The 56,165-nt window shown below is 62.8% G+C and carries 51 protein-coding genes and 1 tRNA gene (1 of these 52 running past the window's edge); 25 read left to right on the forward strand and 27 right to left on the reverse strand.

Annotation, left to right across the window (positions count from 1 at the left end):
* The first annotated feature begins 148 nt into the window (after positions 1-148).
* Positions 149-2,749, forward strand: coding sequence for an ATP-dependent chaperone ClpB (clpB, locus tag PH256_RS10565; RefSeq protein WP_270914143.1), 2,601 nt, complete (start codon positions 149-151; stop codon positions 2,747-2,749).
* A gap of 70 nt (positions 2,750-2,819) precedes the next feature.
* On the opposite strand, the gene PH256_RS10570 is transcribed toward clpB, so the two are convergent.
* From PH256_RS10570 to PH256_RS10595, 6 genes are all read right to left on the reverse strand, one after another.
* Positions 2,820-3,485, reverse strand: a complete 666-nt coding sequence (locus PH256_RS10570; RefSeq protein WP_270914144.1) for an SdpI family protein — start codon at positions 3,483-3,485, stop codon at positions 2,820-2,822.
* Complete coding sequence (locus tag PH256_RS10575) at positions 3,475-3,756, reverse strand: autorepressor SdpR family transcription factor (RefSeq protein ID WP_087183126.1); 282 nt, start codon at positions 3,754-3,756, stop codon at positions 3,475-3,477. Before PH256_RS10575 ends, PH256_RS10570 begins: the two co-directional genes overlap by 11 nt.
* 166 nt (positions 3,757-3,922) lie before the next feature.
* On the reverse strand, positions 3,923-5,944 hold the full coding sequence (locus PH256_RS10580) for a M56 family metallopeptidase (protein WP_270914145.1): 2,022 nt from the start codon (positions 5,942-5,944) through the stop codon (positions 3,923-3,925).
* Position 5,945: 1 nt separating this feature from the next.
* Positions 5,946-6,335: a BlaI/MecI/CopY family transcriptional regulator gene (locus PH256_RS10585; protein ID WP_270914146.1), complete on the reverse strand. Its 390-nt coding sequence runs from the start codon at positions 6,333-6,335 to the stop codon at positions 5,946-5,948.
* A gap of 128 nt (positions 6,336-6,463) precedes the next feature.
* Positions 6,464-7,309 (reverse strand): hypothetical protein, encoded by an 846-nt coding sequence (locus tag PH256_RS10590; RefSeq protein WP_270914147.1) that lies wholly within the window; start codon positions 7,307-7,309, stop codon positions 6,464-6,466.
* A gap of 16 nt (positions 7,310-7,325) precedes the next feature.
* Positions 7,326-8,843, reverse strand: a complete 1,518-nt coding sequence (locus PH256_RS10595; RefSeq protein WP_270914148.1) for a hypothetical protein — start codon at positions 8,841-8,843, stop codon at positions 7,326-7,328.
* Positions 8,844-9,068: 225 nt separating this feature from the next.
* Here PH256_RS10595 and PH256_RS10600 point away from each other — a divergent pair, with 225 nt between their 5' ends.
* Complete coding sequence (locus PH256_RS10600) at positions 9,069-10,418, forward strand: MATE family efflux transporter (protein WP_087183121.1); 1,350 nt, start codon at positions 9,069-9,071, stop codon at positions 10,416-10,418.
* Between the two features lie 44 nt (positions 10,419-10,462).
* On the opposite strand, the gene PH256_RS10605 is transcribed toward PH256_RS10600, so the two are convergent.
* Entirely contained in the window at positions 10,463-10,792 is a 330-nt protein-coding gene (locus PH256_RS10605) for a hypothetical protein (RefSeq protein WP_087183120.1), read from the reverse strand.
* Between the two features lie 190 nt (positions 10,793-10,982).
* On the opposite strand from PH256_RS10605, the gene PH256_RS10610 reads away from it, so the two are divergent.
* Together PH256_RS10610 and PH256_RS10615 are read left to right on the forward strand one after the other, a co-directional pair.
* The gene (locus PH256_RS10610; protein ID WP_270914150.1) at positions 10,983-11,573 is read left to right on the forward strand and encodes a nucleotidyltransferase family protein; all 591 of its coding nucleotides are present in this window, start codon (positions 10,983-10,985) and stop codon (positions 11,571-11,573) included.
* A gap of 22 nt (positions 11,574-11,595) precedes the next feature.
* On the forward strand, positions 11,596-12,309 hold the full coding sequence (locus tag PH256_RS10615; RefSeq protein ID WP_270914151.1) for a LytR/AlgR family response regulator transcription factor: 714 nt from the start codon (positions 11,596-11,598) through the stop codon (positions 12,307-12,309).
* A gap of 239 nt (positions 12,310-12,548) precedes the next feature.
* Here PH256_RS10615 and yqeB read toward each other — a convergent pair whose 3' ends face one another.
* Together yqeB and yqeC are read right to left on the reverse strand one after the other, a co-directional pair.
* Positions 12,549-13,343: a selenium-dependent molybdenum cofactor biosynthesis protein YqeB gene (gene yqeB, locus PH256_RS10620; RefSeq protein WP_087183117.1), complete on the reverse strand. Its 795-nt coding sequence runs from the start codon at positions 13,341-13,343 to the stop codon at positions 12,549-12,551.
* Positions 13,337-14,071, reverse strand: a complete 735-nt coding sequence (yqeC, locus tag PH256_RS10625) for a selenium cofactor biosynthesis protein YqeC (RefSeq protein ID WP_270914154.1) — start codon at positions 14,069-14,071, stop codon at positions 13,337-13,339. The genes yqeB and yqeC overlap by 7 nt, the downstream gene beginning before the upstream one ends.
* A 163-nt stretch (positions 14,072-14,234) precedes the next feature.
* Here yqeC and PH256_RS10630 point away from each other — a divergent pair, with 163 nt between their 5' ends.
* From PH256_RS10630 to PH256_RS10640, 3 genes are read left to right on the forward strand one after another with little or no spacing between them, the layout of a single operon-like run.
* Positions 14,235-14,999, forward strand: coding sequence for a threonine/serine exporter family protein (locus PH256_RS10630; RefSeq protein ID WP_087183116.1), 765 nt, complete (start codon positions 14,235-14,237; stop codon positions 14,997-14,999).
* Positions 15,000-15,001: 2 nt separating this feature from the next.
* Positions 15,002-15,448, forward strand: a complete 447-nt coding sequence (locus PH256_RS10635; RefSeq protein ID WP_087183115.1) for a threonine/serine exporter family protein — start codon at positions 15,002-15,004, stop codon at positions 15,446-15,448.
* A gap of 21 nt (positions 15,449-15,469) precedes the next feature.
* Positions 15,470-16,864, forward strand: a complete 1,395-nt coding sequence (locus PH256_RS10640) for an ATP-binding protein (RefSeq protein WP_270914156.1) — start codon at positions 15,470-15,472, stop codon at positions 16,862-16,864.
* A 50-nt stretch (positions 16,865-16,914) separates the two neighbouring features.
* Here the strand turns inward: PH256_RS10640 and PH256_RS10645 are convergent, their stop codons facing one another.
* Complete coding sequence (locus PH256_RS10645) at positions 16,915-17,802, reverse strand: LysR family transcriptional regulator (protein ID WP_270914157.1); 888 nt, start codon at positions 17,800-17,802, stop codon at positions 16,915-16,917.
* 163 nt (positions 17,803-17,965) lie between these two features.
* Here PH256_RS10645 and PH256_RS10650 point away from each other — a divergent pair, with 163 nt between their 5' ends.
* Entirely contained in the window at positions 17,966-19,714 is a 1,749-nt protein-coding gene (locus tag PH256_RS10650; protein ID WP_270914206.1) for an ABC transporter ATP-binding protein, read from the forward strand.
* A gap of 26 nt (positions 19,715-19,740) precedes the next feature.
* Positions 19,741-21,621 (forward strand): ABC transporter ATP-binding protein, encoded by a 1,881-nt coding sequence (locus PH256_RS10655; RefSeq protein ID WP_270914158.1) that lies wholly within the window; start codon positions 19,741-19,743, stop codon positions 21,619-21,621.
* Positions 21,622-21,719: 98 nt separating this feature from the next.
* Here PH256_RS10655 and PH256_RS10660 read toward each other — a convergent pair whose 3' ends face one another.
* From PH256_RS10660 to PH256_RS10685, 6 genes are all read right to left on the reverse strand, one after another.
* Entirely contained in the window at positions 21,720-22,004 is a 285-nt protein-coding gene (locus tag PH256_RS10660) for a hypothetical protein (RefSeq protein ID WP_270914159.1), read from the reverse strand.
* Positions 22,005-22,068: 64 nt separating this feature from the next.
* A complete protein-coding gene (locus PH256_RS10665) occupies positions 22,069-23,451 on the reverse strand; it encodes an FAD-dependent oxidoreductase (protein ID WP_270914160.1) in 1,383 nt (460 codons plus the stop codon).
* 3 nt (positions 23,452-23,454) lie between these two features.
* The gene (locus tag PH256_RS10670; RefSeq protein WP_270914161.1) at positions 23,455-24,108 is read right to left on the reverse strand and encodes a hypothetical protein; all 654 of its coding nucleotides are present in this window, start codon (positions 24,106-24,108) and stop codon (positions 23,455-23,457) included.
* Positions 24,101-26,245 (reverse strand): hydantoinase/oxoprolinase family protein, encoded by a 2,145-nt coding sequence (locus tag PH256_RS10675; protein ID WP_270914162.1) that lies wholly within the window; start codon positions 26,243-26,245, stop codon positions 24,101-24,103. Before PH256_RS10675 ends, PH256_RS10670 begins: the two co-directional genes overlap by 8 nt.
* 102 nt (positions 26,246-26,347) lie before the next feature.
* On the reverse strand, positions 26,348-27,637 hold the full coding sequence (locus PH256_RS10680; protein ID WP_270914163.1) for a transporter: 1,290 nt from the start codon (positions 27,635-27,637) through the stop codon (positions 26,348-26,350).
* A 116-nt stretch (positions 27,638-27,753) separates the two neighbouring features.
* Positions 27,754-29,274, reverse strand: a complete 1,521-nt coding sequence (locus tag PH256_RS10685) for a DUF4127 family protein (RefSeq protein WP_270914164.1) — start codon at positions 29,272-29,274, stop codon at positions 27,754-27,756.
* 303 nt (positions 29,275-29,577) lie between these two features.
* On the opposite strand from PH256_RS10685, the gene PH256_RS10690 reads away from it, so the two are divergent.
* Positions 29,578-30,507 (forward strand): AraC family transcriptional regulator, encoded by a 930-nt coding sequence (locus PH256_RS10690; RefSeq protein WP_270914165.1) that lies wholly within the window; start codon positions 29,578-29,580, stop codon positions 30,505-30,507.
* 85 nt (positions 30,508-30,592) lie between these two features.
* On the opposite strand, the gene PH256_RS10695 is transcribed toward PH256_RS10690, so the two are convergent.
* Positions 30,593-30,669: transfer RNA gene (locus PH256_RS10695), tRNA-Val, on the reverse strand.
* 217 nt (positions 30,670-30,886) lie between these two features.
* Here PH256_RS10695 and PH256_RS10700 point away from each other — a divergent pair.
* Together PH256_RS10700 and PH256_RS10705 are read left to right on the forward strand one after the other, a co-directional pair.
* On the forward strand, positions 30,887-32,368 hold the full coding sequence (locus PH256_RS10700) for a DUF1846 domain-containing protein (protein WP_270914166.1): 1,482 nt from the start codon (positions 30,887-30,889) through the stop codon (positions 32,366-32,368).
* 252 nt (positions 32,369-32,620) lie between these two features.
* Positions 32,621-33,820: a coenzyme F420-0:L-glutamate ligase gene (locus tag PH256_RS10705; protein WP_270914167.1), complete on the forward strand. Its 1,200-nt coding sequence runs from the start codon at positions 32,621-32,623 to the stop codon at positions 33,818-33,820.
* 63 nt (positions 33,821-33,883) lie between these two features.
* Here the strand turns inward: PH256_RS10705 and PH256_RS10710 are convergent, their stop codons facing one another.
* From PH256_RS10710 to PH256_RS10730, 5 genes are all read right to left on the reverse strand, one after another.
* Positions 33,884-34,303, reverse strand: a complete 420-nt coding sequence (locus PH256_RS10710) for a DUF2871 domain-containing protein (protein ID WP_270914168.1) — start codon at positions 34,301-34,303, stop codon at positions 33,884-33,886.
* Positions 34,304-34,434: 131 nt separating this feature from the next.
* A complete protein-coding gene (locus PH256_RS10715) occupies positions 34,435-34,992 on the reverse strand; it encodes a TetR/AcrR family transcriptional regulator (RefSeq protein ID WP_270914169.1) in 558 nt (185 codons plus the stop codon).
* A gap of 116 nt (positions 34,993-35,108) precedes the next feature.
* Entirely contained in the window at positions 35,109-36,500 is a 1,392-nt protein-coding gene (locus PH256_RS10720; protein ID WP_087183099.1) for a Sapep family Mn(2+)-dependent dipeptidase, read from the reverse strand.
* Between the two features lie 172 nt (positions 36,501-36,672).
* Positions 36,673-38,571 carry an ABC transporter ATP-binding protein gene (locus tag PH256_RS10725; protein ID WP_270914170.1) on the reverse strand — a complete coding sequence of 633 codons (1,899 nt, stop codon included), beginning with the start codon at positions 38,569-38,571 and terminating at the stop codon, positions 36,673-36,675.
* Positions 38,564-40,309 carry an ABC transporter ATP-binding protein gene (locus PH256_RS10730; RefSeq protein ID WP_270914172.1) on the reverse strand — a complete coding sequence of 582 codons (1,746 nt, stop codon included), beginning with the start codon at positions 40,307-40,309 and terminating at the stop codon, positions 38,564-38,566. Before PH256_RS10730 ends, PH256_RS10725 begins: the two co-directional genes overlap by 8 nt.
* 334 nt (positions 40,310-40,643) lie before the next feature.
* Between PH256_RS10730 and PH256_RS10735 the strand changes: the two genes are divergently transcribed.
* The 13 genes from PH256_RS10735 (at position 40,644) to PH256_RS10795 (ending at position 50,734) form a co-directional block, all read left to right on the forward strand.
* Entirely contained in the window at positions 40,644-41,621 is a 978-nt protein-coding gene (locus PH256_RS10735) for a transglutaminase-like domain-containing protein (protein ID WP_270914173.1), read from the forward strand.
* A 15-nt stretch (positions 41,622-41,636) separates the two neighbouring features.
* Positions 41,637-42,680 (forward strand): type II secretion system F family protein, encoded by a 1,044-nt coding sequence (locus PH256_RS10740; protein ID WP_270914174.1) that lies wholly within the window; start codon positions 41,637-41,639, stop codon positions 42,678-42,680.
* A 12-nt stretch (positions 42,681-42,692) separates the two neighbouring features.
* Positions 42,693-43,022: a hypothetical protein gene (locus tag PH256_RS10745; RefSeq protein WP_270914176.1), complete on the forward strand. Its 330-nt coding sequence runs from the start codon at positions 42,693-42,695 to the stop codon at positions 43,020-43,022.
* Positions 43,023-43,049: 27 nt separating this feature from the next.
* Positions 43,050-43,511, forward strand: a complete 462-nt coding sequence (locus tag PH256_RS10750) for a DUF4860 domain-containing protein (protein ID WP_270914177.1) — start codon at positions 43,050-43,052, stop codon at positions 43,509-43,511.
* A 3-nt stretch (positions 43,512-43,514) separates the two neighbouring features.
* On the forward strand, positions 43,515-43,943 hold the full coding sequence (locus PH256_RS10755; RefSeq protein ID WP_270914178.1) for a hypothetical protein: 429 nt from the start codon (positions 43,515-43,517) through the stop codon (positions 43,941-43,943).
* Between the two features lie 25 nt (positions 43,944-43,968).
* Positions 43,969-44,391 (forward strand): hypothetical protein, encoded by a 423-nt coding sequence (locus PH256_RS10760; RefSeq protein ID WP_087183091.1) that lies wholly within the window; start codon positions 43,969-43,971, stop codon positions 44,389-44,391.
* A gap of 54 nt (positions 44,392-44,445) precedes the next feature.
* Positions 44,446-45,516, forward strand: coding sequence for a type IV pilus twitching motility protein PilT (locus PH256_RS10765; RefSeq protein ID WP_270914179.1), 1,071 nt, complete (start codon positions 44,446-44,448; stop codon positions 45,514-45,516).
* A gap of 233 nt (positions 45,517-45,749) precedes the next feature.
* Positions 45,750-46,076: a hypothetical protein gene (locus PH256_RS10770; RefSeq protein WP_087183089.1), complete on the forward strand. Its 327-nt coding sequence runs from the start codon at positions 45,750-45,752 to the stop codon at positions 46,074-46,076.
* 162 nt (positions 46,077-46,238) lie between these two features.
* Complete coding sequence (locus PH256_RS10775) at positions 46,239-47,780, forward strand: RecQ family ATP-dependent DNA helicase (RefSeq protein WP_270914180.1); 1,542 nt, start codon at positions 46,239-46,241, stop codon at positions 47,778-47,780.
* A 6-nt stretch (positions 47,781-47,786) separates the two neighbouring features.
* Positions 47,787-48,941: a flagellin lysine-N-methylase gene (gene fliB / locus PH256_RS10780; RefSeq protein ID WP_270914181.1), complete on the forward strand. Its 1,155-nt coding sequence runs from the start codon at positions 47,787-47,789 to the stop codon at positions 48,939-48,941.
* A 130-nt stretch (positions 48,942-49,071) separates the two neighbouring features.
* Entirely contained in the window at positions 49,072-49,740 is a 669-nt protein-coding gene (locus tag PH256_RS10785; protein ID WP_270914182.1) for a bifunctional 4-hydroxy-2-oxoglutarate aldolase/2-dehydro-3-deoxy-phosphogluconate aldolase, read from the forward strand.
* Positions 49,737-50,462, forward strand: a complete 726-nt coding sequence (locus tag PH256_RS10790; RefSeq protein WP_270914183.1) for a 2-dehydro-3-deoxygalactonokinase — start codon at positions 49,737-49,739, stop codon at positions 50,460-50,462. The genes PH256_RS10785 and PH256_RS10790 overlap by 4 nt, the downstream gene beginning before the upstream one ends.
* Positions 50,396-50,734: a hypothetical protein gene (locus PH256_RS10795; RefSeq protein ID WP_270914207.1), complete on the forward strand. Its 339-nt coding sequence runs from the start codon at positions 50,396-50,398 to the stop codon at positions 50,732-50,734. The genes PH256_RS10790 and PH256_RS10795 overlap by 67 nt, the downstream gene beginning before the upstream one ends.
* Before the next feature lie 86 nt (positions 50,735-50,820).
* Here the strand turns inward: PH256_RS10795 and PH256_RS10800 are convergent, their stop codons facing one another.
* The 5 genes from PH256_RS10800 to PH256_RS10820 all read right to left on the reverse strand — a co-directional run.
* Positions 50,821-51,240, reverse strand: coding sequence for a PaaI family thioesterase (locus PH256_RS10800; RefSeq protein WP_270914184.1), 420 nt, complete (start codon positions 51,238-51,240; stop codon positions 50,821-50,823).
* Positions 51,241-51,267: 27 nt separating this feature from the next.
* Positions 51,268-52,881 (reverse strand): tetratricopeptide repeat protein, encoded by a 1,614-nt coding sequence (locus PH256_RS10805; RefSeq protein ID WP_270914185.1) that lies wholly within the window; start codon positions 52,879-52,881, stop codon positions 51,268-51,270.
* A 129-nt stretch (positions 52,882-53,010) separates the two neighbouring features.
* The gene (locus PH256_RS10810) at positions 53,011-53,799 is read right to left on the reverse strand and encodes a sulfite exporter TauE/SafE family protein (protein WP_270914186.1); all 789 of its coding nucleotides are present in this window, start codon (positions 53,797-53,799) and stop codon (positions 53,011-53,013) included.
* A 90-nt stretch (positions 53,800-53,889) separates the two neighbouring features.
* Positions 53,890-55,374: a lactate racemase domain-containing protein gene (locus PH256_RS10815; protein ID WP_270914187.1), complete on the reverse strand. Its 1,485-nt coding sequence runs from the start codon at positions 55,372-55,374 to the stop codon at positions 53,890-53,892.
* A gap of 23 nt (positions 55,375-55,397) precedes the next feature.
* Positions 55,398-56,165: the 3' portion of a triose-phosphate isomerase family protein gene (locus tag PH256_RS10820; RefSeq protein ID WP_270914188.1), read on the reverse strand. The gene runs 69 nt beyond the window's last position; the window shows 768 of its 837 coding nt (coding positions 70-837); its start codon lies beyond the right edge, outside the window; its stop codon occupies positions 55,398-55,400.

The following is a 56,165-nucleotide window of genomic DNA, read 5'->3' on the forward strand; positions in this document are numbered from 1 at the left end:
TGCCCCCACCCGCAAAAAATGTTAATTTTTTGTGAATCCTCTTGACAAGAAAAAGCAGCAGTTTTACAATGTTAGCAGTCGAGGCACGAGAGTGCTAAAACAAATAAGAATTCTTACTTTGTTCGGTAATGAAAAGGGGGCTTGCCCAATGAACACCAACAAATTTACACAAAAAACGCTGGAAGCGCTGCAGAGCGCCCAGCAAACCGCCATTGAATACCAGAACCAGACCCTGGAACCTGAGCACTTGCTCTTTGCGATTGCTAACCAGGATCAGGGCCTGATTCCGCAGCTGCTGCAGCAGATGGGCGTGGAGCCCGGCAACTTTGTATCCGCCGCCGCCCAGAAGATTTCGATGCTTCCCCATGTGACCGGTTCCGGCCGGGAAGCCGATAAGATTTACATCTCCGCCGCCACCGACAAGGTGCTGAACGCGGCCGAGAGCACCGCCAACGCCATGAAGGACGAGTATGTGAGCGTGGAGCATGTGTTCCTCGCCCTCATCGAGAACCCCAACAGCGCCGTGCGGGATCTGATGAAGAGCTTCTCCATCGACAAGAACAAGTTCCTGAGCGTGCTGTCCGGCGTGCGGGGCAACCAGCGGGTGACCAGCGACCACCCCGAGGACACCTACGACGTGCTGAAAAAGTACGGCCAGGAGCTGGTGGAGCTGGCCCGTCAGCAGAAGCTGGACCCGGTGATCGGCCGTGACACCGAGATCCGGAACGTGATCCGCATTCTGAGCCGCAAGCGCAAAAACAACCCCTGCCTGATCGGTGAGCCCGGCGTGGGCAAAACCGCCATCGCCGAGGGCCTTGCCCAGCGGATCGTGCGGGGCGACGTGCCCGAGAACCTGAAGGACCGGAAGGTCTTCAGCCTGGACATGGGCGCTCTGGTGGCCGGCGCCAAGTACCGGGGCGAATTTGAGGAGCGTCTGAAGAGCGTACTGCAGGAGGTCAAGAAGAGCGAAGGCCAGATCATCCTGTTCATCGACGAGCTGCACACCATCGTGGGCGCGGGCAAAACCGACGGCGCCATGGATGCGGGCAACCTGTTAAAACCTCTGCTGGCCCGGGGCGAGCTGCACTGCATCGGCGCCACCACCCTGGACGAGTACCGCCAGTACATCGAGAAGGACCCGGCCCTGGAGCGCCGGTTCCAGCCGGTGATGGTGGATGAGCCCACCGTGGAGGACACCATCTCCATCCTGCGTGGTTTGAAGGAGCGCTACGAGGTGTTCCACGGCGTAAAGATTCAGGACAGTGCCCTGATCGCCGCGGCCACTTTGTCCAACCGTTATATCTCCGACCGTTTCCTGCCGGATAAGGCCATCGACCTGGTGGATGAGGCCTGCGCCATGATCCGCACCGAGATGGATTCCATGCCCGCCGAGCTGGACGATCTGCGCCGCAAGATCATGCAGCACGAGATCGAAGAGGCCGCCCTGAAGAAGGAGACCGACACCCTGAGCGCCCAGCGCCTGGCCGCCCTGCAAAAGGAGCTGGCCGAGATGCGCGAGCAGTTCAAGGCCATGAAGGCCCAGTGGGACAACGAGAAGAACAGCATCGGCAAGGTGCAGAGCATCCGCGAGCAAATCGAGCAGACGAACGCCGCCATCGAAAAGGCCGAGCGGGAGTACGATCTGAACAAGGCCGCCGAGCTGAAATACGGCAAGCTGCCCGAGCTGCAGAAGCAGCTGGCCGAGGAGGAAAAGAAGGCCGAGGTCGCCGGTCAGACCCAGGACAACCTGCTGCGTGACCGGGTGACCGACGAGGAGATCGCCCGCATCGTGGCCCGCTGGACCGGCATCCCGGTGGAAAAGCTGGTGGAAGGCGAGCGGGAGAAGCTGCTGGGCCTGGAGGACATCCTGCACAAGCGGGTGATCGGCCAGTCCGAAGCAGTGACCAAGGTAAGCGAGGCCATCCTGCGCAGCCGGGCCGGTATCGCCAACCCGAACCGCCCCATCGGCAGCTTCCTCTTCCTGGGCCCCACCGGCGTGGGCAAGACCGAGCTGGCCAAGGCGCTGGCGCAGGCTCTGTTCGACGATGAGAAGAACATGGTCCGCATCGACATGACCGAGTACATGGAGAAATTCAGCGTCAGCCGTCTGATTGGCGCGCCTCCGGGCTATGTGGGTTATGAGGAGGGCGGTCAGCTCACCGAAGCGGTGCGCCGCCATCCCTACAGCGTGGTGCTGTTCGACGAGGTGGAAAAGGCCCACCCGGATGTATTCAACATCCTGTTGCAGGTGCTGGACGACGGCCACATCACCGACAGCCAGGGCCGCGTGGTGGACTTCAAGAACACCATCATCATCCTGACCAGCAACCTGGGCAGCCAGTATATTCTGGAGGGCATCGGCCCGGACGGCCAGATCAGCGAGGATGCCCGCAAGGCGGTGGACGGCCTGCTCAAGAGCCAGTTCCGCCCGGAGTTTTTGAACCGTCTGGACGAGATCGTCTTCTACAAGCCTCTGACCAAGGCCGAGATCGGCGGCATCGTGGAGCTGCAGCTGGACGACCTGCGCAAGCGCCTGGCCGACAAGCAGCTGAAGCTGGCGGTCACCGACGCGGCGAAGGACTTCATCATCGACCAGGGCTACGACCCCATCTACGGCGCACGGCCGCTGAAGCGGTTCATCCAGAGCCGTGTGGAGACCCTGATCGCCAAGGAGATCATTGCCGGTGTGCACAATACCGGCGACACCCTCACCGTGGACGTGGAGAACGGCGCGCTTATCCTGCGCTGATGTCTCCCCTTCCCCGAATCGCAACAGAACAAAAAATCCCCGTGGCGTTTGCCACGGGGATTTTTTGCAGTCAACGCATGATTTTTTTGAACACCAGGAAGGAGTAGACGTAAATCCAGATCACGCCGCCGAAAATCACAGCCAGCAGCGCGCCCAGGGTGAGCCCCTCGCCCAGAGCCTTTGCGAACAGGCCCAGGAACAGCAGCGCCACACCCATCACCACAAAGGTGATGCCGCCCATGCGCTGGGTGCGGTTCCAGTTGTGCTCGTCCGCCAGCGCCCAGGGGGTGCGGCAGCCGAAGGTGTAGTTCTGCTTGATGCGGGGCATGTAGTTGCCCAGCAGGATGAACAGGATGCCGATGCCGCCGCTCACCAGCACGCCCACCAGGCTGCTGCCGTCCGGCAGCACGTTGTAGACGGTGAGCTCGCTCAGCCAGCTGATGCCGCACAGAAACAGCACGATACCCGCCAGAAAGCCCCGGTAGATGCCGCCGAACTTTTGAAAGTTCTCGCTGCGGGGGTCGATCTTCGGCACCACCGCGATCAAAAGCAGAATCGCCGCTGGAATCAGCGCGGTGACCAGAATCATATATTTCGGGCCCCAGCCGTCCACCTGACCGTCGAAGCCCCAGTGCATGGGCACCGTGTCCGGCATAGCCGGATAAAAGCACAGATGAGCGATGAAATTCACCAGGCACACCGCCCCCAATGCGATCAGCAGTTTTTTATTCTTCATTGCTTTCGCCTCCCTTGGCAAAACCCATATCGTAAAACCATTTCATCAGCTCCTGGAACACCGTCAGATTCAGGCAGTACACAATGTTCTGCCCTCGCCGCTCGTCGGTGACCAGGCCCGCCGCCTTCAGAATGCTCAGATGGTGGCTGATTGAGGGCTTTGCCATCTGAAACTGAGCGGCAATGTCGCCCGCGGTCATCTCTCCGCCGCTGAGCAGCTCCAGAATATGCCGCCGGGTCGGGTCCGCCAGCGCCTTGAACGCATCCCCCATGATCGCAAGCCTCCTTTCGCCCTGGTTCGGGCTGTCCCTCTTTATTTTCGATATTTAGATAATTTTCTAAATATCTTTTCAAGCTCAGTATAACACCGATCCCGGGCACTGTCAAGAGCGGCAAAAGGGGCGCGGTAAAATTTGCCGCGCCCCTGCTTTTTCATGCTCAACTGGCCATCATATCGCAGCTGACCACCTGCCAGCTGCCGTCTTCGTTTTCGGTATTGTTCATCCGGTAAAAATAGCCGTATTCCGGCACCAGGCCCTGGGCGTCGCTGCATTGCCACAGCACCACCACATAAGCCTTCCCTTCCCGGTAGACCTGGGTGAACTGCCAGGTGGCCTCCGGCCCTTCCTGAAGGCCGCCCATCGCCTTCATCTGCCAGCCTCCCTGCTCCTCATAGCACATTTCGCTCAGCACCTCCGGCGCGGGCTGATAGTCCGGGATGCCCAGATAATGCTCCGCTGCGTCCGCCAGCTGTTCGAGTGTGACCGCCTGTCCCTGTGCGATCTCACCTTCCATTTCCATACGCACAAACAGATAGGCCAACTGCTGATAGGGGCTGATCTCGCCCACATCGGAAAAGCCCTCCCGGCTCAGCCAGTTCCGCACCAGCTTCACCTCATCCAGCAGCTCTTCCAGCTGTGCCGCATCCAGCCCCGGCGCACCGTTCCGGTCAAGGTCCGTCTCCGGCTGCATTTGCCAGATGCAGCCCTCATCGTAAAAACTGTCCGATCCATCGTGAAAGGTGAGCCAGTAGGTATGCTGGCCCTCCAGCAGGGGGGTATTGCCCCGCTTTTCCACATCCAGGTCCACGAACACCCGATAAGCCCCGTCCTGCTCGGTCAAACCCACCGCGCCGCTGTTCAGCTCCAGCCCGGAAAGGTCCGAAAGGGCATAGAAGCCCGCATCATACACCGGCTCCCCGTCCAGGGCAAAGCATCGGTTCACCGCCTGCTGGTCGCCGTGCTTGAGGGCGTCCACCAGGGCGAAGGCATTCAAGTAGCCCTGGGCAGTCAGCGGGTCAGTCTCTGCGATACGCGCCGCCGTGGATTCCTTTGTCTCGGGCGGCTCGTTGCTCTCCCCCGCGGGCACGCTCGCAGCCGGTTCAGAGGCCGCGCTGGTGGCCGGTTCCGAGGTGCTCTCCCCGCCCGGCAGCTGCACCCGCAGCCCGCAGCAGCACAGCAGTGCAAGCAGGGCCATCAGGCCGAACACGGCCGCGCCCTTTTTGCCCTTCACCGGGCGCATCACCCGGGCAAAGCGGCGCATGATTTCTTTCTTTTCCAGGGCAAACCGGGTGGACAACACCGGCGCGGGCCGCCCGGCAGCATCAATGGCATGGAGCAGCGCCTGGCAGTAGGCCTGCCGCCACTGAGGCGGACGGCTGGCCGCCACTGTCTCGTCGCAGGCCAGCTCGATCTCCCGCTGGGCCTGCCCGGCCATCCAGTGAACCAGCGGATTGAACCAGTGCACCGCCCGTGCCAGCAGGATCACCAACTTGCGCTGGATGTCCCGGCGGCGGCAGTGGGCCATTTCATGGGCCAGGATCAGCGCCAGCTCCTCCCGGGGCGGCAGCGTTACCGGCAAAAGCAGTGTGGGCGAAACAAGCCCCGCCATCATGGGGCTGGCCACCAGCGGGCTCTGCCGCACCCGGGGCAGGTCAGAAAGCCCTGCCTCCACGGCGGCGGCGCGAACCACCGGTTCCACCCAGCCGGGAGCGGGCTGCTCCCAGCGTTTCACCGCATGCCGCCAGCGGAGATAGGATGCCATCTGCACCGCCAGCATTCCCGCCGCCCCCAGCAGCCAGACCGCCGCCGCCACAGTCAGCGGGCTGGGCAGCGTCCGGCTCGGTTGTATCGGCTCTTCCCCAGCCGGAACAGAAGTCCCGCCGGAAGGCAGTGTCTGGGGACCGGCTTGTTCCTGCGTCCGCTCACCGCTGCCCATGGGCCGTGCTGCCGCCTCGGGTACCTCCAGAACGAGAGCAGGGCGGCTGACCGCCGCTTCGCCCGCCGGAAAAAGCCCGGCCAGCGGCAGCACCAGCAATGCGGCCAGCAGCAGGGTCCAGACCCGGCAGCGCCAGCGGGCACAGACCCGCTTTTCCAGCCGCCTTTGCGCAAGGGCCCACACCAGGCCCGCCGCGCTTGCCCCGACGCTCACCGCAACCACCGACAAAAACAGGTCGTTCATCTCACTCGTCCTCCTGCTTCAGCTGCTCCAGATAATCCGCCAGCTCCTGCACCTCCTGACGGCTCAGCGCGTGGCACTGGTGCAGCGCCGCGATCAGGTTCTTTGCGCTGCCGCCGAACATGCGCCCCAGCGCGCTCTGGCTTTCCACCTGGAGGTACGCCTCCCGGCTCACCAGCGGCCGGATCAGATAAGCTCTGCCCTGCTTTTCCCGCTCCAGAAAGCCCTTCTGCTCCAGCCGGGTGAGCATGGCCAGAATGGTGGTGGGCGCCCACTGCTTTTTGCCGCCCAGCACCTGCTCCAGCTGGGTACGGGTCACCGGTTCCTCAGCCGCCCACACCGCCTTCATGACCTCCAGCTCCGCATCCGGCAGGCGTTTGATTTTCTGCTCCATTCTCTTCACCTCCCATTTTTCTACACTTGTAGTATTTGATTATATTCTACAGCTGTAGAATATAATCCGTCAAGCCTTTTCCAAAAACAAAACGCGCTGCGAATCTTCGCAGCGCGTTTTCTATTTGGTTATTCCACCGTAATACGGCAGGGCAGCACGCTGCCCTCGTCGGTTTTCCAGTAGAACCAGTCCCCGTCGAACCGAAGCTCGCCGTCGGTGTGCAGCGGGTCCGGCTGGGTGCTGGTCAGCTGCAGCAGCTGCCGGCCGTCCTGATCGGTGATGGTCAGGGTGCTTTTGCCCTTGTCGTCGGTTGCCAGAATCAGCAGGGCCAGCGGCTGGCTGGTCAGCTCGGTGCCCTGGGCGTTGTAGCGGCGGATCTTCTCCCCCACCAGCACATAAAAGCCTTCGTCTGCCGGGTCCTCCCACCAGGTCTCGGCCCCTTCGGGCGGCTGCTGGGGTTCGGCGGTGGGCAGCGGCGGGGCCACCGTTTCCTGGTAGGCCCACAGCTCCGCCAGGCTGGCGAACTGGGCTTCCAGCACCGGGGTCCCGTTCAGATCGCAAAAGCCCCACAGCCCGTCCGCACAATAGGGAGCCATGGCCGCCCCGGGAAGGTAGGCATACTGACCGGCCAGCCAGTCCATCCGCTGCCAGAGGTCCGTCTCATCCGCCGGGCCCTGATACTGCTGCAAAATCACATCCGCACCGGCCGTGTACAGGGGCTTGTACTCGCCGCCCGCCGCCCGGTAGCCTGCCTGGCCCTGGCTGTACACAAAGGCCCAGTCACCGGTGAAGGCTCCGAAATATTCATACCCGTCATACAGCCCGGCGTGCTGGGTGACCACCACGGTGCCCTCCACCGGCTTCAGGGCGCGCAGCTGCGCTGTGCTCTGCGCAGAAGCCTGTTCTCCCGCGCAGCCGCAGGCCAACAGCAGCAGCGCCGCCGCCAGGGCCAAAACGCCTCGTTTTGCGCTCATGCGGTTTTCTCTCCTTTCAGCTGTTCCGGCGGTACAGCACATAGTTTGCATACTCGTCAAACTGCTGTTCGCCGCTCACGGCGGTGTACTGCTCATCCAGCAGCTGCTGCACCGTGTTTTCCACCGGTCCGGCCACCACCAGCCAGAGGGGCGGGTCCTGCCGCAGCGATTCATTGATCTCACTGCGCATGCCCGGGTCCTCGGCGGCCTGCCAGTCCTGATGAATGAAATACCTCTGGCAGGGCCGGATGTCCGTGGCCAGATACCACTGGGCATCCACATTGTAGCCCAGTACCGAATCCCGCTCTTCGGCCGGAATCACCGCTGCGGCAGACCGGGCGGCGTTGTTGTAATCCAGCACCTCATAGGGGTAACGGGCCATAAAGCTGTCCCCGCTCCAGCCGGGCAGGCGGACCAGCAGACTCACTGCCCACAGCCCGCACAGCACCGGCGCGGCCCAGGCCAGCCTTCGGCCCCTGCCGCCCCGCAAAAGCTCCGCTGCCAGCACAAAGGCCAGCGGAATCAGCGGGGTCACGATCATAAAGTAATGTACATAGGGGCGGTTGGTAAACAACACATACATGCTCAGCGCCGTACTCAGCAGCCCGCCCCAGGCCAGCAGGTCATTTTTCCTCCGGATCAGGCTGGCGATGCAGAGCACCGCCAGCAAAAACAGCGGCGCGCCGAAGTCGGTGAACACCCGGGTCAGGGTGCGTGCTGCCCACTGACTGCCCGCGTAATATTCCGCGATGGAAAATTCGGTGGCGTAAAAGATGTTGTAACCGATGGTGCCATAGAGCATATCCCCCAGCGAGCCCTTGCAGGCAAAATACACCGCGAAGGGGCCGGTAATGAGGGCGAAGCCGCCCACAAAACCGCCCATGTTGGCGAAGAGGTTCTTCCACTGGCGGCTCACCATCAGCGCCAGGGCGATCACCAGCACATAGCTGCACACCGCCACCGCACTGGTGACCCGCAGCATTAAAACGGCCCCAAAGGACACGCCGTACACCGCCGCCCACTGCCAGGGATGGGGCGCGGCCGGGTCGTCCCGGCGGGCAAGGCACCAGCGCGCCGCCAGATACAGGCTGATGGCCAGAAAGGGCAGGCTGTACTCCTCGGTCATGTTTCCCTCGTCAAAGGTGCGGGCCAGATAGACCAGCGCCAGCGCCGCAGCCCCCAGCGCCCAGGGACGGGGCAGGGCGGTGCGCCCCAGCCGGTACAGCCCCCATATGGCGGCGGCCAGGCTGACCGCCTGCACCACAAGAATCCCCGCCCGGCCGTGGAGCCAATAGCCCACCGCGTCCACAAAAAAGATCAGCGGACCCTTGTGGTCGAACAAAGCTGCATAGGGAGTGATCCCCTGGGCCCAGTACTTGCCGATGGTCTGGAAGATGGCGGAATCAAACCCGCAATATTCCGGGTACAAAAAGCTGGTGGAATAGGAAAACCGCAGCACGAACACCGCGGCCAGTGCCAGCACCGCCAGTGCGGCAGCGGCCAGCCGGGCGGTGCGGGGAATGGTCCTGTTCAAAAAGCACCCTCCTTTGTGGCTCAAAATCACGAAAAATCCTTTATCAGGGTAACACAAACCCCCGCAAAAGTAAACCAAACCGGCTGCTGGCAAAATTGTGCATAAATTATGCGCACGCTTTCTGTGAGAATCGTCAATTTTCCAACTGTAAAAGGAAATTTGTTTGCGCTATAATGTTTCTGGTTTTACAAGGCGGCCCCGGGCCGCCGCAGAGGGGGAATCGTTTTGAACAAGAAAATCACCGTTGCGGGGCACGAGTTCTCGCTGCTGGCCATGACCTGGCCGGTGTTCATCGAGCTGCTTTTGCAGATGCTGGTGGGCAACATCGACCAGATCATGCTCAGCCGCTACAACGCCACCGCCGTTGCCGCGGTGGGCAATGCCAACCAGATCATGACCACCCTGATCCTCACCTTCAACGTGATCAGTCTGGCGGCCACCATCATGCTCAGCCAGTATCTGGGCGCACGGGAATACGACAAGGTGGAACAGATCTACACCCTGGCCGTCTGTTTGAATCTGGTGGTGAGCCTGGTGATCACCGGCGGCCTGCTGCTGGGTGCGGACGGGCTGTTCAGCATCATGCAGGTGCCCATGGAGGCCCGGCCGGAGGCAAAGAGCTACCTGCTCATCACCGCTCTCAGCCTGCCCTGCCAGGCGCTGATGCTCACCTTCAGCGCCTTTCTGCGGGCCCACGCCAAGATGCTGGTCATCATGCTCAGCACCGGCGTGATCAACCTGATCAACATCGTGGGCAACACCGCCTTCATCTACGGCCTCGGCCCCATGCCCCGGCTGGGCGCGGCGGGCGCGGCCATCTCCACCAGCATCTGCCGCACCGCCGGTATGCTGATGATGATCTTCGCCTTCTTCCACACGGTGCAGAACGCCCGGGTGAGCCTGAAGGCGCTGCGACCCTTCCCCACCGGCCTGCTCAAGCGGTTCCTGGGCATCGGCCTGCCCGCCGGCGGCGAGGGTCTTTCCTACAATCTGTCCCAGTCCACCAGTCTGGTGTTTGTGAACCTGATGGGCACCTTCGCGGTGACCACCCGCATGTACTGTGCCATGTTCGCTCAGGTGTGCTATATGCTCATCAGTGCGGTGAGCCAGGCGGTGGCCATCGTGGTGGGCTACTGCGTGGGCGCGAAGGACTTCGACCAGGCGGACCGGCAGAACTGGAACGCGCTGAAAACCTTCACCCCCATCACCCTGATCATCGCGGCGGTGCTGGCGGTGTTCTCCCAGCCGCTGCTGAGCCTGTTCAGCAGTGACCCTCAGGTGATCGCCCTGGGCCAGAAGGTCATGATTGTGGAGGTCTTTCTGGAGCTGGGCCGCTGCTTCAACATCGTGATGGTGCGCAACCTGCAGGCGGTGGGCGACGTGCGCTTCCCGGTGCTGGTGGGCATCGCCAGCCAGTGGATCGTGGGCGTGGGCGTGGCCTGGCTGCTGGGCATCCACTTCGGTCTGGGTCTGGTGGGCGTGTGGATGGCCTTCGCCCTGGACGAAAACCTGCGGGCGGTGATTTTTGTCATCCGCTGGAAGCGGGGCGGCTGGCGGCGCATCAAAACCGTGTGACTGCATCAAAACAGGGAGCGTCCCTCGCCGGGGCGCTCCCTGTTTTATTGTTCTTCGCCGCTCTCCTCTTTGGGCGGGGTGTAGGGCTCGGTGGTGAAAAAGCCCAGCTTACTCTCGATCTCCTCCCGGCTGTGGCTTTCAAACTCCTCCTTCAGCCAGGCGATGGCCTGCGCCACCCCTTCCTCACCGAAGGCAAACCGCCGCTCCTTCACGTCCTTTGTTTTTTCCATGCACCAAACGCCCATCCAGCACCAGGCGGCCAGCTCGTCGCCGTCCCGCAAGACCTTATAGTTGAACTGGCCCGCATTGCCGGACACCGGGTTTTTATTCTTGTACCATTGCATGGGATAGTTGGGATAATTGAAATGGATCATGTTCACTTCTCCTTTGAATGGCCCAGCGCACGGGTATTTTCATCATTATAGGCCCTTTTTGCAAAAAATGCCACCAATTCAACCGGTTTTGTTGCCTGTACTTGCATCCCTGACCTGATTATATTACAATAAAAAACAAAACAATGACATCCGTCACCGTTTATTTTCTATTAAAGGGAGGCTCGGCGCCATGAGAATCGGCTGCCTGATTCTGGCCAGTGGCCAGGGCAAGCGCTTTGGCTCCAACAAGCTTCTGGCGGACCTGTGCGGCCGGCCGCTGCTGGCGCATACGCTGGACTGTTTGCCGTCCGGTGTGTTTGCCAAAACGCTGGTGGTCACCCGCTGGCCCCAGGTGGCGCAGCTGTGCGCAGCGCGGGGGGTTGCCTGCCTGCTGCACGACCGGGAGGACCGCAGCGATGTGATCCGCCTGGGCATCCGTTATATGGAAGGCATGGACGGCTGCCTGGTCTGCCAGGGCGACCAGCCCCTGTGCCGCCCGGCCAGCCTGGCCGCGCTGGCGCAGGCCTTTGAACGCCAGCCGGACTGCATCCACCGCCTTGCCTGGCAGGGGGTAGGTGCAAGCCCGGTGCTGTTCGGCGCGGCTCATTTTTCCGCGCTGGCCAGTCTGCCCCCCAAAACCGGCGGCAGCGCCGTTCTGAAGCGCTTTCCCCGGCAGATCCGGCTCACCGAAGCCCAGTCGCCCTGCGAGCTGTGGGACGCCGATACCCCCCAGGCCCTGGAGCGCATTGCCCGGGCTCTGCAGTCTCCCCCGTTACCATGATCCCCAAAGGAGTGTCCCCTTCATGCTGTTTGCCATCTTCGACACGCAGCCTGCCGATGCCCGGCGTCTTTCCGGCCTGCTTCAGGACTATCTGGAGCAGCGCGACCTTCACTGCCGGGTGGAGCAGTTCAGCCGCCCGGAGCTGCTGCTGGAATTCTGCCGCAGCTATGCCTGTACTGCCGTATTCCTGCAGGTGACTGCCGCGGGATGCCCCAATCTGGAGATCGCCAGCCGCCTGCGGGCACTGAGCCCGGAAACCCCGGTAATCCTGACCTCGGATTCTTTGGACTGCGCGCCGGACGGCTACCAGGTGCGAGCCTTTGCCTACCTGCTTACCACCCGCCTGCCGGAAAGCTTCTCCGCCTGTATGGACAGCCTGTGGGAGACGCTGTTCTCCGCTGCCAACACCCTTTGCCTGCGGGCGGACCGGGAGGACGTGTTTCTGCCGCTGGAGCAGATCCGCTATTTTGAGGCATCCGGCCACACGGTCACCGCTCACTTTTCCGCATCGGCGCTCTGGAGCACCCGGACCTTTCGGGTATCGATTCAGGAAATCGCCGACCGGCTGGAGGGCCGGGGCTTTCTGCGGGTGCAGCGCAGCTTCGTGGTGAACCTGCGGTATGTGGACCGGTTTTCCAACTACATGGTCATCCTGAAAGACGGGCAGCGCATCCCGGTGAGCGTCAAGCACTTCTCCCGACTGCGCCAGGAGTTCCTGCACTGGCAGAAGGGCTGAGGCACTCCCGCTTTTCCGTGGGCGAAAACCCGTGTTTTGTGTCGCATCGCCTTGATTCTGTGCATTTTTTGTTCTTTATTCCGTAAAATGCGTTATAATAATGGTACGCAGTTCCGATTTGGGCGGAACTGCGGGGAATTGCACGATCTCTTCGGAGTCGGTCAAGGGAACACAGGCCGCCGCATACCCGCTTCGGGTACGCGGCGGCCTGTGTTTTTCCCTCCTTTTTTATTCCCGGCTTACTGCATCCGGCTGCCGTAGCGGCGCAGCACCGCCTCCAGCACGCCGCCCGCCACCGCCCGGGCCTTGTCCGAGATGGTGGTGTAGTCGGCCTCCCGGCCACGGGGGTCCACGTCGCCGCACTTGAAGCCCGGCGTGACCTGGATACCCTCGTGCAGCATGCCCCGGATCATGCCGGGAATCTGCACCTTCAGCTCCTCGCCGTTCACCCGGGCCACCGTCTGCCCGGCTTCCACCAGATCGCCGATGGCGCACAGCGGCTCAAACCGGCCGCTGACGGTGCTGCGAATGATCCGCTCGCCGGTGTAGCCCATAATATTGCCGGGCAGGCCGGAGTTGGGGGCGGCGGGGCCCTGTTCGATCACCCGGCCCAGACGGTGGCCGCGCTTGGTCTCCACCACATAGTGGCAGTCCTGCCCGGCGCAAAAGCCTGGCCCCACCCCGATCACCAGCGGTGCGTCCGCAAGGGTGGTGCCCAGGTTCTTCTTGGCCAGCACCGCGTCCACCACCGCGGCGGGCTGCAGAGCGGCAATGCACGCGCCCTCCGGGTCCGGGATCACCGCCACGCAGCGCTTTGCCAGTGCCGCCCGGGCAGCATCCACATCCGGGCAGGCCAGGGCGGTTACGCCCTCCACGGTGTACTGCCCTTCCTCCAGCGCGGTGGAGAAGGCCACCGTGCGGCGGATGCAGGTAGGCTGGGGCAGGTCGGTCATGACCACGTCAAACCCGCACTGCCACAGCCGCCAGCCGATGCCGGTGGCAATGTCTCCGGCGCCTCGAATCACAATCAGCATATCGATTCCTCTTTCCATTCCTTTTTCTGCAAAGCGGCGCTCACCACGCGGGCGCTGCTTGTTTCTTTTACAGCCCGCACCACCCGGCTCAGGTCCGCTTGTTCACAGAGATCGCTCTGGTTCAGCAGGATCACAAACCGCCGCCCTTCGCTGCCTTTGGCCAGGCCCCAGGGCTCGGCAGCCAATCGGGCCAGCAGCTCGGGCGTCACCGGCCGGTCCGGGTCCGTTTCCAGCCGCCGGGCGGCCAGCTCAGCCCGGAAGCACACCTCCTCCAAAGGTCTGCCCAGGCTGGAAAGCCCCAGCACCGCCACCACCAACCCGGTTTGGGCGGGCAGGGCAGGCTCCTTTTTCCCGGGGGTCTTGCAGGGCAGACGGCGGGAACCGTCCGCCTCGGCCAGCACATAGTCCGCCAGAGTCAAAAAGTCCTCCATCTGCTTGTCGCTCACCCCGGTCAGCTTGCCCCGCTCATCCATCGGCCCGGCGGCCACCGCCAGCCCGGTCCGCTCCAGCGCCGCTGCAATGCCTGCCGTATCCTCCGGCGAAAACACCGGGCCGTAGCGCTGCTCGTCCGGTGGGAACATATGGGTGGTAGTGGTCACAATCACCCGCTTGCCCGCTTTGGCCAGCTCTTCGGCCAGGGTCAGCATAGCAGTGGTCTTGCCACCCGCCCCCACCAGCGCGGTCACCCCGGGGCGCACCCCCAGAAGACTGCTCAACGTCTCGTTCATCGCCCGCTCCTTTCCCCGTTTTCCGGCATTCGTTGTGTAACTTTCAGTATAACGAAAACCCGCCGCCTGTGCAAGGGGCCTGCCGCCGGGTTTTGCTTGTAACCGGCCCCAAACCGCCGTATAATAAAAGGGCAAAATTCCGGCCGCAAAAGGAGGACCCGCCATGGAGGACCGCGACCTTATTTTTGAGACTGTATCGCTCGCGGGCGAGATCCTGCTGGCCTCCGGGGCCGAGATCTCCCGGGTCAGCGATACCATGGAGCGCATCGCCCGGGCCTACGGCAACCCCGGCCTGGACACCTTTATTTTAAGCAACGGCGTGCTGCTGTCCACCGGGGGCGGTTCCCGCAGCTACCGGGCACGGGTACGGCACATTCCTCTGGGCGGCGGGCGGCTGGACCGGATCGACGCGGTGAACCAGCTCTCCCGGGAGATCGAGCTGGGGCTGCACACCCCCGCCGAGGCCCATGAGCGGCTGGAGGCCATCCGGACCATGCCCTCCAAGCCACGCTGGCAGCAGGTGCTGGCCTCGGGAATCGGCAGCGGTTCCTTCGGCTATCTGTTCGGCGGCACCGGCCGGGACGCGGCCGCCGCTTTTCTGTGCGGGCTGGTATTATATCTTTACTTTTTGTATCTGGTGCGTGGCCGTCTTTCCAAGATCGCCATGAACATCAGCGGCGGGGCGCTGGTCACCCTGTGCGCGCTGATCCTGACCCATCTGGGGCTGGGCAGCAATCTGGAGATGGTCACCGCCGGTGCGGTGGTACCGCTTCTGCCCGGCGTGGCCTTCACCAACGGCATCCGGGACATTGCCGACGAGGACTATATCTCCGGCAGCGTGCGCCTGCTGGACGCAGTGCTGGTGGTGGCCTGCCTGGCCCTGGGCGTGGGCGCGGTAATGGCCGCCTATACCGCATGGGGGGTGTGAGCATGCAGCGTTTTCTTTGCGAGGTACTGGCGGCGGGCATCGGCACCGCAGCCTTCGCCCTGATCTTTCATGTGCCCAACCGGTATTATCTGCGCTGCGGCATCACCGGCTCGGCGGGCTGGCTGGTTTACCTGCTGTTCAAGCCCTTCTGGGGGGTTCTGCCCGCCATCTTTCTGGCCACCTTCGCGGTGCTGTGCATCTCCCGGTTTTCGGCGGTGCAGATGCGCTGCCCGGCCACCATCTTTCTGATCTCCGGCATCTTCCCGCTGGTGCCCGGTCTCGGCATCTACCAGACCGCCTACGCCATGGTGAACAACGCCACTGCCGAGGCCGGTCAGATCGGCTTTACCACCCTGAAAACCGCCATTGCCATGGTGCTGGCCATCCTGCTGGGGCTGGAGCTGCCGGGCAGCTGGTTCCGCCGCCTGGCCGCCCACTGGACCAAGTGACCCTTTGTTGAGGTACCGTCTATGATCGACCTTGCCCACCTGGAAAAATACCGGGAGAACAACCGCCTGGAGGCCAAGCGCGCTCAGGGCGGGCTGCCCCGCAGCATCTGGGAGACCTATTCCGCCTTTGCCAACTCCTTCGGCGGGCTGATCCTGCTGGGGGTCATCGAGACCGAAAACAAAACCCTGGCCTCGGTACCTCTGCCGGACCCGGAGGAGCTGGTGCGCCAGTTCTGGCAGATTGTCAACGACCCGACCCGGGTAAGTGCCAACATTCTGCGCCCCACCGACGTATGGGTGGACGAGAGCGGCGGCAACCGGATTGTAATTATCCACGTACCCCGTGCAGGCCGCCAACACCGGCCGGTGTATCTGGGCACCGACCCCTTCTCCGGCGCCTACCGCCGGGGCGGTGAGGGGGACTATCATTGCTCTGCCGAGGAGGTTCGGGCCATGATGCGGGATCAGGCGGACCTGCCCCGGGATCTGACTCCGTTGGAGGGGCTGGACCAGCGTGCCCTCTGCCCCGACGCGGTGACCCGCTACCGGGCCCGCCTGCTGCGCTGCCGCCCCGGCCATGTGTGGGGCGAGCTGAGCGACGCGGGCCTGCTGCTGCGGCTGGGGGTACTGGCTCGCTCCAGGGAAGGAACCCTCTGCCCCACCGCCGCCGGACTTCTGCTGCTGGGTGAGGCATGGGCCATCCGTTCGGTGTGGCCCCATTTCAGCCTTTCCTACCGGGAGCAGCTGCAGCCCGGCCTTGCCTGCCGCCTGCGCTCGGACGGAACGGACTGGAACGGCGCGCTGTTCGATTTTTATTTCGCGGCGGCTCACCGCATCTGCGCCGACCCCCGCCTGCCCGCTGAGCCGGATCATCCGGTGCAGCTGGCAGTGCGTGAGGCGCTGGCCAACGCCCTGATCCACGCGGACTACCAGGACCGCCGGGGCCTGACCATTGAAAAGCGGGGCCACCGGCTTTACATCACCAATCCGGGCTGCTTTCCCATGGAGCCGGCCAGCGCCCTGGCCGGCGGCGTAAGCGACGCCCGCAACCCCGGCTTAAGCGAGCTGTTCCGGCTGGTGGGGGTGGGCCGGCGGGCGGGCAGCGGCCTGCCCCAGATCCAGGCGGTATGGCGGCTGCAGGGCTGGGAGGAGCCTTCCATCCGGGAAGAGCTGTGCCCCGGCGCCACCTGCCTGCGCCTGACCTTTGCGCCCCGGCCCGCGCTGCCGCCCCGGCCCGCTGCCAGCGGCAGCCAGGCTCTGCTGGAATACCTCACCGACCATGTGAGCGCCAGCCCTGCCCAGCTGGCCGGTGCGCTGCACATGACTTCCAGTCAGGTGTGCCGGATGCTGGCCCGGCTGGCCACCATCGGCGCGGTGGAACCTGCCGGAAAAAACGCCTGGCAGTTAAAAAGCTGAACCAAATAAGGAAGCCCCGGCCGTATCCAAAGGATACGGCCGGGGCCTTTTTATTGCATTTCCGCGTATTGGAGACGCATCAGCTCCACAAACCGGCGCAGCACCGGGTTGCCCTTCAGGGTCTTATAATACATGCCGAAGGAGAGCGGCTCCACCCCGGCCAGCGGCCGCAGCACCAGCTCCGGGTCCGGAGGTGCCAGCAGGCGGGGCATCAGCGCCAGGCCAAACCCGGCCTTCACCAGGGTGATCACCGCCTCCGGCGACTCGCCGAAGAACAGCTCGCCCGGCGCGCGCTCGCCCAGCAGCTGCGCCTGCGTCTGCGCAAGGCTGCGGGGAGCCTTGCGGGGATCGCCCAGCACAAGCCGCTGCCCCCGCAGCTGCTCCAGACTCAGCGGTCCTCCTCCCTCCAGTGCCTGCGGGCGAGTGGTCACGCAGACCATAGGCGTTTTTTCCAGCTCCACATAAATGCCGGGCACCTTTTTCGCCGCGTTCTCCTGAAAGCTCAGAATCACATCCACATGCTCCTCCTCCAGAATACGGTACAAAAAGTCGTAGGGCACCACCTGCAGCCGGGGGTGCAGGTTGGGATAGCTCTGGGCCAGCTGCCGCAGCGGCTCGTGCAGGCTGAACAGATGGGTGTAGCCGTGGCAGCCCACCGAAAGCTCACAGATTTCCCCCGTCGCCGGGTCCTCAAACCGCTTTTTTGCCCGCATGGCAATGGTCATCATGCCATTGGCGTCGTGCAGAAACAGCCGCCCCGCCTCGGTGAGCTCCACACTGCGGGTGGTACGGCGGAAGAGCTTTGTGTTCAATTCCTCCTCCAGCGAGCGGATCTGATGGGTCACCGCAGGCTGGGTAATGTTCATCCGCTGGGCGGCCCGGGCAAAGTTCAGCGTCTCGCTCACTGCCAGAAAACAGGCCAGCTGAAAGGTATTCACCGCGCATTCCTCCCATTTCGATTAATAAATTTTGTTTATTAATAATAACATTTTCTGAATTCACTTGCAACCGGATCGGTTCTATAATAGAACGTGTGCAGACGCTGCTCTGCGCCCAAAAACAGCTGCAATGCAATGATAAGTTCCACAAGGAGGAATGACTATGATAAAAACCCTGATGCGGCAGATCGGCCGCTACCGGGCGGACTCCCTGCTTGCTCCCCTGTTCACTGCCCTGGAAGTGCTGATGGAGGTTCTGATTCCCTTCATCACCGCCGCCATCATCGACAAGGGCATTGAGGCGGGGTCGCTGCACGAAGTCTATCACTACGGCATCATCATGCTGGTGCTGGCCTTTATCAGCCTGGCCTGCGGCGTACTGGCCGGGCGCTTTGCTGCCCGGGCCTCGTCCGGCTTTGCCTGCAACCTGCGGGACGGCATGTATGAAAACATCCAGACCTTTTCCTTTTCCAACATCGACAAATTCTCCACCTCGGGCCTTGTGACCCGCATGACCACCGACGTGACCAACCTGCAGAACGCCTACCAGATGATTCTGCGCATCGCGGTGCGCGCGCCCCTGATGCTCATCTGCTGCATGGCCATGTGCTTCTTCATCAACCTGCGGCTGAGTCTTGTCTTCCTGGCGGCCATTGTGGTGCTGGGCGGCGCGCTCATCCTCATCATGCGCCGCACCATTCCCGTCTTCGACCAGGTGTTCCGCCGGTACGACGATCTGAACGCCAGCGTGCAGGAGAACGTGAGCGCCATCCGGGTGGTGAAGGCCTATGTGCGTGAGGAGCACGAGACCGAAAAATTCACCAAGGCCGCGCAGAACCTGTACAACCTGTTCGTAAAGGCCGAAGGCCTGCTGGCTCTGAACAACCCGGTGATGATGCTGGTGGTTTACGGCTGCATCATCGCCCTGTCCTGGTTCGGCGCCCACTTTGTTGTGGCGGGCAGCCTGACCACCGGCGAGCTCACCTCCCTGTTCAGTTATGTGATGGGCGTTTTGATGTCGCTGATGATGCTCTCGATGGTTTTCGTTATGGTGACCATGAGCGCCGCCAGCGCCCACCGTATCGCCGAAGTGCTCACCGAAACCCCGGACATCACCAGCCCCGCCAACGCGGTGCACGAGATCGCCGACGGCAGCATCGACTTTGACCATGTGAATTTCTGCTACAAGCACGGCTCCACCGGCGAGGATACCCTGCACGACATCGACCTGCACATCAAGAGCGGCGAGACCATCGGCATCATCGGCGGCACCGGCTGCGGCAAATCCAGCCTGGTGAACCTGATCAGCCGCCTGTACGACGCCACCGAAGGCTGCGTCAAGGTGGGCGGCCGGGATGTGCGGGAGTACGACACCGAAGCCCTGCGGGACCAGGTGGCTGTGGTGCTGCAGAAGAACGTGCTGTTCAGCGGCAGCATTCTGGATAACCTGCGCTGGGGCAAGGAGGACGCCACCGAAGAGGAGTGCCGCCAGGCCTGCATCCAGGCCCAGGCGGATGAGTTCATCCAGCGCCTGCCGGACGGCTACAACACCCACATTGAACAGGGCGGCTCCAACGTGTCCGGCGGCCAGAAGCAGCGGCTGTGCATCGCCCGGGCCCTTTTGAAAAAGCCCAAGGTGCTGATTCTGGACGACTCCACCAGCGCGGTGGACACTGCCACCGACGCCCGCATCCGCGAAGCCTTTGCCCAGGCCATTCCCGGCACCACCAAGCTGATCATTGCCCAGCGTTTCTCCTCGGTGCAGAACGCCGACCGGATCGTGGTGCTGGACGACGGGCGCATCAGCGATGTGGGCACCCACGATCAGCTGATGGAATCCAGCCCCATTTACCGGGAAATCTACGAAGCCCAGACCCAGGGCGGCGGCGACTTTGACCAGCCCAACGGCTGATGGCCTGAACGAGAGAAGGTGTGTTTATGAATCCGAAATTTGAAAAGCGGCCCAGCCCCGGCCCCACCCTGGCCCGGGTGCTGCGCTACATGATCCATTCCTACCGCTTCCAGTTCGCGGTGGTTCTCATCTGCATTCTGGGGTCTGCCCTGGCCACTTTGCGGGGCACTCTGTTTCTGCAGTCCCTGATCGACGACTACATTCTGCCCCTGGCTCAAAGCGGCGGCGGCGACTTCGGCCCCCTGGCCCGTGCGCTGGTCTCGCTGGCCTGCGTCTACGCGGTGGGCATCCTGTGTGCCTACGGCTACAACCGCATCATGGTAAACATCAGCCAGGGCACCATGCGGCGGCTGCGTGTGGAGCTGTTCACCCGCATGGAGTCCCTGCCCATCCGCTACTTTGACACCAACGCCCACGGCGACATCATGTCCGTTTACACCAACGATGTGGACACCCTGCGCCAGCTCATGAGCCAGAGCCTGCCCCAGATGATCAACTCGGGCGTAACCATCGCCGCCACCTTCATCAGCATGGTGGCGCTGAACATCCCCCTGACCCTGATCACCCTGGTGATGGTGGCGATCATGCTCATGGCCGCCTCCAAGCTGGGCGGCCGCTCTGCCGCCTACTTCGCTCACCAGCAGGCAGACCTGGGCAAGGTGAACGGCTACATTGAAGAGATGATGGACGGCCAGAAGGTGGTCAAGGTCTTCTGCCATGAGGAGAAGAGCCTGGAGGGCTTCCGCCAGCTGAACGAGCAGCTGCGCCAGAGCGCGGACAACGCCAACAAGTTCGCCAACATCCTGATGCCCGTGAACGCAAACCTGGGCAACATCAGCTATGTGCTGTGCGCGGTGGCAGGCGCGGCCCTGGCCTTGAACGGCTGGGGCGGTCTGACCCTGGGCGCACTGGTCTCCTTTTTGACCCTGAACAAGAACTTCACCCAGCCCGTGACCCAGATCAGCCAGCAGCTGAACAGCGTGGTCATGGCCATGGCGGGCGCCCAGCGTGTATTCGACCTGATGGACCAGCAGCCCGAGGAGGACAAGGGTTATGTAACCCTGGTGAATGCCAAAGAGAACGCGGACGGCACCCTCACCGAATGCGCCGAGCGCACCGGCCTGTGGGCCTGGAAGCACCCTCACCACGACGGCACCCTCACCTACACCCGGCTGCAGGGCGACGTGGTGTTCAACCATGTGGACTTCGGCTACGACGAGCGCAAGCTGGTGCTGCATGAGATCGACCTGTTCGCCACCCCGGGCCAGAAGATCGCCTTCGTGGGCTCCACCGGCGCGGGCAAGACCACCATCACCAACCTGATCAACCGCTTTTACGACATTGCCGACGGCAAGATCCGCTACGACGGCATCAACATCAACAAGATCAAAAAATCCGACCTGCGCCGCAGCCTGGGCATGGTGCTGCAGGACACCCACCTGTTCACCGGCACCGTGATGGAGAACATCCGCTACGGCCGGCTGGATGCCTCCGACGAGGAGTGCGTTGCCGCCGCCAAGCTGGCGGGTGCTGACCGGTTCATCCGTCATCTGCCCGAGGGCTACAACACCCTGCTCACCGGCGACGGCGCAAACCTTTCCCAGGGGCAGCGGCAGCTGCTGGCCATTGCCCGGGCCGCAGTGGCGGACCCGCCGGTGCTGATTCTGGACGAAGCCACCAGCAGCATCGACACCCGCACCGAGGCACTGGTGCAGCAGGGCATGGACGCCCTGATGACCGGCCGCACCACCTTCGTGATTGCTCACCGGCTCTCCACCGTAAAAAACGCCGACTGCATCATGGTACTGGAACAGGGCCGCATCATCGAGCGGGGCACCCACGACCAGCTGATTGCCCAGAAGGGCCGCTACTACCAGCTGTACACCGGCAACGCCATCGGGGCGTGACCGGCCAATTTCCAAACGAAAACGCCCGCGGGCACCGGAATTTCCGGCGCCCGCGGGCGTTTCCCGTTATGAGGGAAGGAGAGAGATGGGATGATTGGTCAGATTGGCCGGATGCGATAGCTCGCCAGCTGCCGCCCGCCCACGGTCAGCAGGGTTCGGGTGCCCTGCTGTTCCTCTCCGGCGGGGTTTGCAGCCAGATCCTCCGGGCGCACACAGGCTTCAAAGCCGGTGTGCAGCGGTACCTGCTGCGGCTGCATCAAGGGATTGTACAACCGCAGCAGATACCCTCCGTCCTCGTATTCCAGGCCGGAGAACTGCACCGGGCCCGCAAGGCTCAGCAGCAGACGGCCGGTGCTTTCCGCCGTGCTCTGGCGGGCAAACACCGGCGCGCGCAGCGCCAGCGGGTGGACCGGCGAATGGTTGGAACGGCCGTAGATCAGGCCGTATTCAAACTGCCCCTCGCCCTGGCACTGGGCCTCCGGCGTGGGGTAGCCCGGGCCTGCGCCGCAGCCGCGCGCCGTCCAGCTTTGCCAGCGGGGTGCCGGTCTGCTTGGCCAGGGCGCAGGCCTCGCCCGCAATCTGACCCATGTCGGTGAGGGTGGGCTGGATGCGGATGCTGGCCTGCATCAAAAAGCTGGTGGAGATGCAGCGCCCCGCCACAATCAGGTTCTCGGCCTGGTTGGTGACCAGGCTGCGGTAGGGAATTTCGTAGTATTCGCCGGGGGTGTATTCCTTCCAGTCGGCGGCCTTGCCTGCGGCGGCATGTACGTCCATGTACCAGTCGCCCTTCACCACGCCGTCCGCAAAGCGGGCCCGGTTCATGTAGTCCTGCTCGTCCAGCAGGTACTTGCCCTGGATGCGGTAGGACTCCCGGATGCCCAGCATGGAGGCCTCCCGCAGCAGGAAGGCCTGCTCGAAGCCGGGCATGTACTTCTGCAAAAAGCGCACCAGCCGGCGGATCATCTGCCGCCCCTGCTGGAAGGCCTGGGAGCGGGCCCGGGCCGAGGTGTTTTTGGTCACGCCCACGATGTGGGGGCAGTTGAAGCTCATGCAGCCGGGCTTGCCGGGCACGGTGAAGCACTGGTAGTAGCGCAGGTCCATGGGCTGCAAAACGCCCTCCTCCACACCCTTCTGGAACAGAGGCTCCAGAGCAAAGCCCTTGCCGCCCACCATGGCGGATTCAAAGAACTCACCGGGCTGCATGGGGCAGAAGGTGTCGTGGATGGAGGTGCAGTAGGCGCGGTATTTCTCCACGTCGATGCCGCCCATCTCAAAGCGCATGGTCACGCACTGGTTGTTGCCCTCCTCGTCGCCGCTGGCGCAGGGCACGCCGCTCAGCCGGGCCAGCACCGCGTCGCCGCTGGCATCCACAAAATGGTCGGCCACAATGGCCATGGCCCGCCCCTCGGCGAACACCACCGCGTAGCGGATGCGCCCATCCTCCAGGCACACGTCGGTGAGGCAGGCGTCATACAGAATCTCGCCGCCGTTTTCCAGCAGCATCTGCTCCAGGCAGTAGCTCATATCCTCGCCGCCGAACCAGATGCCCTTGTTGTAGCGGTGATGGGTCTGCACGCCCATGGCCTGCAGCCGCTCGTCGATCTGGGCCAGAAGCTCCATGTGCTCCACGTTGGAGTTCATCATGGGCATAACCAGCGCGTTCACTGCCGTGCCGCCCAGAGCGGTGGCCTTTTCCACCACCAGGGTGGAGCAGCCCAGCTGGGCCGCCCGGATGGCCGCCGCAGCACCCGCGGTACCGCCGCCGATCACGGCCACGTCATACCGGCCATAGACCTCCAGCGGGATGCCCCGGTGTAAAATGCTATCCATCGTTCATGCTCCTTTCACGCTTTGCTCGGCCTGCTGGCAGAGCCTCAAAAAAGCCTTGGCCCGATTCTCGTCTTCCTCGTTCAGCAAAAGCCAGTCCCACGCGAGGGGATGGCAGGGGCTGGCACACACCGCCCGGGCAAAGGTGTGGGCCGCAATCTCCCGCAGGCTGCGCACCGCCCGGGGCCGGCGGATCACCCCCAGCAGCCGCACTTCCACCGGCTTGCTGGTCAGGCTCACGTCGCCCCCGCCGCAATGTTCCAGATGATGATAAAACTCATGGGCCAGATGCAGCTGCTCCAGCTGTTCCATGGTCACCGGAATGCCCCGCCTTTGGGCCGCCGCCCGGATCTTTTCCAGCGTGGGGCGGTACAGGCGGACCACCGGTCCCCGGCCGTTTTCCGCCGGGCAGTATTCCGAGTGGATGTCCATGGGCGGAGTCTCTTCGCTCCGGCACACCTCCACCCTGTCTTTCTCCAGCCGCCGGGTGAGTTCAGGCAGAGTCCATTGCTCCGCCGCCTGCTGCCCGGCCCGGATGCCCTGCCGGATGTAATAGCCGTATTGTTCCGGCAGGATGCGGCCGAACACCGGGTCCTGCCGCAGCAGCACCAGGGCAAAGGCCTCGCCGGAAAGGCATTGCAGCTGCTCCCAATCACTCATGCGCGGCCACCGCGATGATGCGGGCGTCCTCGGGCAGAGTCTCGCATTCCATCTTCGCCAGCGACAGCAGCTGCTCCTTGTTGGTCACGCCGCTCAGGTCGGCGGATTTCTGCCCGAAATACAGGTAGGTTTTGGGCAGGGTCGCACCCGCGTCCGAGAAGCGGGTGTTGGCCTCGATGAAGCGCACAAAGCGGCCGTCCATCTCGCTTTTTTCAAACTCCAGAATCTCGCCCGCGCCCTTCTGCAGGCGTACCACGCCCTCGTCGTCCGCCACGCGCAGCGAGGGCTTGCGCATCTTCAGAAGGCCCCACAGCTTTGCGCTCATGGTCTCCAGCCGGTAGGCGTGCCAGCGGCCGGTGTGAGCCTCGCTGGCGATCTCGGCCCCGCCAGTCACCGATTCCCGCACGATCTGGGCCAGCTCCTCCCGGGTCTTGGCCTTTTCGCTCAGGTCCTTGGTGCGCAGCTCGGTGGCGCCGGTGGCGATGGCCCGCAGAATGTTCTTCTGGGCGTCGATCTCAATGGTGATCTCCACAGTCTCGGGGTTTGCGCCGGCCTTGACCACCTCGTCCATAATGTCGGCGCGGATCTTCTTGATGTCCTCCTGGGTGGGGTTGCTCACGTTGCGCTCCAGCTGCTCGCGCACCAGCGCCAGGGCTACGCCGATGGTGGAGATGTAGGGCGCATTCTTGGCCACCTGCCAGCGCACACCCATCTTCTCGCCCAGGTAGGGGGGCACCACGCAGGCGGAACCGCCGCCGCCCACAAAGCGGATCAGCTGCTTGTTCAGCTGGTAGTCTTCGATCAGGCCGTCCACAATGACCTTCACCTTCTCGGAGGCGATGTCCATGGCGCGGCGGCAGGCCTCCTCGGCGGTCATGCCCACCTCACGGCCCAGCGCCTCCCAGGCCAGGCGGGCGGATTCCAGGTTGCCCCGGGCGTAGTCGCCCTCGGGCACATAGCCCAGCAGGTTGGCCGCACCCGCCAGAGTCAGCGCGTACTCCTTGCCCCCGGCGCAGCTTACCACCGCGTAGTGGGGCAGGTCCTCCGGGCGGGGAGCCACCAGCTTGACCTGGGCGTCCTTCAGGTTTTCCGGCGCGGTGAACACCTCGTATTCCTTTTCGGCGATGTGGGCCGAGCGGGGACCAACGTCGGTGATCTTGCCGTTCTCCACCACGATCATGGAGCCGCCCGCAACGCCCAGGGTGCGCACGTCCAGCGAATTCAGATACAGCTTGCGGCCGCCCACCTGGGCGTTCTGGATCATTACCTTGCCGTCCTTGATGACCGAGATGTCGGTGGAGGTGCCGCCCACCTCGAAGAAGATGCCGTCGGTGATCTTTTCATACATCAGCGCACCGGCGACGCCCGCGGCCAGGCCGGACAGCATGGTCAGGATGGGGCGCTTGCGCACCTCGTCCACGCTCATCACGCCGCCGTCGCAGCGCATGATCATCAGGGGCTTCTTGATGCCGGTCTGCTTCACCGAGGCCTCGGTCATGTTGGCCGCTTCCATCATCTTGGGGATCAGCGCCGCGTTCACCACAGCGGTGCGGGTGCGGGCCTGCAGGCCGTACAGCTGGGAAATCTCATAGCCGCCGGTGGCCATCAGCTCCTTTTCCTGGGCGCGGCGGATCACCCGGATTTCGTCTTCCGGGTTGTCCACCGAGTAGGACTTGGAGGCCACGATCACCTGGGCCTGGCCGTCCAGCAGCGTCTGGATGGCGGCGTCGATGGATTCGTCGGTGAGCTTGGCGGTGTCCAGATAGGTGTGTACGGTGTTCAAAAACTTGCCGGGGGCCAGCTCGATGCGGCCCACCTTGGTCTCACCCTTGGCCCGCTCACCCTCCAGGCCGGTGCCCATGCCCACAATGCCCACCTGGGCCACGTCGCCCTCCAGCAGGGCGTTGGTGGCCTGGGTTGTGCCGTGGGCGATGAACACCACATCGTCCGGATCGATGTGATTCTCCGCCAGCACCTTGCGGATGACCTGGACGATGCCTTCCGCCACGCCCTTTTCCGCGTGGTGGGTGGTGGGGATCTTTGCCTTGGCGATCACCTCATAGCTGCTGTTGTCGATCACGACGGCGTCGGTGAAGGTGCCGCCCACGTCGATGCCGATCCGAACTTTATTGCCCATGATAGTTTTCCTTTCTGTATCTGTAAAATGGTTTCTGATATGCGTTTGGGAGAAACCGGCGCCCCGATTTCTCCCAAACAACTGGTCGGTCTGATAACCTGATTAGAAGTAAAACACTGCGGTGTACACCAGAGCCACAAAGGTCGCGAAGATGGTGTAGGGCAGGGTGGACTTCAGGATCGCGTTCACGTCCACCTTGGCGTAATCGGCCACGATCACGTTCTGGGTGTTGGTGGGGTCGGAAACGCCCTGCACCACGCCGGTGGCGCGCAGCGCGTTACCCACGGCAGCGGGGCTCATGGTACCGGCAGCCAGCATGATGTTGGCCAGGCCAGAGCCCAGGCCGTAGGAGTTCAGAGGTCCGCGGTACAGCGCCAGGGGCGACAGGATGGTGAAGGCGATCACGTAAACCACGGCGGAACGGGGCATGATGGCGCCGATCAGGGGCTGCATCAGGGCCACGGTAGCCTCGGCGGACACGCCGTTCAGCAGGATGCCGATGCCGATCATCAGAGCGGTTACGCCGGCCACGTCCTGGATGCCCTCCACCAGAGAGGAGGAAGCAACCTGGATGATCTGGCGGGGATTGGTTACCAGGATGGTGTAGATCACAGCGATGATCAGGCTCAGCTCAGCGGTGAACTGGAACACGAATACCAGCAGAATGGGCACCAGAGGAGCCAGCAGAGCAAAGACGTTTACTTCCTTGGTTTCGCCTGCGGCGGGCTTGGCCCAGTAGCTCTTGCCGCCGGTGCGCTTTACGTTCAGCAGCACATAGGCCACGATGGCAACCACACTGGCAATGCCCATTACGATGGAAGCGCTCTTGATCATATCCATGTCCATGCCGATGGTATCCACATAGAACTGGTAGTTGGCCACGTTGAACAGGCCGCCGGTGCTGATGCCGAACAGCACCAGGCCGGCTGCGACCACAGGCTGAATGCCCGCGGAGAGCATGAGGGGAATCACGATGGTGGACACCATGATAACGGGGCCCGCGCCGCCGATGGCAGAGAAGATCAGTGCGGTGGCAGCGGTGAGCACGAAGGCGATGGCGTAGGGCTTATCACCGGCCAGCTCCGCAGCCTTGCGGATGATGGCATCGGAAATGCCCTGCTTCTGAATCACTTTTGCGAACATGCCGCCGAAGATGGTGGCAATGATGGTGCCTGCCAGACGGGAAGCGCCCGAGCCGATCACGTAGCTCATGATGGTCTGGCCGCCCTCCTCGGCGGGAGTCATGAAGGGAACACCCGCGATGACCGCGGTCAGAACGCCCAGCAGAGGCAGCGCCAGGATGGTGGGCAGCTTTTTGGCCACCATCAGGCCTACGAATACCGCAAAGGCTACCAGGATCAAAATGACCCGAATACTTAAAATTTCACCCATTTTAATGTTTCTCCTTTCAATATGAATCCATACCAAAGGCTCCCGCTTTTGCGGTCACCTTTCCCCCTGTGTGCCTGCCGCATCCCTCCTTTGTGGACGTTTCTCCTCACACGGCGTTATGTACGCCAAGTTATCCCGATCTCGAACAATCGATTCCAGGGGAACCATATCTCAAACCTCGCCGAAGCAAGGTCCGAAAAACTCGACGGAAGCCGCTCACGCCAGTGCTCCAGCAGCCGCTGCCGGGCGAATTCGCCATACTTCCGGGCGCCTGTGCCCAAATCAAAATAGCTCAGGCCGTCCTGCTGCACCCGGCACAGCACCTCGGCGCGAACCAGCGCCTGGTAGAGTCCGTCATCCAGCAGATGGTACAGCAGGTTGCGCCGCAGCTGGGCCCGGTCCTGCCCGGCCAGTGCGAACACGCCCTGCGCCAGAGTGGTGCCCAGCGTGTTGCAGGCGGTGTTCCAGCCCTTGTAGGAAACCAGCCTTTCCAGCAGGCCCGCCTTATCCAGCAGGCGCAGAAACTCCAGATCGCCGCCGTTGGCATAGGCGCAGTCCGCCACCGCCACCGGCTTGCCCGCCTCCACGAAGCGGCCGATCCGCTTTACGAAGGCCCGCAGGCAGCGGAAGGACTGGTAGGTCACATCCCCCTCCTGCTGGTCCGCACTCTCCTGCATCACCCGCCCCGGGGCGTTCACCGCCAGAATCAGGTCCGCCGTCCAGGGGTCGTCCCACCGCTCGCAGCCGCAGGCCAGCAGGTGCTGCTCCACGCTCGCACCCAGGATGCGGTCCTCATACAGCGGAATGATCTGAGCCGCCAGCAGGCTGCCGTACTCCACATATACCCGGGGGCTGCGGCCGGTCAGTTCCAGCCAGGCCCGGGCAACCAGCTCCGCGCCCGCCTCGTCCGCGCCGGGATGCATGTAGACCTTGTCCTCCACGCCCAGTCGGCGGATGGCCTGGTGAATACGCTTCTGGTCAATGGCGGTGTAGCCGAACTCACAGGAATCGTCCTGCGGGATGTACAGCAGCTCCACCACACCGTCCCGCACCAGCTCCAGCACGTTTTCCAGCAGGGCTGCGTTGAAGTTCCGGCGGGCCTCATAGTCCGCCCGGTGCTCGGGGTGGATCTGGTTGGCCAGGCTGTGCAGGTCCTCCTGCTCCCGGGCATCCAGCCCCTGGCGGGCCTGCTTGTCCTTCAGGTAGCCGTAGCGGAAAATCCGCTCGCCGTACTCCTGGTAGTAATCCGGCTCCTCGTCGCTGCTGCTGTAGCGCGGGGTGCGCATGATCAGCTCGAACAGATACAGCCGGGTTTCGGGGCTGCTTTTTTTCAGCGCCCGCAGCCGCTCCATGCAGCGGGTGATCCAGGCTGTGCTCATATGGTGCAGCCGGGAGGGCAGCAGCCCGCCCAGAAACAGCATCTCCGCCGAGAGGACCGCGCAGCTGCTGCGGGAAAAGTTCTCCTCCACGAAGGCCCACAGTCCTTCCAGATCCGCCGGGGTCTTCTTGCGGCCCAGCATCTCCTGCGGCGGCGTGAGCAGCTCCAGCTGTGCCTCCCCGCGGGTCATCATCTGGGGAAACAGCCAGTTGCAGGGGCGTTCGTCCAGCGGCAGATACAGCATCGTTTTCAACGGCATCAGTCCTCTCCATAGGCATACCGGTCCCCGGGGCATCCCCCCGACCGGTCTCTCGTTTCGTCACCCACATCATAGCAAAAGTTTGCGGTGTCCGCTTGTCCTAATCTGCGGTCCCTGTGGCCCCTATTTTCCACTTTTCCGTCATTGTTATCATTATGTACGAACTTCTTCTCGCGCTTTTGTGCACGGTGCTATTTTTATGAATCTTGCGCTCATTTGCAGCAAAAGCCGCCATTTCCACCAAAAATTCGATATAATAAGCGGTAGAAGCGGGGCTTTCCCCGGCCAAAGGAGGCGCCAACCATGCTGAACAAAACCACCGCCGGGCGGATCTTCCAGTTCAATATGGAATCCGACCACGACGCGCCCATGCGATACAAAAATATTCTTTTGTATCAGATCGGTGAGCTGCGCTATGAACAGGGCGTGGACGATGTGCACCAGCAGTGGTGCTACGAGCTCAGCGTGATCCTGGCCGGATGCGGGGAGTTTTCGCTGAACGGCAAGACCATTCCGGTGAAGAAGAACGACATCATCCTTACCCCCAAGCAGGGCACGCACACGGTGACCTCCTCGGACAACAAGTTCCGCTTTTTGTACCTGGGCTTCGACTTCGCGCCGGACTGCGAGTTCGAATACCTGAGCGTTCTGCAGATGTATCTGCAGTCACTGCGCACCAACCAGTGCTCCAGCGACCATTACGGGGTGGGCGGGGTGCTGAAAAACATGCTGGCGGAGTTCAACCAGCAGCCGCCCTACTCCTTTGAATATCTGAGCAACTGCCTGGAAAACATCATGATCCTCACCTGGCGCACCTTTTCCCAGCACAACCTGCGCACCGAGCCGGGAGCGGACGCACCCAACCCCCGGGTGGTGGGCACCACGGTGTACACTCTCATCAAATACATCGAGGACCACATCTTCTCCATTCCGGACATCCGCACCCTGGCCCAGGAGATGCACTTCAGCTACACCTACATCTCCCATGTGTTCAAGCAGAAGACCGGCATGACGCTGCAGCGGTACATTCTGCAGGTGAAGATCGACAAGCGCAAGGAGCTGATTCTGGACGACCGCTGGACCCTCTCTGAAATCGCCAACATGCTGAACTACGAATCCCTGCAGTCCTTCAGCAAGGCCTTCAAAAAGGAGGTGGGCATGTCGCCCAGCGAATTCAAGCGGCGCAGCCTGGCCGCCGGAGATCCCCCTCCCCCGGTCCCGGAAGCGAAATAAAAAAGCGCCTCGGCCCCGTGCAAAACGGCACGGGCCGGGGCGCTGAAAACAAAAAAGAAAGCTCACAGGCAAACCTGTGAGCTTTTGGTGGAGAATTAGGGACTCGAACCCCAGACTTCCTGCGTGTGATGCAGGCACTCTAACCAGCTGAGCTAATCCTCCGCGACGAAAGTTATTATATCACCCCACCGGGGTAAAGTCAACGGTTTTTCAAAAATTTTTCCGTTATTTTTTTGCCCTTCTCCCCCGGCTTTTTGTTGCATTCAGCGCGGGTGCATGGTATCATTTTTTAGTTGAGGACATCCTAAAAACAAGGACTGGTCCGCCGGTTTTTCCGGCGGACGCATCAGGCGTTCATGCGCTGAGAAGGAGGCTATTTATGCAGATCGGATTCGATAACAACCTTTATATTCAAAAGCAGACCGAGAACATTCTCTCCCGGATCGAAAAGTTCCAGGGCAAGCTGTATCTGGAGTTCGGCGGCAAGCTGTTCGACGACTACCATGCCGCCCGGGTGCTGCCCGGCTTTGATGTGAACGGCAAGATCCGGCTGCTGCACGAGCTGCGCGACAAGGCCGAGATTATCTTCTGCATCAGCGCAGGCGACATTGAAAAGACCAAGATGCGCGCCGACCTGGGCATCAGCTACGACATGGAGGTGCTGCGCCTGATCGACGACATCACCGCTATGGACATCGCGGTGAACAGCGTGGTCATCACCCAGTACACCGGCCAGCGCGCTGCCGACGCCTTTGCCAAAAAGCTCACCAGCCGCGGCGTGAAGAACTACATCCACCGCCCCATCGAGGGCTATCCTCTGGCTGTGGACTACATCTGCAGCGACGAGGGCTACGGCTCCAACCCCTATGTGGAAACCACCAAGCCCCTGGTGGTGGTCACCGCTCCCGGCCCCGGCAGCGGCAAGCTGGCCACCTGCCTGAGCCAGGTCTACCACGAGTACAAGCGGGGTGTGATGGCCGGCTACGCCAAGTTCGAGACCTTCCCCATCTGGAACATTCCCCTGAAGCACCCGGTCAACCTGGCCTATGAGGCCGCCACCGCCGACCTGGACGATGTGAACATGATCGACCCCTTCCACCTGGAGGCCTACGGCAAGACCACCGTCAACTACAACCGCGACGTGGAAGCCTTCCCCATCGTGCAGAACATTCTGGGCCGCATCACCGGCGACAAGGAGTTCTACCGCAGCCCCACCGATATGGGCGTGAACATGGCCGGCTACGCCATCTTTGACGACGAGGTGGTACGCAAGGCCGCCACCGAGGAAATCTTCCGCCGCTACTACACCGCTGCCTGCGATGTGAAGCAGGGCAAGGCCAGCGAGGCCAGCCTGCACAAGATTGAGAACATCATGCAGCAGCTGGATGTGAACGCCGAGAGCCGTGCCGTGGTTGCCCCCGCTCTGGCCAAGATGCGCCAGACCGAGCAGCCTGCCGCCGCCATCGAGCTGCCGGACGGCCGCATTGTGACCGGCAAGGCCAGCGATCTGATGAGCGCCTGCAGCGCCACCGTGCTGAACAGCCTGAAGGCGCTGACCGGCATCCAGGATTCCGTGATGCTGATCCGTCCCGAGGTGCTGGAGCCCATCCTGCGGCTGAAGATTGACTACCTGGGCAGCCGCTCCAGCGTGCTGAAGGTGGACGACGTGCTGGCCGGTCTGGCAGTGAGCGCCGCCACCGAACCGGTGGCCGCCAAGGCCATGTCCGCCCTGCCCCTGCTGCGGGACTGCGATATGCACTCCACCCAGATGCTCCACTCCGGTGACCAGGGCACCCTGCGCAAGCTGGGCCTGCGCATCACCATGGAGCCCAAGTACCCCGGCAAGGACCTGTTCTTCTGATTTTTTATCCATAACGCACAGCGCGCCCCCGGAACCTGACGGTTTCGGGGGCGCATTTTCTTTCCGAGTTTCCCACTATTTTGCCTCTCCATGGCGGAAAACTCGGCTGCCGCCTTTTCCACTGCGCGCCCTTTTTTGCCGCAAAATGATTTACAAGCCCCGGCCCTGCCCGTATAATGGAAGAGGACTACCCGCGCGCGGGAGCGTTTTGTCCCCGTGCGCTGAGACGAAACACAGAAGGAGACAGCTTTTATGGAACGTTTGGTTGGCACTGTATCCCGGGGCATCCGCGCCCCGATCATCCGCCAGGGCGACGACCTGGCCAGCATCGTGGTGGATTCCGTTCTGTCCGCCGCAAACAGCGAGGGCTTCTGCCTGCGCGACCGTGACGTAATCGCCGTGACCGAGGCCGTGGTGGCCCGCAGCCAGGGCAACTACGCCTCGGTGGAGAACATCGCTCAGGATGTGAAGGAAAAATTCGGCGGCGGCACGCTGGGTGTGATCTTCCCCATCCTGAGCCGCAACCGCTTTGCCATCTGCTTGAAGGGCATTGCCGCAGGCTGCGAAAAGGTTGTTCTGATGCTCAGCTACCCCTCCGACGAGGTGGGCAACCATCTGATCAGCGAGGACGAGCTGGATGCCTCCGGCGTGAACCCCTGGAGCGACGTGCTCAGCGAGGAGCGCTATCGTGAGCTGTTCGGCTACAAAAAGCACACCTTCACCGGCGTGGACTACGTGGAGTATTACCGCAGCGTGATCGAGGGCGCGGGCGCAAAGGCCGAGATCATCTTCGCCAACAATCCCCGGGCCATTCTGGACTACACCAAGAACGTGCTCACCTGCGACATTCACACCCGCAAGCGCACCAAGCGGCTGCTGACCGCCGCCGGTGCCGAGAAGGTGCTGTGCCTGGATGAGCTGATGACCGCCCCCGTGAACGGCAGCGGCTACAACGACGCTTACGGCCTGCTGGGCTCCAACAAGGCCACCGAGGAGACCGTGAAGCTGTTCCCCATCCACTGCCAGGAGCTGGTGGATGACATCCAGCAGCGGATTCTGGACGCCACCAGCAAGCACGTTGAGGTAATGGTCTACGGCGACGGCGCCTTCAAGGACCCCATGGGCAAGATCTGGGAGCTGGCCGACCCCGTGGTTTCCCCCGGCTACACCGCCGGTCTGGAGGGCACTCCCAACGAGCTGAAGCTGAAGTATCTGGCCGACAACGACTTCGCCAACCTCTCCGGCAAGGAGCTGAAGGACGCCATCTCCCAGGCCATCCGGGAGAAGGACGAGAAGGCCGAGAGCCTGACCGGCAACATGGCCAGCCAGGGCACCACTCCCCGCCGCCTGACCGACCTGATCGGCAGCCTGTGCGATCTGACCAGCGGCAGCGGCGACAAGGGCACCCCCATCATTCTGGTGCAGGGCTACTTCGACAACTACACCAAATAATTTTTCCGCACACAGCAAAGCGGGCGGTTCCGAAGATTCGGAACCGCCCGCTTTTTTCATTGTTTATTCCTCGCTCTTGGCCACAGCCTTCAGCGCCAGGAACAGCATCACGATGGACACGCCCATCAGGATATGGCCGATGCCCGCAATGCCGCTGATGGCCGCGTCGGCCCCGCTGCTCAGCGGGATACCCAGCACCTGCACAACACCCCGCACCGTGAACATCACGGTCATGAAGGGCAGCGCCACGTTATAGAGGCCGTAAAAGCGGCGGAACATGGGCTGAGCGGTCAGGCTGATGGTCTTGGCGAAGAGCGCCAAGACCAAAAACAGCACCGTGCCCAGCGCGAACAGATGCAGGTGGTTCACTGCCAGAGTGGTCTTGCCGGTAAAGCCGTTCCACTTGGTAAATTCCCGGTAGAACACGCCGAAGGCCATGGAGGCGATGGCGTAGCCGAATGCGGTATTGATGAGTTTTTTCATAAGGAGTTCCCTCTTTCCGGGCCCTGGGCCCACTTTTTGAACATGGTTCATATTTTGTAAAAAAGCCGCCCCGCTCCCGCCGGGGCGGCGCAGAATTTTTCCGGAAACGCAGATTTATGCGGGGCCTTCGGTCAGTACAGCACTCGGCGGATCACCGCCAGCAGCACCGCGCAGTCGGTCTCCTCCCGGGCAAGCCCCGCCATCAGGCTGGAGAACACAAAGGCCACAAACTGCTGCCGGGTAAGGTCCTCGCCGAAGGCGTCCGGCCGCACCTTTTCGTCCCGCTCCAGCACCTGCTCCAGGCTGGCACGCATGTGGCCAAAGGCCTCTTCCATGGTCTGCCGGGCCTTTTTCCGGTCCTGGGCAGCAAAGCCGCTCATATGAGCCCGCAGAAAATCCGGATATTCCGCTGCCCCGGTACGGATGCTGTCGAACAGCCACTCCACACAGGCGCAGAAATCCCTGCTCTGGGTGCAGCTGCCCGCCGCGTGGAAGATCCCCCGCCAGATGTCCTGCACCGTGGCGGTGACCAGCTCTGCCTTGCTGGGGAAATAATTGTACACCGAGCCTACTGCCACATTGGCGGCAGCGGCCACGGCCCGCATGTTCAGCGCGGCCAGGCCCTGACTGGCGGCAATGCTCTTGCTGGCGGCCAGCAGCTCCTCGCGGGATGTGATCACTTTATTCATGGCGCTCCTGCCTTTCATCTTGAACACCGTTCATCATACAGGGTTTTCCTCATCTTGTCAAGCAAAAAGCCGGGGCGGTGTTCTGTCCGCCCCGGCTGCAAGGCTGTTTTGCCGGATTACAGCTCGATGGTCTCCAGCTTCAGGATGGCCAGGATGTAGATCTTGAGCGCCTGCATCAGCTGGGCGATGTTGGCCGCCTCGTTGGCGCCGTGCATGGGGCCGCCGAACTCGGGCAGCACGGTGTCCAGCCGCTCGGGACCGAAGCTCACTGCCTTGGGGAAGTGACGGGCGTAGGTGCCGCCGCCCATGGTGAAGGGCTTGGCGTTCTCGCCGGTGACCTCATTGTAGGTCTCGATCAGCGCCTGGATGGGTGCGGCGTCGGCGCTGATGTAGAAGGGCACCCGCCAGGTGGCCTCTTCCACGGTGGCGCAGCCCTCGGAGGCAGCCTCCAGCCGGGCCTTAATCTCCTCGCCGGTGATGCTGGTGGGGAAGCGGCTGTCCACGTCCTGCCACAGGCGGCCGTCCTTCAGCTCGATCATACCGCCGATGATGGTCAGCGGGTCGAAGGCCTCATCGCTGGCGGCGATGCCCACGCCGCTGCCGTCGGTGTTGCTGTGCAGCTTGCGCAGGTAGGTCAGGAACTGGGCCTCTTCGGCGGTGACCAGCTGATTGTCCAGCAGGTAGTTCACGATCAGGCCGATGGCGTTCACGGTGTTCTGAGGCATGGCCGCATGACCGCCCTTGCCCCAGCCGCGGATGCGCACCGCGCCGTTCTCCTCCTCCAGGGTAATGCCCTCCCGCTCGCTCAGGGCGGCGAAATCAGCCTTCACCAGGCAGGAAGCACGGTCGGGCACCACGTTGTGGGCCACGCCGCCGGTGAACTCCAGGATGTTGCCGTTCTCCAGCTTTTTGGAGACCAGGTAGCCGTTGAAGCCGCCCTTCTCGCCGTTGCACACCGGGAACTCAGCGTCCGGGGAGAAGCAGAAATCCGGAGCGGGGTAGTTCTTCAGGTAGTACTCCACGTCCTCCATGCCGGTCTCCTCGTTGGCGCCCAGCAGGGCACGCACGCCGTACTTCAGGGGCACGTTATGCTCCTTGAGGAATTTCAGGGCGTACAGACACAGCACGCTGGGACCCTTGTCGTCGGCCACGCCGCGGCCGATGATCCAGCCGTCCCGCACCTGCATGTCGAAGGGATCGGCAGTCCAGCCGTTGCCCTGGGGCACCACGTCCAGGTGAGTGATGGTGGCAATCTGCTTATCGGTCTCGCCGGGCAGCTCGGCCCAGCCCATGTAGCCCTCGCAGTTGTTGGTGGACAGACCCATCTCGGCAGCCATCTTCAGCGCCTCGTCCAGTGCGGCGGCAGGGCCTGCGCCGAAGGGCTTGCCCGGCTCCGGGGTGCCCTCCACGCTGTTGATATCCACCAGGCGCTTGATATCGCGCACAACATTTTCTTCGTTGGCGGCCACGAATGCATCCACCGCGGCCCGCAGTTCCTTTGTAATCATTGCTTTCTATCTCCTTATCTCCGCAGCGCCGCCAGCAGGGCGGCCGTGCGGTGAGTCATTTCTTACTCGCTATTATACCACGATTCTGACATTTGAAAAGCTACCAGGCAACAAAAAGGGAGCCGCCCCAAAAAATCGGGGCAGCTCCGCCAAACTGCGCACAATCCTGCAGTTATTCCAGCTCGAAGGCGCCGGTGTACAGCTGGTAGTACTTGCCCTTCTGGGCGATCAGCTGCTCGTGGTTGCCGCGCTCGATGATGCGGCCCTGCTCCAGCACCATGATCACGTCGGCGTTCTTTACGGTGGAAAGCCGGTGAGCGATCACGAACACGGTGCGGCCGGTCATCAAGGCATCCATGCCCCGCTGCACAATGGCCTCGGTGCGGGTGTCGATGCTGCTGGTGGCCTCGTCCATGATCATAACCGGGGGGTCCGCCACCGCGGCACGGGCGATGGCCAGCAGCTGCCGCTGGCCCTGGGACAGGTTCGCGCCGTTGCTGGTGAGCATGGTGTTGTAACCCTCCGGCAGGCGGGTGATGAAATCGTGCGCACCTGCCAGCAGGGCGGCGGCCTTGCACTCCTCGTCGGTGGCATCCAGGTTGCCGTAACGGATGTTGTCCATCACGGTGCCGGTGAACAGGTTGGTGTCCTGCAGCACGATGCCCATGCTGCGGCGCAGGTCCGCCTTCTTGATCTTGTTGATGTTGATGCCGTCGTAGCGGATCTTGCCGTCGGCAATGTCGTAGAAGCGGTTGATCAGGTTGGTGATGGTGGTCTTGCCCGCGCCGGTGGCGCCCACGAAGGCCACCTTCTGGCCTGCTTCCGCATACAGGGTCACGTCATGCAGCACGGTCTTGTTCGGGGTGTAGCCGAAGTCCACATCGAACAGGCGCACATCGCCCCGCAGCCGGGTGTAGGTGACGGTACCGTCGCTGTGGGGGTGTTTCCAGGCCCACACATTGGTGCGTTCAACGCACTCGGAGAGGCTGCCATCCGCGTTTTCCTTGGCGTTCACCAGGGTCACGTAGCCGTTGTCCTCCTCGGGCTTTTCATCCAGCAGAGTGAAGATACGCTGGGCGCCCGCCAGACCCATAACCACCGCGTTGATCTGCTGGGACACCTGCATGATGCTGCCCGCAAACTGCTTGGTCATGTTCAGGAACGGTACCACGATGCTGATGCTCAGCGCCAGACCGGAAATGCTCACGTTGGGCACACCTGCCATGAGCAGAAAGCCGCCGGCCACCGCCACCACCACATAGACCACGTTGCCCATGTTGTTCAGGATGGGGCCCAGAATGTTGGCGAACTTGTTGGCGCTTTCGGCAGCGCGGAACAGCTCATCGTTGCGCTTGTCGAAGTCGGCCTTGCTCTCCTCCTCGTGGCAGAAGGCCTTGACCACCTTCTGGCCGTTCATCATCTCCTCCACGTAGCCCTCCATGGCGCCGATGGCCTCCTGCTGGCGCAGGAAGAAGCGGGCGGAGTTGCCGCCCACCTTCTTGGTGAGCCAGGCCATAACCGCCACACCGGCCACCACCACAAGGGTCATCCACAGGCTGTAGTACAGCATGATGCAGGTAACGCTGGTCATGGTGACCAGGGTGATGGTGATCTGGGGGAAGCTCTGGGACACCAGCTGCCGCAGGGTATCGATATCGTTGGTGTAGTAGCTCATGATATCGCCGTGGTTGTTGGTGTCGAAGTAGCGGATGGGCAGATCCTGCATGCCGCTGAACATCTTGACACGCAGCTTTTTCAGAAAGCCCTGGGTGATGATGGCCATCATCCGGGTGTAGGTGAAGGCGGAAAGCAGTGCCAGCACATACAGCACCACCAGAACGCCCACCAGACCCATGACCTGGCCGGAGGCAGCGGCCCAGTCGCCGCTCTGCCAGTTGGCCTCGATCACGGCGATGACCTTCTGCATGAATACCGAGGGGATGGAGCTGATGATGGCGCTGAACAAAATGCAGCAGACCACCACCGGCATCATGACCGGGTAGAACGAGAACAGTGTTTTGAAGATGCGCAGCAGGGTGCCCTGCTTGGTAATGGTCGGATTGTTATGCATTCTCCTGCCCTCCTGCCTTGTTCTGCGAGGTGTAGACCTCGCGATAGATCTCGCTGGTCTCGAGCAGCTCCTCATGGGTGCCGATGGCGCTGATGGCGCCGCCGTCCAGCACCAGGATGCGGTCCGCGTCCTCCACCGAGGAGATACGCTGGGCAATGATGATCTTGGTGGTCTCGGGGATGAATTCCCGGAAGGCCTTGCGGATCAGCGCGTCGGTCTTGGTATCCACCGCGCTGGTGGAGTCGTCCAGAATCAGCACCTTGGGCTTTTTCAGCAGAGCCCGGGCAATGCACAGGCGCTGCTTCTGACCGCCGGACACGTTGGAGCCGCCCTGCTCGATGTAAGTATCGTATTTTTCCGGGAAGCGCTGGATGAACTCATCCGCCTGGGCCAGGCGGCAGGCCTCCTCCAGCTCGGCGTCGGTGGCGTTCTTGTTGCCCCAGCGCAGGTTCTCCTTGATGGTGCCGCTGAACAGCACGTTCTTCTGCAGCACCACGGCCACCTGGTTGCGCAGCGCCTCCAAGTCGTAGTCCCGCACGTCGCGGCCGCCCACCTTCACGCAGCCCTCGGTGGCGTCGTACAGACGGCTGATCAGCTGGATCAGCGAGGACTTGGAGGAACCGGTGCCGCCGATGATGCCGATGGTCTCGCCGCTCTTGATGTGCAGGTCGATGTCGGTCAGGGCCATGCGCTCGGCATGCTCGGAATACTTGAAGCTCACGTGGTCAAAATCGATGGAGCCGTCCGCCACCTCGGTGAGGCCGTTTTCGGGGCTTTTCAGGGTGCTCTCCTCCTGAATGACCTCCAGAATACGGTGGGCCGACTCGCTGGCCATGGTGATCATTACGAATACCATGGAGAACATCATCAGGCTGCTCAGAATCTGGAAGCTGTAGGTCAGCAGGGCCGAGAACTGGCCCACGTCCAGTGCCAGGCCCCGGGTGGTGATGATGGTGTAGGACCCGAAGGACAGCACGAAGATCATGACCACATACAGGCTGAACTGCATCAGGGGATTGTTGAAGGCCAGAATCTTTTCCGCCTGGGTGAAGTCGCGGCAGACGTCCTCGGCGGCGGCAGCGAACTTCTTTTTCTCGTAGTCCTCACGCACGTAGGACTTGACCACCCGCATGCCCTGCACGTTCTCCTGAATGGAGTTGTTCAGCGCGTCGTATTTTTTGAACACCCGCTTGAACAGGGGCATTACGGTACGGATGACGCAGAACAGGCCGATGCCCAGGATGGGAGCCACCAGCAAAAAGATCAGCGCCATGCGCCCGCCCATCACAAAGGCCATGGTGAACGAGAACACCAGCATCAGCGGGCAGCGGACAGCGGCGCGCACGATCATCATGTAAGCCATCTGCACGTTGGTGATATCGGTGGTCAGACGGGTGACCAGCGACGAGGTGGAAAACTTGTCGATGTTCTGGAAGGAATAGTCCTGAATCTTATAGAACATATCCTTGCGCAGGTTGCGGGCAAAGCCGCAGGATGCGGTGGCCGCATACTTGCCCGCCAGCACGCCGAAAAACAGCGACAGAGCTGCCATGGCCAGCAGCACCGCGCCGTACTGCAGAATGATGGCGAAGCCGCAGCCCGCCTTGATCTGGTTTACCAGCTGGGCGATCACAAAGGGGATGATGCATTCCATGAGCACCTCCAGCGACACAAAGATCGGCGCCTTGATGGACACGGCCTTGTACTCCCGGATGGATCGCGCGAGTTGTTTGTACATACCTTGTTTCACTCCTCCTGTTCCTTTTCCCAAAACGGCATATGCCGCCCCGCACATTGCTTGCGCGCGCAAACAGTGTGCGGGCGATAAAAAGAGCGCAAGTCCGGGCCTGCCGGGCTTACGCTTTTGGCTTACTTGCCCTTATTATACCTACTACAATAGGGGGCTGTCAACAGAAGAACGGCCTGTTTTTATGGAATTTCGCCAATTTGCACTGGATTTTTTCTCTTTTTTGCACTATTGTCCACCCGAGCTGTCTCCCACGCTCTTTACAAGCCGGGACTGTATTTTTATAATAGGATTGAATCATTTTTTGCAAAAGGAGGGGTGCCGCTTGAAGCTGCCCACATGCTGCCGGCTGGCCGCCGCGGCACTGGCGCTGGCCCTCTGCGCAGGGTGCGGCTCGCCTGAACCCTCTCAGCAGATCGAGAGTATCGTCCAGACTTCCACGCCCGGCGCATCCTCGCCCCAGACGGCCGAATCCGGGAACTTCACCCCGCCCGAGCCGCTGACCGCCGCCTTCGACGAGGCCGCCGCCCAGACCGACAACGGCGTTTTCTGGGATACCAGCCATCTTTCCCAGGGCTATGTGGCGGTGCGCACCGATCAGCCGGGCAAGATCAAGTTCCTGCTCACCTATCAGGGTGACACCGGCAGCGCACCCAGCCAGTATTCCTATCTGCTGCCCGCGGACGGCTCGTCCGCCATCATCCCGCTGCAGCTGGGCGGCGGGGACTACGAGCTGGCGGTCTGCCAGAACATCTCCGGCGACAAATATTCTTATCTGAGCCGCCAGACCGTATCGGTTGCGCTGGAGGACGAGTTCGCTCCCTTCCTGCGGCCCAGCATCTACATCCCCTATTCCCCGGATTCGGCCTGCGTGACCAAGGCCAGCGAGCTCACCGCCGGGGCGGCCGACGAGGTGGACGCGGTGGGCCGCATCTACGATTACATCGTGAAGAACATCGCCTACGACACCCCCAAGGCCGAGAGCATCGGCACTGACTACTATCCGGACCCGGACGAGACCCTGGCCACCGGCAAGGGCATCTGCGTGGACTACGCAGCGCTGGCCGCTGCCATGCTGCGCAGCCAGGGCATTCCCACCAAGCTGATCACCGGCTACGTGGCTCCGAATGACCTGTATCACGCCTGGAACATGATCTGGCTGGAGGAGACCGGCTGGATCACCGTGGAGTTCGAGGTGAAGCCCGGGGTCTGGAACCGGGTGGACACCACCTTCGCCGCCGGCGGTGCAGGCAGCAAGTACATCGGCGACGGCAGCAATTATACCGATTTCCGCACTTATTAAAGGGAGGGCAATGCAATGGCAAAGAACGAACTGAACAGCCTGGCCGTGAGCGCCTTTTGTGAATCCATGGCCATGATGCTGGAGGCCGGCATCCAGCCGGACGAGGCCGCCGCCCTTCTTGCGGAGGACAGCGGCGCGGGCCAGCTGCAGCAGGCGGCGCTTTCCATGCAGAAATCGCTGCTGCTGGGCGAAAGCCTTTCCCAGGCGGCCAAAACCTGCGGCATGTTCCCGGACTACGCGGTGCGCATGATCGCCGCAGGCGAGGTGAGCGGCCGCACCGACAGCGTGCTGCGCAGCCTGGCCCGGCATTACGCCAGCCAGGACCAGCTGCAGAAAAAGCTGAAAAGCGCAGTGTTCTACCCTGGCGTACTGCTGGGGCTTACCGCTGTGATTCTGGCGGTGCTGGTGGCCAAGGTGCTGCCGGTGTTCACCGGCGTGTACCAGAGCCTGGCGGGCAGTCTGGCCGCCTCCTCCTACGGCTACATCCGTTTTGCCTACATCGTGGGCTGGGCCGCTCTGGCCATCACCCTGCTGCTGGCGGTTATTCTGGTGGCAGGTCTTGCGCTCAGCGGCAGCAGTGCCGGTTCCCACCGGCTGGCCCGACTGTTTGAGAAGTTTCCCTTCACCGCCCCCGCCGCCCGCAAACTGGCGGTGGCCCGGCTGGCCAGCGCCCTTTCGCTGTTTCTGGCCAGCGGTGTGGACGCGGACACCGCTCTCACCGCCGCCAGCGACATGGTGGACCACCGGGGCCTGCGCGCCCAGCTGCAGGCCTGCCATGAGGACATGCTGAAGGGCAAGGGTCTTTCCACCGCGCTGTTTGAACACAAGGTCTTCGAGCCGCTGTACGGCCGCATGCTCATCAGCGGCGCCCGCAGCGGCCAGGCCGACACGGTGCTGGCCCGGCTGACCCAACTGTTCACCCAGGACGCCCAGGTTGCGCTGGACCGGCTGATCGATTCCATCGAGCCGCTGCTGGCCGCCTTCCTGACCCTGGCGGTCGGGGTGACGCTGCTGGCCGTGATGCTGCCGCTCATCGGCATTCTGGGCTCCATCGGATAAGGAGGGGTTTGGATGTATCACATCAAACGGGTGCTTTCGCTGCGCACCCGGCTGGCGATGGCCGCCGGGCTGCTGGCCGTGCTGGCCCTGCTCATCGCAGCCTTTGCGCTGGGCTCCCGGCAGGTGGGCCGCGATCTGGACAGTGCCAGCGCCCAGGCTCTGCGCCAGGCGGTGCTGCAGGCCGCGGTACAATGCTACGCGGTGGAGAGCAGCTACCCCTCCAGCCTGGATTATCTGGAAGAAAACTACGGTCTTCTGGTGAACCACGACCGTTTTATCGTAACCTATGAGGCCTTTGCCTCCAACCTGATGCCTCAGGTGAACGTGCTGGAGCGGGCCTGAACAGCCCCGCGGAAGGAGAGTTGAGCGATGGAACACAAGGAGCCCGGGCGCCTGGCGCCCCTGCTGGCCATGGCCCTGTTCGGCCTGATGCTGGCCTGTGTGCTGGGCCTGATGGCACTGGGCAGCGGCCTTTACGGCAGCGTGACCCGGTCCATGACCGCCAACAACGCCGCCCGGGCCAGCCTGCGCTATCTGACCACCAGTGTGCGCGCCGCCGACACCGCCTCCGGCCTGCGGCTGGAGGAAGGCCCCGAGGGCGTGATGCTGGTGCTGGAGGAGCCCTCCACCGGCTACGAGACCCGAATCTATCTGTGGGAGGGCCAGCTGGTGGAGGAATACACCGCCACCGGAAGCGACACCGCCCCGGAGAACGCCCAGCCGGTATGCGCCTGCACCCGCTTTGAGGCAAAGCGCTCCGGCCAGCTGCTGGAGCTGACCACAGACCAGGGAACCGCGCGGGTGGCCCTGCGCTGCGGGGAGGGAGACTAAACCATGAAGCACCGCAAAAACACTGCGTTTTTTATTGAGGCACTGTTGCTGACTCTGTTCGTGCTGGCGCTCTGCACCGTGCTGGTGCGGCTGTTTGCCGCCGCCCGCCTGCGCTCGGCCCAGGCGCAGGAGCTGACCACTGCCCAGCAGATCGCCCAGAATGTGAGCGAAAGCTTTTATGCCAGCGATTCTGAGGAACAGTTCTGGCAGCTGCTGGGGGCTGCAGATCCGTCGGCCGACAGCGAGACACTGACCCTGACCGTGGACAGCCAAGGCCGCCCGGACCCCATCGGCACCTATGAACTGGAGCTGACTTTAGAGCACCAGCCCGCCCAGGCCGGGCAGACAGCCCGGCTGACTCTGCAGCTTTCCGACAGCGGCGGGCAATCGCTGTTCACCGGCTCCTTTGACCGCTATCTGCCCGGGACCTGACCCCTGCTGAAAGGAGACTACCGCCATGATGGAACGCCATAACGTCCCGCCTATCCGCTCCGGCGCGCTCACCCTGCTGATTGCGCTGGCTGCGATCTGCCTGGCCGTGCTGGCCGTGCTTTCCCTCACCACCGCCCAGGCGGACCTTTCGCTGGCCGAAAAGGCTCTGGACCGCTTTTCCCAGGACGCGGCGCTGGAAAATGAGGGGCAGCAGTGGCTGGCCCAGCTGGACGCAGCGCTGGCCGCCGGGCAGGATACCGCCGCCCTCGGGCAGACCGGCGAGGACGGCGCAGTCACCACGACTCTCACCGGGGAAGGCGGCCGCACCCTGACCATCGCCGCCCTGCCCACACCCCAGGGCCCCGGCCGCTACACCCTGACCCGCTGGCAGTACGGTCAGGAGCGGGACTTTGACCAGGGGCCCCAGCTGTGGGACGGCAGCTTCTGACCGTCCTCTTTCCTATTTGTTATCTGCTCCGGCTGAAACAGGAGGTTTATGTTTATGGAGATGGAAACCGTTCTGCACCGTGCCATCGAGGTGCGGGCCTCGGATATCTTTATCATTGCCGGCCTGCCGCTGACCTATAAGATCAACGGCCGCCAGCTGCGGGAGGGCGAAATGCTCACCCCCGCCGACACCGCTCATCTGGTGGAGGGCATCTACGCCTTGTGCGGCCGAAGCATGAGCCGCTGCGCCGCCGAGGACGCGGACGACGACTTTTCCTTTGCCATTCCCCACTTGGGCCGTTTCCGGGCCAACGTGCTGCATCAGCGCGGCAGCCTTGCGGTGGTGCTGCGGGTGATTCAGTTCGGCCTGCCCGACCCCCAGGCCCTGGGCATCCCCGATCAGGTAATGGCCGCCGCCAAAAAGCTCAAGGGGCTGGTGCTGGTCACCGGGCCCGCAGGCAGCGGCAAATCCACCACCCTGGCCTGCCTGATCGACTCCATCAACCGCAGCCGGGAAGCTCACATCATCACCATGGAGGACCCCATCGAATTCATCCACCGGCACCAGAAGTGCATCGTGACCCAGCGGGAGATCGGCAGCGACAGCTCCAGCTATGTGCGGGCGCTGCGCAGCGCCCTGCGGGAAAGCCCGGATGTGATTCTGCTGGGCGAGATGCGGGACCACGAAACCATCGAGGTGGCCATGACCGCCGCTGAAACCGGTCAGCTGCTCTTCTCCACCCTCCACACCACCGGCGCGGCCAGCACGGTGGACCGCATTGTGGACTCCTTCCCCGCCAGCCAGCAGCAGCAGGTGCGTATCCAGCTGTCCATGGTGCTGCAGGCAGTCATCAGCCAGCAGCTGGTGCCCACGGTGGACGGCGGCCAGACCGTGGCCTTTGAGGTGATGTACACAAACCCCGCCATCAAGAACATGATCCGCGAGGCCAAGTCCCACCAGCTGGACGCAGCCATCCAGGCCGGCGCCGCCGAGGGCATGTGCACCATGGATACCAGCCTGCTGCGCCTGTACCAGCAGGGCCACATCACCCGCGACACTGCCCTTACCCACTCCATCTACTACGAAGCCATGGAAAAACGCCTGGCGGCGCTGTCCATGCTGTAATCCTTTGATTCTTCGCCCCATTTCTTCGGGAATGGGGCTTTTTTGCGCCATTTTTGTACGATCGTCCGCACCGGTGGTTTCATCGGCTCTTTTTTGGAAATTTAATTGACTTTATCAGATATTCGGAATATACTGACTATGTCAGATAAATTAACCGCACGGCGGTCTTTCCCCACGCCGTGCCCGATACCGGCCCCGCACCGGGGCCCTGCATAAGAAAAGGAGAATGTAACATGAAAACTTCCACCAAGATCTGGCTCTGGTTTGCTCTGGTGCTCTGCGCCGCCACCACCGTGATGAACGCCTGCTTCGGCCGCTGGCCCTCTGTGATCGTGGCCATCGTTTCCCTGGCCGGCCTGTGCATGGTGCTGTTTGCCAAAAAAAAGGCGGGCTTCACCCTGATGTGCTGCTGCTATGTGGTTTCCTTCTTTGTGGCTGTGCTGGGCAGCCTGGGCCAGCCGGGCCTGCTGGTGTCCATCATCATGTCCCTGGTAGGCAGCCTGCTGGTTCCCGTGATCACCTGGCTGTTCCTGCGCCGGGACTGGGCCAGCCTGAACTGAGTCAGGGCATTTCTCTGAGCGTTTTTCTCCCCATTTCATACGAACACAGCAGAGGGCCGCGGGATGATTCCGCGGCCCTCTGCTGTGTTTTTCCCTGTCCGGGGCAAAATCTGCTATAATAGATTCCGAACGTTTTATCCCATCCCCGACTGAGGTGTTTTCATGAATCAGGATCAAGTCCGGGTCCACCGGACATTGAAGGATATTTTCGGCTACGACGCCTTCCGCCCCGGCCAGCAGGAGGTGGTGGACGCCCTGCTCGCCGGACAGGACGTGCTGGCGGTCATGCCCACCGGCGCGGGCAAATCCATCTGCTATCAGCTGCCGGCCTTGCTGCTGCCCGGCATCACCGTGGTGGTCAGCCCGCTGATCAGCCTGATGCAGGACCAGGTGCAGGCGCTGATCCAGATGGGCGTGCGGGCGGCGTACATCAACTCCTCCCTCACCGAGAACCAGTGCCGCAAGGCTCTGGCCAACGCCTGCGACGGCATGTACAAGATCGTGTATGTGGCCCCGGAGCGGCTTTTGACTCCGGGCTTTCTGCGGTTTTCCCACAGCGTGCAGATCTCGCTGCTCTGCGTGGACGAGGCTCACTGCGTCTCCCAATGGGGGCAGGACTTCCGGCCCAGCTATCTGCAGATTCGCCAGTTTGCGGACCAGCTGAACCAGCGCCCGCCGCTGGGTGCCTTCACCGCCACCGCCACCCAGCGGGTGAAGGACGACATCCGTCAGCTGCTGGCCCTGCGCCAGCCTCTGGAGCTGACCACCGGCTTCGACCGGCCCAACCTGTTCTTCGAGGTACAGCGGATGGAGGAGCGGGAGAAATTTCCCTGTCTGCTGGCCTACCTGAACGACCACCCCCAGGCCACCGGCATCGTGTACTGCTCCACCCGCAAAAAGGTGGACGAGGTGTATGAAAAGCTCATCGGCCAGAACATTGCCGCCGCCCGCTACCACGCGGGCATGGCGCCGGAGGAACGCCAGCGCAGCCAGGAGTCCTTTCTGTTTGACCAGGTGCGGGTGATGGTGGCCACCAACGCCTTCGGCATGGGCATCGACAAATCCAACGTGAACTTTGTCATTCACTATAACATGCCCCTGGACCTGGAGAGCTACTACCAGGAGGCAGGCCGCGCCGGACGGGACGGTCAGGACGCAGACTGCATCCTGCTCTATTCCGCCGGGGACGTGCGCACCGGAAACTTTCTCATCGACAACAGCGAGCCCGCCGCCGGGGCCAGCCCGGAGGAGGTGGAGACCCAGATCCTGCGCCAGAAGGACCGGCTGCGTCAGATGACCTTTTACTGCCACAGCCGCTACTGCCTGCGTGGCGAGATTTTAAAATACTTCGGCCAGCGCACCGGCCGGGACGGCTGCGGGGCCTGCTCGGTCTGCCGCCCCGAGGCGCAGCGAGCCTCGGTGGTGAAGCTGGCAGCCAAGAACACAGCCAAGCTGAAGGCCATCGAGGAAAAGGACCTGAACACGGACCATCTGCAGCAGCTGAAGGACCTGCGGCTCAAGCTGGCCCGGCAGGCGGGCGTGCCCGCCTTCGTGGTCTTCACCGACGCCACCCTGCGTGCTATGTGCGCCCATCTGCCCAAGACCCGGGAGCAGCTGCTGGAGGTGCCCGGCGTGGGCGTGCGCAAGTGCGAGCAGTACGGCGAGGAGTTCCTGGCTCTGCTCAACACCTTTGAAAAGGAGTGACCTTCCATGCGGCTCACCGTACCTGACTATTACGACCGGTTCCGGTGCATTGCCTCCCGCTGCACCGACAACTGCTGCATCGGCTGGGAAATCGGCATCGACCCGGCCACGCTGGCGGCTTACCAGTCCCAACCCGGTGCCTTCGGCGACCGGCTGCGGGCGGCCATCCGGCCCGGCGACCCGCCCTATTTTGCCCTGACCGGGTCGGGCCGCTGCCCTTTTTTGAACGAGGAAAACCTGTGCGATATCTACCGCCAGCTGGGGGAAAGCCACCTCTGCACCATCTGCGACCAGCATCCCCGCTTTCACAACTGGTTCGGGGAGGAAAAGGAGAGCGGTCTGGGCCTGAGCTGCGAGGAAGCCGCCCGGCTGATTCTCTTCTCTGCCCCGCCCCGGCTGACCAGCCGGGACATTGCGGAAGCATCGGACCCCGACGGCCCCGACCCAGAGCTGCTGGCCGGGCTTCGGGCGGTGCGCGAGTCTGCCTTCGCCCTGCTGCGGGAGGAAGCATTGCCCCTGGCAGCCAGGCTTGCCCTGCTGGCCAGCCTGGCCCAGGACCTGCAAAGCTGGCTGGACGGCGCGCCGGAGCAGGCTGAAGCTCAGGGCTGCTCCACCGAGCAGCTGACCGCCGATGCTGCCTTTGGCCTGGCAGAATTCTACAGCAGCCGGGACCGCTGGCCGGACCTGGCCCGGCAGCTGGCCGAGGCCATTCCCGAGGCCCCACTTTCGGAATTTCTCGCCCCGCTGCTGGCGCTGCTGGAAACCCTCCCGGCCAATCATGCCGACTGGCCCGGGCGGCTGGCCGCACTGCGGCAGGTGCTGCCCCAGCGGCTGGCCCGTCCCTTGTGGGAAAGCCCGGAGCAGGAGCGGGCGGCGGCGAATGCGGCCCACTACATGCTCTATCGATACTTTTTGTCTGCTGCCTGCGAGGGTGACGCGCTGTGCGGCGCAATGCATGCCATCACTGCGGCGCTGCTCCTCGTCCTGCTGGCGGAGCAGGAAAACGGCGCGTTCCAAGCTTCTTGGATCAATGCTGCCAAGGCCTATTCCCGAGAGGTGGAATACGCCCCGGACAACCTGCATGCGGTAAACGCTGCCTTCTGGCAGGCGGACTGGGCCGCGCCAAGCCTTGTGATTGGTGCTCTTCTGCGCTTTTTCTGAAAAAACCGGGGAGTTTCCCCGGTTTTTTTGTGCGTTTTTGTTCCGTTATACGACCTACGTACTATAACAGGAACATCAATACACCGTTTTCCGGGCAAAACCCGGACTTGCAGACAAAGGAGTGAACATCATGCCGTTGGATCTTTTGGAGCACGTGAAGAAACACCGGATTGTGGTGGCGGTGCGCGGCATCGCACCGGAGCAGATCCTGCCCGCCGCGAAGGCCCTGTATGATGGAGGCATCCGCATGCTGGAGATCACCTTCGACCAGGCAAGCCCCACCTGCCTGACCGACACCCCCGCCGCCATCCGCCAGGTACGGCAGGCCATGGGCGACGATATGCTGGTGGGCGCGGGCACCGTGATGAGCCCTGAGCAGGCCCGCGCCGCAGTGGAGGCCGGAGCGCAGTACCTGCTCATCCCCAACCTGGATCTGGAGGTGATTGCCGCTGCCCGCGTGCTGGATGTACCCATCGTGCCCGGCGCTATGACCCCCAGCGAAATCGCCGCCGCCTGGAAGGCAGGTGCCGCTCTGGTCAAGCTGTTCCCCGCCGGATGCCTGGGCCCCGGCTACATCAAGGCCATCACCGCGCCCATCCGCCAGGTGCCGCTGCTGACCATGGGCGGAGTGGACGAAACCAATCTCACCGAATATCTGGCTCTGCCCTGTGTGGTGGGCACCGGCATCGGCTCGGCCATTGCCCGCAAGGATCTGATTGAGGCGGGCCGCTGGCAGGAGCTCACCGCTCTGGCGCTGCGCTACACCAGCCAGCTCACCGGGAAGGAGGGCGCAGAATGAACGGAGTCTATCTCACCATCGACACCGGCACCACCAACACCCGGGTGACGGTACTGAAGGACGGCGCGCTGCTGGCTCAGGCAAAAAGCGAGACCAGCGTGCGGGTGAGTGCCATCGACGGCGACAACCACTGCCTGAAACAGGCAGTGCGCCAGTGCCTGGACGAAGCGCTGGACCGCGCGGGCATCGGCTGGGACCAGGTGTGCGGAGTGGCCGCCAACGGCATGATCACCTCCAATGTGGGTCTGTGCGAGATCCCGCACTGCACCGCTCCCGCGGGCGCAGCCGAACTGGCCGCCGCCATCCAATCCGTCTCCATGCCCGAGATCTGCCCCTTGCCCATCGCCTTTATCCCCGGGGTGAAAAACTCCGGCGCTGCGGTGGACTGGAACAATTTTGAAGCCATGGACATCATGCGGGGCGAGGAGGTGGAGGCCATGGCTCTGCTGAGTCATTTTGCCCCTGGCAAGCCCTATCTTCTGGTGCTGCCCGGCTCCCACATGAAGTTTGTGAGCGTGGACCGGGAGGGGCGGATCAGCGGCTGCCTGACCTCCATCAGCGGCGAGCTTCTGGCCGCCATTACCACCGGCACCATTCTGGCAGATGCGGTGCGCGCCAGTTCGCCGACCCGGAGCAGTTCGATGAGCAGGCCCTGCTGGCAGGGTGGCGCACCGCCGCCCGCACCGGTCTTGGACGTGCCTGCTTCTCGGGGCGTATTCTGAATCAGTTTGCGGGCCAGCCGCCCCAGGCCATCGCCTACTATCTGCTGGGTGCGGTGCTGCAAAGCGATGTGGCCGCCATTCGCGGCTCCCGGGCGCTGTGTGTGCCGCCGGAGGCGGAAGTGGTGGTTGCGGGCAAGGACCCGCTGCGCCGGGCCATCGCCCAGCTGCTGCAGGCCGACGGCGCGTTTGCCGCCGTGCATCTTTACACCCCGGAACCCGGCGCCCTGCCCATGGCCGCCGAGGGGGTTCTGCGCATTCTGGAGCAGGCCTGAACCGGACCACGGCAAAACAAAAAAGAAACAGGAGGCGCGGACACGAATGTCCGCGTCTCCTGTTTTGTCTGCATTTGGCCACCCGATCAGCCCAGCCCGGGGATCTTGTCATCCAGCCGGTACATGGTGAAGCTGGCGGTGGCCAGCAGCCTGCCCTCCTGGTTGGTGATGGTCACCCGGTTCACCTGGGTGCGGCGGCCGGAATGCTCGCTCACCGCCTCCACCGTGAGCAGGTCGCCGGGGCGGCCTGCTGCCAGATAGTTCATGCTGGCCTGCAGCGTCACATGCGCATAGCCGCCCGCGCAGGCGGCCAGACCGCTGCAGCTGTCACACAGGGTATACAGCCAGCCGCCATGGGCGTTGCCAAAGGCGTTTTGTGCCTGCTCGCCCACCGGTGCCTGCAGCCGGGCCAGGCCCGGCTCACAGGCCAGCACCTGAATCTCGTCCAGGCAGGTCACCGGCTTGAGCCGGGCGCGGGCAAATGCCAGCAGCTTTTCCTTGTCCATGCTCGTTCCTCCTTTTTGGGCGGGCGCTCAGTGCTGCGCGCCCTGCCGGTCCAAGAGGGCGGTGGCGTCCCGGATCACCTGCTCGTCACCCCCGGCCCGCTTCAATGCCAGTCGGGCCAGCTCCACCGCCTTGTCCTCGTTTTGCTCCACACCCTGCCCGCTCTCATACAGCAGGGCCAGCGCCAGGGCGCAGTCGCCGCCCTCGGTGCATTTTTCCACGCCGATGCGGTAATAGCCCGCTGCGGCCACCGCATCGCCCTTTTCCTGGTGGTACATCTCACCCAGGTTGAACCAGGCCATGTCGTTGCCGCTCTGGCCCGCCAGACGGTAGAGCTTTTCCGCCATATCCAGATCCTTTTTCACGCCCCGGCCGTAGCGGTAGCATTCGCCCAGGTTGTTCACCCCGTTGCGCCAGCACTCCCGCTCGGGCAGGGTCTGCTTGAGCAGCGCCTCATACCATTTCACCGCCCGGGTGTGATCCGCCTCACCGGCCAGGCCCTCGTCCAGAAACCAGGCCGCGTTGAACTGGGCCTCCGGGTTGCCGCCCGCCGCGCCCTTTTCAAACCATTCCAGGGCGGTTTGCAGGCTCCGCTCCACCCCTTCGCCCCGCCAGTAGCATTCGCCCAGGCAGTTCATGGCCTTGGCCAGGCCCCGGTCCGCCGCCTTTCGGTAAAGCTCCAGCGCCTTGTCCAGATCCTGGGGCACACCCCAGCCCTCCTGGTAACAGATGCCCAGATCGCACACCGAGCTCATATAGCCCTGACTGGCCGCACGGCGGAACAGCTCCACCGCCTTCTCCTTCCGGTCCGGTCCGTCCGCGCCGGGCTGACCCATCCGGTAACACCAGGCCAGATTGTGCATGGCCCGCAGATGCCCCTGGTCCACCGCCTTCTGATACAGCTCCACCGCCTTGCGGGGGTCCTTCTCCACGCCGGTGCCGGTGTCGTAGCACCAGGCCAGGCTGCACTGGCCGTCGGAATCCCCGGCCTCGGCGGCCTGGGCATACAGCTGGGCAGCCTTCACCGGGTCCCGCTTGGTGCCGAGGCCCATCTCGTAAAAATAGCCCGCGTTGTACACCGCGGCAATGTGCCCCTGGGCCGCCGCCAACTGGTACTGGTGCAGGGCGGTCTCAAAGTTGCGCTCCACGCCCCGGCCCCGCTCGTAGCACACGCCCAGGCTGAACTGGGCGGCGGCGTAGCCTTGAAAGGCCGCGTCGCCAAACAGGCGGGCGGCGCGCTTCTGATCCTTTTCCACGCCCCGGCCGTCCTGATACAGTGTGCCCAGCAGGTACTGAGCCCGGGCAAAGCCCTGCGCCGCGGCCTTTTCCAGCCAGTAGGCGCCCTGGGCCGGGTCCGGCGCCATGCCCTTGCCGGTGATGTGCAGCACTGCCAGATTGCACTGGGCGGGCGGGTAGCCCTTGTCCGCCGCCTGGCGGTAAAGCCAGGCCGCCTGAGGCAAATCCAGCTCGGTGCCCTTGCCGAATTCACAGCACCAGCCCAGGGTGCACAGGCACCACACATCGCCCAGCGCCGCCGCCTGGCGCAGCGCGGGCACTGCCGCGGCATAGTCGGCGGGCTCGGCCAAAAACAGCTCCTGGGCCTGGCGGGCCAGCCGCTCCCGTTCGTTTGCATCCAAGATCATTTGGGTTCTCCTTATTGGTACGCGGGGCCGGGCCCCGCTGTTTTATGCGATATGATTTTATTTTACACTGTTTGTGCGCAAAAGCAAAGCGGGCGGCCGCAACCCGGCCGCCCGCACTTTGGAAATCGCTCACACCGCAAAGGTGTACTGATACACGTTGTAAAGGCTGATGCCCATGATGATGACCATCAGGCCGATGAACAGCTTGTCCACCGCCTTGTTGTCCATCCGCTTGTTGAAGGCACGGCCGATCATGCCGCCGCCGATGCCGCCGGCAACCATCAGCACCAGGCTGAGCCAACCGAAGGGCGGCACGCTGCCGGTGACCAGGGTGGCCAGCAGGCTGGTGATCTGGCTGACCAGAATCACATACAGGCTGTTCTGGGCCGCGGTCTTGGTGTCCATGGAGAAGAAGAAATAGAACACCACCAGGTTGATGGGGCCGCCGCCGATGCCCAAGAAGCTGGACATGATGCCCAGCAAAAGGCCGATGATCAGGCAGACCACCGTGCTGTCGATCTGCTTGGTGCGGATGCGCGCCTTGCACAGGGTGTACACCATGGTGCCCAGGGTGATCAGGAACAGGCAGGCGGCCTGCACCGCGCCCGCGGTCTCCTGGAACTGGGCGCTGATCACGCTGAACATCTGCTTGCCCGCCACGCCGCCGATGGCCGCGCCGATGGCCAGCGGAGTGCCGATCTTCAGATCCACCTTGCTGTCGCCCGCGCACATGGCCTTGGTCACAGAATAGCAGCTCATGGCCAGCACCGTGCAGCCGGACAGAAAGCTCACGGTGGCCACGCTGTCCAGATGGAACAGGTCCAGGGTGGGCTTGATGATGACTCCGCCGCCGATGCCGCAGATGGCTCCGGCGATGCTGGCCAGCAAACTGATGATAAGATATGCAAAAACCTGCATTGGTTTCCTTCCTCTCTTGAAAGCGCAAGGCCGGACCCCCTTGTTCCGGGGGCCCGGCATCATTCATTCTACTGTGTCTTTTTTCCCGGTTCAGCCGCAGCAGGGATGGTTGCCGTACTCATCCATGCAGTCCTGGCTGGGGTCCTTCATGCACAGGTGCACGGCGGCGACCTTGAAGGTCTGGGGCAGGGCCAGGATGTTGGGGTTCTCACCCACGAACTTCTTCTTGGCATCGGCCAGCGCCTCCTCAAAGGTGGCGCGGGTCTTCAGGCCCATGCTGCGGGCGATGCCCGGCTCCTCGGCACCCACGATGTAGATGGCGCTGGTGTTCATCTCGGCGATGTGGCCGCAGCTCATCATGGAGAAGCCGTGGAAGGGATGGAAGGCGTTGGTGAAGCGGTACTTGCGGATATACTCTTCGTTGGTGGCGTAGTACTCGCCCAGACGGTTCATATCCGGCAGAATGTTCATGTGGTCATGCTGGAAGGCCTCCCACTCCTCGCGCAGGTAGGGCCACAGCTCGTCGTGGAAGTAGCCGTTGCAGATGGAGGAGCAGATGATCACACAGTGGTCGCTCATCACGCGCTTGAAGCGCAGCACCTGGGCGCTCAGCGCCTGCATCATCATAATGGGGTTGGTGCCCATGCCGTCGCCGTAGTGGAACTTCTGGGGCATGCCGAAGACCAGCACGTCGTATTTCTTCTCGGCCCAGTGCACGTAGGTGCGCTTATCGGCCAGCTTCCAGCTCTCGGGCATCATCTCCTTGGCGTAGCCGGAGTAGATGGCGATCTGGCGGCTCTTGGTGTCCAGCACAGCGTCGCAGCAGAAGAAGGGATGGCCCATCTTCTCCTCCATGTGCATGCCGATCTCGTTGAACTTGTGGCGCATCAGGCTGCCGCCGTTCACGGGGGTGAAGTCATCCCGGTGCATGACCTCGGGCACATGGTGGCTGGCGATGCTGCGCCAGTTGGTGATGCCGGTGGCGCAGTGCTTGTAGCCGCCGGAGTAGCCGCCGTAGGGGTTGCCCTGCACGTGGCCGATCAGGATGGGCAGGTCGCACTCGAACACGGTCTTGTTCATGAAGACAGGGTCGCCCCGCTTGGTGGTGCCCAGGTCGACCATGTTGTCCGGGTCCTCGGAGTCGTGGCTGGTCATCTGGTGGGTGTACCAGAACTCATTGAACAGCTCCTCGCCGAAGATGGCCTTGTAATCCTCGGGCTTGGCGCGGGGATGCAGGCCGTTGGAGATGATGAACTGGATGTCCTCCTTCTTTACGCCGGCTGCATACAGCTCCTTCAGAATCAGCTTGATGCTGACCTTGCGGTGGCTGGTGGGCTGCTCACCGCCCTTTACCCGGTCGGGCACGATGAAGACCACCTTTGCGCCGGGGAAGGCCAGCTCGCTCAGGGGCTTCATGCCGATGGGATTGTGCAGGCTCTCCAGATAGGCAGCCTCCAGTTTGTCCTCGGGAATGTAATCCGGATCGGGCACGGTGGTGCCGGGGATGAACACATCGGTGTTGTCGGGCAGCTCGGCGCTCATCAGGCCGTGGCCGTATTCAAAATCCAGTTTCATGGGGTCAGTCCTCCTTTTTATCGTTACTCGCCCAGGTAGGTGCGGATGATCTCGAGATACTCGTCCGGGTAGAAGCCGATTTCACCGGAGAAGCGGGTCAGGGCGATCAGGCCGCCGTCGATCTCCTCGATGCTGGCCAGCATTTCGGCGTTGTCCTTCTTCAGGCCGCCGCCGTATACCACGGGGATGCCGCCGGTGCGCTCCTTCACAAAGCGGGCGATCTTTTCGATGTAGGGCTTGTCCGCCGGGGTCTTGCCGGGTCCGATGGACCAGATGGGCTCGTAGGCGATGACCACCTGGCTCTTGTCCACGCCGTCCAGGCCGATGTCCAGCTGCTCGCCCAGAACCTCCTGCCAGGCCTCCTGCTCCTCGCTCTTTTCGCCGATGCAGTACAGCACCTTCATTCCCCGGGCAATGGCTGCCTTGATCTCCTTGTTCAGCAGGCGGTTGGTGGCGGCGGTATCGGTCACGCCGGCCTCGGCCAGAATACCGTTTTTATCGTTGCGCTCCTCGCAGTGGCCGATGATCACCCCGCCGCAGCCCATAGCCTTGGCAATGGAGGCAGGCCGGTTGGTGGTGAAGGCGCCGAAGTTGCCGCCCACGGCGGTGTCGTCCCGGTAGATGCTCTGGCAGCCGATCTTCACCGGGCTGTTCTCACAGCGGGCTGCCACCGCGCCCAGGATGTGGGCCTCGGGGAAGTACTGCACGAACTCCACCTTCTCCGGGTCATACTTTTTCAGCTGCTCCTGGGTGTTCTCCACAATATAGCGGCCCCAGTCCCCCACCGGCGC

The sequence above is a fragment of the Allofournierella sp. CML151 genome (genome assembly GCF_027853465.1).
GTDB lineage: Bacteria > Bacillota > Clostridia > Oscillospirales > Ruminococcaceae > Allofournierella.

What these genes read in the sequence shown, in the direction of transcription:
- clpB (WP_270914143.1), top strand. Translation starts at nt 149, where the DNA reads ATGAACACCAACAAATTTACACAAAAAACGCTGGAAGCGCTGCAGAGC.
- PH256_RS10570 (WP_270914144.1), bottom strand. Translation starts at nt 3,485, where the DNA reads ATGAAGAATAAAAAACTGCTGATCGCATTGGGGGCGGTGTGCCTGGTG.
- PH256_RS10575 (WP_087183126.1), bottom strand. Translation starts at nt 3,756, where the DNA reads ATGGGGGATGCGTTCAAGGCGCTGGCGGACCCGACCCGGCGGCATATT.
- PH256_RS10580 (WP_270914145.1), bottom strand. Translation starts at nt 5,944, where the DNA reads ATGAACGACCTGTTTTTGTCGGTGGTTGCGGTGAGCGTCGGGGCAAGC.
- PH256_RS10585 (WP_270914146.1), bottom strand. Translation starts at nt 6,335, where the DNA reads ATGGAGCAGAAAATCAAACGCCTGCCGGATGCGGAGCTGGAGGTCATG.
- PH256_RS10590 (WP_270914147.1), bottom strand. Translation starts at nt 7,309, where the DNA reads ATGAGCGCAAAACGAGGCGTTTTGGCCCTGGCGGCGGCGCTGCTGCTG.
- PH256_RS10605 (WP_087183120.1), bottom strand. Translation starts at nt 10,792, where the DNA reads ATGATCCATTTCAATTATCCCAACTATCCCATGCAATGGTACAAGAAT.
- PH256_RS10610 (WP_270914150.1), top strand. Translation starts at nt 10,983, where the DNA reads ATGAGAATCGGCTGCCTGATTCTGGCCAGTGGCCAGGGCAAGCGCTTT.
- PH256_RS10615 (WP_270914151.1), top strand. Translation starts at nt 11,596, where the DNA reads ATGCTGTTTGCCATCTTCGACACGCAGCCTGCCGATGCCCGGCGTCTT.
- yqeB (WP_087183117.1), bottom strand. Translation starts at nt 13,343, where the DNA reads ATGCTGATTGTGATTCGAGGCGCCGGAGACATTGCCACCGGCATCGGC.
- yqeC (WP_270914154.1), bottom strand. Translation starts at nt 14,071, where the DNA reads ATGAACGAGACGTTGAGCAGTCTTCTGGGGGTGCGCCCCGGGGTGACC.
- PH256_RS10630 (WP_087183116.1), top strand. Translation starts at nt 14,235, where the DNA reads ATGGAGGACCGCGACCTTATTTTTGAGACTGTATCGCTCGCGGGCGAG.
- PH256_RS10635 (WP_087183115.1), top strand. Translation starts at nt 15,002, where the DNA reads ATGCAGCGTTTTCTTTGCGAGGTACTGGCGGCGGGCATCGGCACCGCA.
- PH256_RS10640 (WP_270914156.1), top strand. Translation starts at nt 15,470, where the DNA reads ATGATCGACCTTGCCCACCTGGAAAAATACCGGGAGAACAACCGCCTG.
- PH256_RS10650 (WP_270914206.1), top strand. Translation starts at nt 17,966, where the DNA reads ATGATAAAAACCCTGATGCGGCAGATCGGCCGCTACCGGGCGGACTCC.
- PH256_RS10655 (WP_270914158.1), top strand. Translation starts at nt 19,741, where the DNA reads ATGAATCCGAAATTTGAAAAGCGGCCCAGCCCCGGCCCCACCCTGGCC.
- PH256_RS10665 (WP_270914160.1), bottom strand. Translation starts at nt 23,451, where the DNA reads ATGGATAGCATTTTACACCGGGGCATCCCGCTGGAGGTCTATGGCCGG.
- PH256_RS10670 (WP_270914161.1), bottom strand. Translation starts at nt 24,108, where the DNA reads ATGAGTGATTGGGAGCAGCTGCAATGCCTTTCCGGCGAGGCCTTTGCC.
- PH256_RS10675 (WP_270914162.1), bottom strand. Translation starts at nt 26,245, where the DNA reads ATGGGCAATAAAGTTCGGATCGGCATCGACGTGGGCGGCACCTTCACC.
- PH256_RS10680 (WP_270914163.1), bottom strand. Translation starts at nt 27,637, where the DNA reads ATGGGTGAAATTTTAAGTATTCGGGTCATTTTGATCCTGGTAGCCTTT.
- PH256_RS10685 (WP_270914164.1), bottom strand. Translation starts at nt 29,274, where the DNA reads ATGCCGTTGAAAACGATGCTGTATCTGCCGCTGGACGAACGCCCCTGC.
- PH256_RS10690 (WP_270914165.1), top strand. Translation starts at nt 29,578, where the DNA reads ATGCTGAACAAAACCACCGCCGGGCGGATCTTCCAGTTCAATATGGAA.
- PH256_RS10700 (WP_270914166.1), top strand. Translation starts at nt 30,887, where the DNA reads ATGCAGATCGGATTCGATAACAACCTTTATATTCAAAAGCAGACCGAG.
- PH256_RS10705 (WP_270914167.1), top strand. Translation starts at nt 32,621, where the DNA reads ATGGAACGTTTGGTTGGCACTGTATCCCGGGGCATCCGCGCCCCGATC.
- PH256_RS10710 (WP_270914168.1), bottom strand. Translation starts at nt 34,303, where the DNA reads ATGAAAAAACTCATCAATACCGCATTCGGCTACGCCATCGCCTCCATG.
- PH256_RS10715 (WP_270914169.1), bottom strand. Translation starts at nt 34,992, where the DNA reads ATGAATAAAGTGATCACATCCCGCGAGGAGCTGCTGGCCGCCAGCAAG.
- PH256_RS10720 (WP_087183099.1), bottom strand. Translation starts at nt 36,500, where the DNA reads ATGATTACAAAGGAACTGCGGGCCGCGGTGGATGCATTCGTGGCCGCC.
- PH256_RS10725 (WP_270914170.1), bottom strand. Translation starts at nt 38,571, where the DNA reads ATGCATAACAATCCGACCATTACCAAGCAGGGCACCCTGCTGCGCATC.
- PH256_RS10730 (WP_270914172.1), bottom strand. Translation starts at nt 40,309, where the DNA reads ATGTACAAACAACTCGCGCGATCCATCCGGGAGTACAAGGCCGTGTCC.
- PH256_RS10740 (WP_270914174.1), top strand. Translation starts at nt 41,637, where the DNA reads ATGGCAAAGAACGAACTGAACAGCCTGGCCGTGAGCGCCTTTTGTGAA.
- PH256_RS10745 (WP_270914176.1), top strand. Translation starts at nt 42,693, where the DNA reads ATGTATCACATCAAACGGGTGCTTTCGCTGCGCACCCGGCTGGCGATG.
- PH256_RS10750 (WP_270914177.1), top strand. Translation starts at nt 43,050, where the DNA reads ATGGAACACAAGGAGCCCGGGCGCCTGGCGCCCCTGCTGGCCATGGCC.
- PH256_RS10755 (WP_270914178.1), top strand. Translation starts at nt 43,515, where the DNA reads ATGAAGCACCGCAAAAACACTGCGTTTTTTATTGAGGCACTGTTGCTG.
- PH256_RS10760 (WP_087183091.1), top strand. Translation starts at nt 43,969, where the DNA reads ATGATGGAACGCCATAACGTCCCGCCTATCCGCTCCGGCGCGCTCACC.
- PH256_RS10765 (WP_270914179.1), top strand. Translation starts at nt 44,446, where the DNA reads ATGGAGATGGAAACCGTTCTGCACCGTGCCATCGAGGTGCGGGCCTCG.
- PH256_RS10770 (WP_087183089.1), top strand. Translation starts at nt 45,750, where the DNA reads ATGAAAACTTCCACCAAGATCTGGCTCTGGTTTGCTCTGGTGCTCTGC.
- PH256_RS10775 (WP_270914180.1), top strand. Translation starts at nt 46,239, where the DNA reads ATGAATCAGGATCAAGTCCGGGTCCACCGGACATTGAAGGATATTTTC.
- fliB (WP_270914181.1), top strand. Translation starts at nt 47,787, where the DNA reads ATGCGGCTCACCGTACCTGACTATTACGACCGGTTCCGGTGCATTGCC.
- PH256_RS10785 (WP_270914182.1), top strand. Translation starts at nt 49,072, where the DNA reads ATGCCGTTGGATCTTTTGGAGCACGTGAAGAAACACCGGATTGTGGTG.
- PH256_RS10790 (WP_270914183.1), top strand. Translation starts at nt 49,737, where the DNA reads ATGAACGGAGTCTATCTCACCATCGACACCGGCACCACCAACACCCGG.
- PH256_RS10800 (WP_270914184.1), bottom strand. Translation starts at nt 51,240, where the DNA reads ATGGACAAGGAAAAGCTGCTGGCATTTGCCCGCGCCCGGCTCAAGCCG.
- PH256_RS10805 (WP_270914185.1), bottom strand. Translation starts at nt 52,881, where the DNA reads ATGATCTTGGATGCAAACGAACGGGAGCGGCTGGCCCGCCAGGCCCAG.
- PH256_RS10810 (WP_270914186.1), bottom strand. Translation starts at nt 53,799, where the DNA reads ATGCAGGTTTTTGCATATCTTATCATCAGTTTGCTGGCCAGCATCGCC.
- PH256_RS10815 (WP_270914187.1), bottom strand. Translation starts at nt 55,374, where the DNA reads ATGAAACTGGATTTTGAATACGGCCACGGCCTGATGAGCGCCGAGCTG.